Annotated in this window: 58 protein-coding genes (1 of these 58 running past the window's edge); 20 read left to right on the top strand and 38 right to left on the bottom strand. The window is 60.0% G+C overall.

Features of this window, described 5'->3' with window-relative positions; all coding sequences use genetic code 11:
* Positions 1-129 precede the first annotated feature (129 nt).
* The 7 genes from tyrA to ffh form a co-directional block, all read right to left on the bottom strand.
* Positions 130-1,269 carry a bifunctional chorismate mutase/prephenate dehydrogenase gene (tyrA, locus tag ACN0RV_RS09785; protein WP_417347428.1) on the bottom strand — a complete coding sequence of 380 codons (1,140 nt, stop codon included), beginning with the start codon at positions 1,267-1,269 and terminating at the stop codon, positions 130-132.
* Positions 1,269-2,345 (bottom strand): 3-deoxy-7-phosphoheptulonate synthase, encoded by a 1,077-nt coding sequence (locus ACN0RV_RS09780; protein ID WP_417347427.1) that lies wholly within the window; start codon positions 2,343-2,345, stop codon positions 1,269-1,271. Before ACN0RV_RS09780 ends, tyrA begins: the two co-directional genes overlap by 1 nt.
* A gap of 208 nt (positions 2,346-2,553) precedes the next feature.
* Positions 2,554-2,901, bottom strand: a complete 348-nt coding sequence (rplS, locus tag ACN0RV_RS09775) for a 50S ribosomal protein L19 (protein WP_084643864.1) — start codon at positions 2,899-2,901, stop codon at positions 2,554-2,556.
* A 32-nt stretch (positions 2,902-2,933) separates the two neighbouring features.
* Positions 2,934-3,683: a tRNA (guanosine(37)-N1)-methyltransferase TrmD gene (trmD, locus tag ACN0RV_RS09770; protein ID WP_286342906.1), complete on the bottom strand. Its 750-nt coding sequence runs from the start codon at positions 3,681-3,683 to the stop codon at positions 2,934-2,936.
* Positions 3,684-3,700: 17 nt separating this feature from the next.
* Positions 3,701-4,231 (bottom strand): ribosome maturation factor RimM, encoded by a 531-nt coding sequence (gene rimM, locus ACN0RV_RS09765; RefSeq protein ID WP_286341687.1) that lies wholly within the window; start codon positions 4,229-4,231, stop codon positions 3,701-3,703.
* 22 nt (positions 4,232-4,253) lie between these two features.
* Positions 4,254-4,505, bottom strand: a complete 252-nt coding sequence (rpsP, locus tag ACN0RV_RS09760) for a 30S ribosomal protein S16 (RefSeq protein ID WP_417347426.1) — start codon at positions 4,503-4,505, stop codon at positions 4,254-4,256.
* Between the two features lie 164 nt (positions 4,506-4,669).
* Complete coding sequence (gene ffh, locus ACN0RV_RS09755; RefSeq protein WP_417347425.1) at positions 4,670-6,040, bottom strand: signal recognition particle protein; 1,371 nt, start codon at positions 6,038-6,040, stop codon at positions 4,670-4,672.
* 239 nt (positions 6,041-6,279) lie between these two features.
* On the opposite strand from ffh, the gene ACN0RV_RS09750 reads away from it, so the two are divergent.
* From ACN0RV_RS09750 to ACN0RV_RS09740, 3 genes are all read left to right on the top strand, one after another.
* Positions 6,280-7,065 carry a cytochrome C assembly family protein gene (locus ACN0RV_RS09750; protein WP_417347424.1) on the top strand — a complete coding sequence of 262 codons (786 nt, stop codon included), beginning with the start codon at positions 6,280-6,282 and terminating at the stop codon, positions 7,063-7,065.
* Positions 7,066-7,143: 78 nt separating this feature from the next.
* On the top strand, positions 7,144-8,409 hold the full coding sequence (locus ACN0RV_RS09745) for an HlyC/CorC family transporter (RefSeq protein WP_286341684.1): 1,266 nt from the start codon (positions 7,144-7,146) through the stop codon (positions 8,407-8,409).
* A 91-nt stretch (positions 8,410-8,500) separates the two neighbouring features.
* On the top strand, positions 8,501-8,857 hold the full coding sequence (locus ACN0RV_RS09740; RefSeq protein ID WP_417347423.1) for a hypothetical protein: 357 nt from the start codon (positions 8,501-8,503) through the stop codon (positions 8,855-8,857).
* Between the two features lie 59 nt (positions 8,858-8,916).
* Here ACN0RV_RS09740 and acpS read toward each other — a convergent pair whose 3' ends face one another.
* The 11 genes from acpS to rpoE form a co-directional block, all read right to left on the bottom strand.
* Positions 8,917-9,294 carry a holo-ACP synthase gene (gene acpS / locus ACN0RV_RS09735; RefSeq protein ID WP_417347422.1) on the bottom strand — a complete coding sequence of 126 codons (378 nt, stop codon included), beginning with the start codon at positions 9,292-9,294 and terminating at the stop codon, positions 8,917-8,919.
* Complete coding sequence (pdxJ, locus tag ACN0RV_RS09730) at positions 9,294-10,028, bottom strand: pyridoxine 5'-phosphate synthase (RefSeq protein WP_417347421.1); 735 nt, start codon at positions 10,026-10,028, stop codon at positions 9,294-9,296. The genes acpS and pdxJ overlap by 1 nt, the downstream gene beginning before the upstream one ends.
* A 2-nt stretch (positions 10,029-10,030) precedes the next feature.
* The gene (gene recO / locus ACN0RV_RS09725) at positions 10,031-10,771 is read right to left on the bottom strand and encodes a DNA repair protein RecO (protein ID WP_417347420.1); all 741 of its coding nucleotides are present in this window, start codon (positions 10,769-10,771) and stop codon (positions 10,031-10,033) included.
* A complete protein-coding gene (gene era, locus ACN0RV_RS09720; RefSeq protein ID WP_417347419.1) occupies positions 10,731-11,636 on the bottom strand; it encodes a GTPase Era in 906 nt (301 codons plus the stop codon). The genes recO and era overlap by 41 nt, the downstream gene beginning before the upstream one ends.
* Complete coding sequence (gene rnc / locus ACN0RV_RS09715; RefSeq protein WP_417347418.1) at positions 11,633-12,304, bottom strand: ribonuclease III; 672 nt, start codon at positions 12,302-12,304, stop codon at positions 11,633-11,635. Before rnc ends, era begins: the two co-directional genes overlap by 4 nt.
* A 9-nt stretch (positions 12,305-12,313) precedes the next feature.
* Positions 12,314-13,234 carry a signal peptidase I gene (gene lepB / locus ACN0RV_RS09710; protein ID WP_417347417.1) on the bottom strand — a complete coding sequence of 307 codons (921 nt, stop codon included), beginning with the start codon at positions 13,232-13,234 and terminating at the stop codon, positions 12,314-12,316.
* Between the two features lie 6 nt (positions 13,235-13,240).
* Positions 13,241-15,031: a translation elongation factor 4 gene (lepA, locus tag ACN0RV_RS09705; protein ID WP_417347416.1), complete on the bottom strand. Its 1,791-nt coding sequence runs from the start codon at positions 15,029-15,031 to the stop codon at positions 13,241-13,243.
* A 145-nt stretch (positions 15,032-15,176) separates the two neighbouring features.
* Positions 15,177-15,611, bottom strand: a complete 435-nt coding sequence (locus ACN0RV_RS09700; RefSeq protein ID WP_417347415.1) for a SoxR reducing system RseC family protein — start codon at positions 15,609-15,611, stop codon at positions 15,177-15,179.
* Positions 15,608-16,555 carry a MucB/RseB C-terminal domain-containing protein gene (locus ACN0RV_RS09695; protein WP_417347414.1) on the bottom strand — a complete coding sequence of 316 codons (948 nt, stop codon included), beginning with the start codon at positions 16,553-16,555 and terminating at the stop codon, positions 15,608-15,610. The genes ACN0RV_RS09700 and ACN0RV_RS09695 overlap by 4 nt, the downstream gene beginning before the upstream one ends.
* A 9-nt stretch (positions 16,556-16,564) precedes the next feature.
* The gene (locus ACN0RV_RS09690) at positions 16,565-17,158 is read right to left on the bottom strand and encodes a sigma-E factor negative regulatory protein (protein ID WP_417347413.1); all 594 of its coding nucleotides are present in this window, start codon (positions 17,156-17,158) and stop codon (positions 16,565-16,567) included.
* Positions 17,159-17,176: 18 nt separating this feature from the next.
* The gene (gene rpoE / locus ACN0RV_RS09685; RefSeq protein WP_286341672.1) at positions 17,177-17,755 is read right to left on the bottom strand and encodes an RNA polymerase sigma factor RpoE; all 579 of its coding nucleotides are present in this window, start codon (positions 17,753-17,755) and stop codon (positions 17,177-17,179) included.
* Between the two features lie 198 nt (positions 17,756-17,953).
* On the opposite strand from rpoE, the gene nadB reads away from it, so the two are divergent.
* Positions 17,954-19,573 (top strand): L-aspartate oxidase, encoded by a 1,620-nt coding sequence (nadB, locus tag ACN0RV_RS09680; protein WP_417347412.1) that lies wholly within the window; start codon positions 17,954-17,956, stop codon positions 19,571-19,573.
* Here the strand turns inward: nadB and ACN0RV_RS09675 are convergent.
* The 8 genes from ACN0RV_RS09675 to rppH form a co-directional block, all read right to left on the bottom strand.
* A complete protein-coding gene (locus ACN0RV_RS09675; protein WP_417347411.1) occupies positions 19,548-19,961 on the bottom strand; it encodes a hypothetical protein in 414 nt (137 codons plus the stop codon). The two genes, nadB and ACN0RV_RS09675, sit on opposite strands and share 26 nt — an antisense overlap.
* 293 nt (positions 19,962-20,254) lie before the next feature.
* A complete protein-coding gene (locus ACN0RV_RS09670; protein WP_417347410.1) occupies positions 20,255-20,518 on the bottom strand; it encodes a succinate dehydrogenase assembly factor 2 in 264 nt (87 codons plus the stop codon).
* Positions 20,519-20,520: 2 nt separating this feature from the next.
* Positions 20,521-21,723: a Bcr/CflA family multidrug efflux MFS transporter gene (locus ACN0RV_RS09665; protein ID WP_417347409.1), complete on the bottom strand. Its 1,203-nt coding sequence runs from the start codon at positions 21,721-21,723 to the stop codon at positions 20,521-20,523.
* A 44-nt stretch (positions 21,724-21,767) separates the two neighbouring features.
* Positions 21,768-22,679 carry a transcriptional activator NhaR gene (nhaR, locus tag ACN0RV_RS09660; protein WP_028108688.1) on the bottom strand — a complete coding sequence of 304 codons (912 nt, stop codon included), beginning with the start codon at positions 22,677-22,679 and terminating at the stop codon, positions 21,768-21,770.
* Between the two features lie 364 nt (positions 22,680-23,043).
* A complete protein-coding gene (locus ACN0RV_RS09655; RefSeq protein ID WP_417347408.1) occupies positions 23,044-23,895 on the bottom strand; it encodes a thymidylate synthase in 852 nt (283 codons plus the stop codon).
* Positions 23,896-23,948: 53 nt separating this feature from the next.
* On the bottom strand, positions 23,949-24,728 hold the full coding sequence (lgt, locus tag ACN0RV_RS09650) for a prolipoprotein diacylglyceryl transferase (RefSeq protein ID WP_417347407.1): 780 nt from the start codon (positions 24,726-24,728) through the stop codon (positions 23,949-23,951).
* 130 nt (positions 24,729-24,858) lie between these two features.
* Entirely contained in the window at positions 24,859-27,090 is a 2,232-nt protein-coding gene (ptsP, locus tag ACN0RV_RS09645) for a phosphoenolpyruvate--protein phosphotransferase (RefSeq protein WP_417347406.1), read from the bottom strand.
* A complete protein-coding gene (gene rppH, locus ACN0RV_RS09640; RefSeq protein ID WP_028108692.1) occupies positions 27,087-27,635 on the bottom strand; it encodes an RNA pyrophosphohydrolase in 549 nt (182 codons plus the stop codon). Before rppH ends, ptsP begins: the two co-directional genes overlap by 4 nt.
* Before the next feature lie 695 nt (positions 27,636-28,330).
* Here rppH and mutH point away from each other — a divergent pair.
* A complete protein-coding gene (mutH, locus tag ACN0RV_RS09635; RefSeq protein ID WP_417347405.1) occupies positions 28,331-29,011 on the top strand; it encodes a DNA mismatch repair endonuclease MutH in 681 nt (226 codons plus the stop codon).
* Between the two features lie 196 nt (positions 29,012-29,207).
* Positions 29,208-30,251 carry an adenylate/guanylate cyclase domain-containing protein gene (locus ACN0RV_RS09630; RefSeq protein WP_417347404.1) on the top strand — a complete coding sequence of 348 codons (1,044 nt, stop codon included), beginning with the start codon at positions 29,208-29,210 and terminating at the stop codon, positions 30,249-30,251.
* Here ACN0RV_RS09630 and ACN0RV_RS09625 read toward each other — a convergent pair.
* The gene (locus ACN0RV_RS09625; RefSeq protein ID WP_417347403.1) at positions 30,199-31,104 is read right to left on the bottom strand and encodes a LysR substrate-binding domain-containing protein; all 906 of its coding nucleotides are present in this window, start codon (positions 31,102-31,104) and stop codon (positions 30,199-30,201) included. The genes ACN0RV_RS09630 and ACN0RV_RS09625 overlap by 53 nt on opposite strands.
* A gap of 176 nt (positions 31,105-31,280) precedes the next feature.
* Here ACN0RV_RS09625 and ACN0RV_RS09620 point away from each other — a divergent pair, with 176 nt between their 5' ends.
* The gene (locus ACN0RV_RS09620; RefSeq protein ID WP_028108695.1) at positions 31,281-31,886 is read left to right on the top strand and encodes a peroxiredoxin C; all 606 of its coding nucleotides are present in this window, start codon (positions 31,281-31,283) and stop codon (positions 31,884-31,886) included.
* Positions 31,887-31,960: 74 nt separating this feature from the next.
* On the opposite strand, the gene yfbR is transcribed toward ACN0RV_RS09620, so the two are convergent.
* Positions 31,961-32,581, bottom strand: a complete 621-nt coding sequence (gene yfbR, locus ACN0RV_RS09615) for a 5'-deoxynucleotidase (protein ID WP_417347402.1) — start codon at positions 32,579-32,581, stop codon at positions 31,961-31,963.
* A 187-nt stretch (positions 32,582-32,768) separates the two neighbouring features.
* Between yfbR and ACN0RV_RS09610 the strand changes: the two genes are divergently transcribed.
* Positions 32,769-34,394 carry a GGDEF domain-containing protein gene (locus ACN0RV_RS09610; protein WP_417347401.1) on the top strand — a complete coding sequence of 542 codons (1,626 nt, stop codon included), beginning with the start codon at positions 32,769-32,771 and terminating at the stop codon, positions 34,392-34,394.
* Between the two features lie 2 nt (positions 34,395-34,396).
* Here ACN0RV_RS09610 and ACN0RV_RS09605 read toward each other — a convergent pair whose 3' ends face one another.
* Positions 34,397-35,755, bottom strand: coding sequence for a sensor histidine kinase (locus tag ACN0RV_RS09605; protein WP_417347400.1), 1,359 nt, complete (start codon positions 35,753-35,755; stop codon positions 34,397-34,399).
* Between the two features lie 261 nt (positions 35,756-36,016).
* Here ACN0RV_RS09605 and ACN0RV_RS09600 point away from each other — a divergent pair, with 261 nt between their 5' ends.
* From ACN0RV_RS09600 to ACN0RV_RS09580, 5 genes are all read left to right on the top strand, one after another.
* On the top strand, positions 36,017-36,541 hold the full coding sequence (locus ACN0RV_RS09600) for an RNA polymerase sigma factor (protein WP_417347399.1): 525 nt from the start codon (positions 36,017-36,019) through the stop codon (positions 36,539-36,541).
* Positions 36,538-37,041 carry a hypothetical protein gene (locus tag ACN0RV_RS09595; RefSeq protein WP_417347398.1) on the top strand — a complete coding sequence of 168 codons (504 nt, stop codon included), beginning with the start codon at positions 36,538-36,540 and terminating at the stop codon, positions 37,039-37,041. Before ACN0RV_RS09600 ends, ACN0RV_RS09595 begins: the two co-directional genes overlap by 4 nt.
* 59 nt (positions 37,042-37,100) lie before the next feature.
* Positions 37,101-38,057, top strand: a complete 957-nt coding sequence (locus tag ACN0RV_RS09590; RefSeq protein ID WP_417347397.1) for a DUF4097 family beta strand repeat-containing protein — start codon at positions 37,101-37,103, stop codon at positions 38,055-38,057.
* A 35-nt stretch (positions 38,058-38,092) separates the two neighbouring features.
* Positions 38,093-39,238, top strand: coding sequence for a tRNA epoxyqueuosine(34) reductase QueG (gene queG, locus ACN0RV_RS09585; RefSeq protein WP_417347396.1), 1,146 nt, complete (start codon positions 38,093-38,095; stop codon positions 39,236-39,238).
* A 66-nt stretch (positions 39,239-39,304) separates the two neighbouring features.
* Positions 39,305-39,910 carry a phospholipid scramblase-related protein gene (locus ACN0RV_RS09580; protein WP_417347395.1) on the top strand — a complete coding sequence of 202 codons (606 nt, stop codon included), beginning with the start codon at positions 39,305-39,307 and terminating at the stop codon, positions 39,908-39,910.
* On the opposite strand, the gene ACN0RV_RS09575 is transcribed toward ACN0RV_RS09580, so the two are convergent.
* Positions 39,907-40,380 carry an NYN domain-containing protein gene (locus ACN0RV_RS09575; RefSeq protein ID WP_417347394.1) on the bottom strand — a complete coding sequence of 158 codons (474 nt, stop codon included), beginning with the start codon at positions 40,378-40,380 and terminating at the stop codon, positions 39,907-39,909. The two genes, ACN0RV_RS09580 and ACN0RV_RS09575, sit on opposite strands and share 4 nt — an antisense overlap.
* 325 nt (positions 40,381-40,705) lie before the next feature.
* On the opposite strand from ACN0RV_RS09575, the gene ACN0RV_RS09570 reads away from it, so the two are divergent.
* Positions 40,706-41,320, top strand: a complete 615-nt coding sequence (locus ACN0RV_RS09570; RefSeq protein ID WP_417347432.1) for a YceH family protein — start codon at positions 40,706-40,708, stop codon at positions 41,318-41,320.
* Here the strand turns inward: ACN0RV_RS09570 and ACN0RV_RS09565 are convergent.
* The 3 genes from ACN0RV_RS09565 to ACN0RV_RS09555 all read right to left on the bottom strand — a co-directional run bounded on the left by ACN0RV_RS09565 (position 41,317) and on the right by ACN0RV_RS09555 (position 43,663).
* Complete coding sequence (locus ACN0RV_RS09565) at positions 41,317-42,648, bottom strand: MATE family efflux transporter (protein ID WP_417347393.1); 1,332 nt, start codon at positions 42,646-42,648, stop codon at positions 41,317-41,319. The two genes, ACN0RV_RS09570 and ACN0RV_RS09565, sit on opposite strands and share 4 nt — an antisense overlap.
* 26 nt (positions 42,649-42,674) lie before the next feature.
* Entirely contained in the window at positions 42,675-43,271 is a 597-nt protein-coding gene (cobO, locus tag ACN0RV_RS09560) for a cob(I)yrinic acid a,c-diamide adenosyltransferase (RefSeq protein ID WP_417347392.1), read from the bottom strand.
* Positions 43,272-43,357: 86 nt separating this feature from the next.
* A complete protein-coding gene (locus ACN0RV_RS09555; RefSeq protein WP_417347391.1) occupies positions 43,358-43,663 on the bottom strand; it encodes an ArsR/SmtB family transcription factor in 306 nt (101 codons plus the stop codon).
* A 216-nt stretch (positions 43,664-43,879) separates the two neighbouring features.
* Between ACN0RV_RS09555 and metH the strand changes: the two genes are divergently transcribed.
* Complete coding sequence (gene metH, locus ACN0RV_RS09550) at positions 43,880-47,545, top strand: methionine synthase (protein WP_417347390.1); 3,666 nt, start codon at positions 43,880-43,882, stop codon at positions 47,543-47,545.
* Between the two features lie 43 nt (positions 47,546-47,588).
* Here the strand turns inward: metH and ACN0RV_RS09545 are convergent, their stop codons facing one another.
* Positions 47,589-48,149 (bottom strand): TetR/AcrR family transcriptional regulator, encoded by a 561-nt coding sequence (locus ACN0RV_RS09545; protein WP_417347389.1) that lies wholly within the window; start codon positions 48,147-48,149, stop codon positions 47,589-47,591.
* 92 nt (positions 48,150-48,241) lie between these two features.
* Here ACN0RV_RS09545 and ACN0RV_RS09540 point away from each other — a divergent pair, with 92 nt between their 5' ends.
* Both ACN0RV_RS09540 and ACN0RV_RS09535 read left to right on the top strand, forming a co-directional pair.
* Complete coding sequence (locus ACN0RV_RS09540; protein ID WP_417347388.1) at positions 48,242-48,778, top strand: dihydrofolate reductase family protein; 537 nt, start codon at positions 48,242-48,244, stop codon at positions 48,776-48,778.
* A gap of 58 nt (positions 48,779-48,836) precedes the next feature.
* Positions 48,837-49,475, top strand: coding sequence for a DUF3157 family protein (locus tag ACN0RV_RS09535; protein WP_417347387.1), 639 nt, complete (start codon positions 48,837-48,839; stop codon positions 49,473-49,475).
* A 51-nt stretch (positions 49,476-49,526) separates the two neighbouring features.
* Here ACN0RV_RS09535 and ACN0RV_RS09530 read toward each other — a convergent pair whose 3' ends face one another.
* The 3 genes from ACN0RV_RS09530 to ACN0RV_RS09520 are packed head-to-tail and all read right to left on the bottom strand — an operon-like array spanning position 49,527 to position 50,663.
* Positions 49,527-50,078, bottom strand: coding sequence for a Tll0287-like domain-containing protein (locus ACN0RV_RS09530; protein WP_417347386.1), 552 nt, complete (start codon positions 50,076-50,078; stop codon positions 49,527-49,529).
* A gap of 56 nt (positions 50,079-50,134) precedes the next feature.
* Entirely contained in the window at positions 50,135-50,461 is a 327-nt protein-coding gene (locus ACN0RV_RS09525) for a DUF417 family protein (RefSeq protein WP_417347385.1), read from the bottom strand.
* A gap of 22 nt (positions 50,462-50,483) precedes the next feature.
* Positions 50,484-50,663: a hypothetical protein gene (locus ACN0RV_RS09520; protein WP_417347384.1), complete on the bottom strand. Its 180-nt coding sequence runs from the start codon at positions 50,661-50,663 to the stop codon at positions 50,484-50,486.
* Positions 50,664-51,021: 358 nt separating this feature from the next.
* Between ACN0RV_RS09520 and ACN0RV_RS09515 the strand changes: the two genes are divergently transcribed.
* From ACN0RV_RS09515 to ACN0RV_RS09505, 3 genes are all read left to right on the top strand, one after another.
* Positions 51,022-52,275 carry a dicarboxylate/amino acid:cation symporter gene (locus ACN0RV_RS09515; protein WP_417347383.1) on the top strand — a complete coding sequence of 418 codons (1,254 nt, stop codon included), beginning with the start codon at positions 51,022-51,024 and terminating at the stop codon, positions 52,273-52,275.
* 80 nt (positions 52,276-52,355) lie between these two features.
* On the top strand, positions 52,356-52,811 hold the full coding sequence (locus ACN0RV_RS09510) for an acyl-CoA thioesterase (RefSeq protein ID WP_417347382.1): 456 nt from the start codon (positions 52,356-52,358) through the stop codon (positions 52,809-52,811).
* A gap of 163 nt (positions 52,812-52,974) precedes the next feature.
* Positions 52,975-53,772, top strand: coding sequence for a hypothetical protein (locus ACN0RV_RS09505; RefSeq protein WP_417347381.1), 798 nt, complete (start codon positions 52,975-52,977; stop codon positions 53,770-53,772).
* Positions 53,773-53,832: 60 nt separating this feature from the next.
* On the opposite strand, the gene ACN0RV_RS09500 is transcribed toward ACN0RV_RS09505, so the two are convergent.
* On the bottom strand, positions 53,833-54,318 hold the 3' portion of the coding sequence (locus tag ACN0RV_RS09500; RefSeq protein ID WP_417347380.1) for a hypothetical protein. It continues 285 nt past the right edge of the window; the window shows 486 of its 771 coding nt (coding positions 286-771); its start codon lies off the right edge, out of view — the gene reads right to left on this strand; the stop codon is at positions 53,833-53,835.

Raw genomic sequence — 54,318 nt, 5'->3', positions numbered from 1 at the left:
AGTGCGCTTACGCCTTGCTATTGTTGGTTTGCCCATAATAGGTCTCCAATGTGTAAACCTATTTCAGGACGGGACACCCCCCCCAAAAAAAGAGGTGCCCTATGGCACCTCTTTTTCCTCAGCTGAGTCTCAGCCTTCGCTGCGATTGTCGTTGGCACTGAGCAGCATGTTGCCGCTCTCACTCTGGAACTGCTGGGCGAAGTCACCGAACCACTGGGCGATATCGTCGAACTGGGCCTCAAATGCCTCCTTGTCCCCCTGTTCGAGGAAGGTCAGGGCCTCCTGATAGCGCTCCAGGTAGTGACGGGCCCTGGCCAGGGTGTCGGGCTGGGAGAAGATGATGTCGCCATAGAGTTTGGCATCCTGGGCAAACAGCCGGCCCACCATCGCCAGCTCCAGACGGTAGATGGGGGAGCTGAACTGCAGCAGCTGATCCAGGTCCGCCCGCTCACGGCGCAGGTGAGCGCCATAAACAAAGGCGGTAAAGTGGCGCATCGCCTGCACCAGCTGCATCGCCTGATCGTGCTCGGCCGCAGACGCCTCATGAAGACGGGCTCCCCAGATACGGATCTGCTCCAGCAGCCAGGCATACTTGGCCTCCTCCCGACCGTGACACACCACCACCACCTGCTTGGCCAGGCTGGCGAGATCCGGGCCAAACATGGGGTGCAGCCCCACGACCGGCCCCTTATGGCTGGCCAGCATCGCCGCCAGAGGCGCCTGTTTGATACTGGTGAGATCCAGCAGCACACACTCCTTGGGTAGGCTGGGCAACTGCTCGATCACCTGGGTGGTGTTGTGGATGGGCACAGACACCACCACCACGCCGGCGCCCGCCAGGATGGTGTCGGCCTTGGGCCAGTCCTCCTTGTCGAGGATGCGTACCTCATAGCCGGAGAGGCGGAACAGCTGGCTGAACAGGGTACCCAGCTTACCGGCTCCACCGACGATCACCACAGGCCCCACATCCGGATTGATGCACTTGAAGCCGACGTCGTTTTCACTGGCGTAGGACTCACGCATGATGCGGCGCAGAAGGTCCTCAATCAGCTGAGGTGGCACCCCCATCAGGCTGGCCTCATCACGACGCTTCATCAGCATCGCCGCCTCCCGCTTGGGGGCGTAGATGGGTACCCCCTGCTCATGCTTGATCACCCCTACCTCGGACACCAGGTCCAGGCGGCGGCGCAGCAGGGTCAGCAGATCCTTGTCCACCTCATCGATGCGGTCGCGCAGACGCTCCAGTTCGATACTGCTTCGTTCAGCCATCAGGCACCTCCGAATCGGGTTGGCAGCACAGGGGCCAGATCCTCCGCGCCCTTGCGCAGCAGATCGGCAGTGGTGTCCCAGTCGATACAGGCATCGGTAATGGAGACGCCATAGGTCATCTCCTCCCGGGCCAGATCCGAGGACTGGTTGCCCTCGTTCAGGTGGCTCTCCAGCATGATGCCGATGATGGAGGTATTGCCCTCGATGATCTGATTAAACACGTTCTGAGCCACCAGGGGCTGACGGCGGTGATCTTTGGAGGAGTTACCGTGGCTGCAATCGACGATCAGGCGGGAGTTCAGTCCCGCATTGTGCAGCTGACGGGTACACATCTCCACGTTGACCGAATCGTAGTTGGGCTGCTTGCCGCCCCGGAGGATCACATGGCCGTCCGGATTCCCCTGGGTCTGCAGCAGGGCCACCTGCCCCGCCTGGTTGATCCCCATGAAGCGGTGACCGCTGGCGGCGGACTTCAGGGCGTTCATCGCCACATCCAGCTTGCCGTCGGTGCCGTTCTTAAAGCCCACAGGCATGGACAGGCCGGAGGCCATCTCCCTGTGGGTCTGGGATTCGGTAGTCCGGGCGCCGATGGCGGACCAGGAGAACAGCTCCGCCAGGTACTGGGGGCTGATGGGGTCCAGGGCCTCGGTGGCCACCGGCATCTCCAGCTCCGCCAGCCAGATCAGCAGCTCGCGGGCGGCGCGCAGCCCCTTGGCCACGTCGAAGGAGTTGTCCATGTCCGGATCGTTGATCAGTCCCTTCCACCCCACTGTGGTTCTGGGCTTCTCGAAGTAGACCCGCATCAGGATAAACATCTGATCGCCCAACTCCTCCTGCAGCTTCTTCAGCTTCAGGGCGTACTCTTTGGCCGCCTCCACATCATGGATGGAGCAGGGGCCGGTCACCACCAGCAGTCGGTTATCACGTTTGTGGACGATGTCGGCGACCTGGGCACGGGCGCCGTTGATATATCGATAGGCATGCTCGGAGAGGGGCAACTGGTTTTTCAGCTGCTCCGGGGTAATCAGGACCTGTTCAGATTGAATGTGGATGTTGTTAATACTGTCCTTTTGCATTTCTGCGTCTCCAAGTATGACCCATCGGTAAAGCGATTCGATGGGTAAGTTAACCCAACCGGTGCTTCCGGCCTGAGTTCACCATGCCTTTTATGGATAGGAGATGCAAGTAAATGCTGAACTGGATGCGGATTCGCAGGCAAAGCCTTATAAAACGATAAAAGCCCGCCGAAAGGGCGGGCTTTTACCAGTTTCAACTAAGAAATTCTTAGTTGAGGCGCTCGCGGATACGGGCAGCCTTACCAGTACGACTACGCAGGTAGTACAGTTTGGCACGACGAACGCGACCACGACGCTCTACTTTGATGCTTTCTACCAGCGGAGAGTGAGTCTGGAACGCACGCTCTACGCCTTCACCATTAGAGATTTTACGTACAGTGAACGCAGAGTGCAGGCCACGGTTACGCTTAGCGATAACCACACCTTGGAACGCCTGAAGACGGGTCTTGTTACCTTCGGTTACACGAACCTGTACAGTAACGGTGTCACCAGGGCCGAACGCGGGTACGTCCTGCTTCATTTGCTCTTGTTCAAGCTGCTTAATGATGTTGCTCATAATGTCTCTCTTCCTAGATTAAACTGAAAACTCTAACGTTCATCCTGACCCTGCTGGGCGACGAACTCGGCAAGCAACTTGGCTTGCTCGTCAGTCAGAGCTAGGTTGTCAAGTAACTCGGGCCGTCGTTGCCATGTGCGTCCAAGGGACTGCTGCAACCGCCAGCGCCGAATCGATTCATGATTGCCGCTTAACAGGACTTGCGGAACCTGTTGACCATCCAGAACCTCCGGACGGGTGTAGTGAGGACAATCCAGCAGGCCATCCGAGAAGGAGTCCTGCTCTGCCGAAGCCTGCTTTCCCAACACCCCAGGCACCAGCCTGGATACGGCGTCGATCAAGTTCATGGCCGGCAGCTCACCGCCACTGAGAACATAGTCACCAACGGACCACTCCTCATCAACTTCCGACTGGATGATGCGCTCGTCGATACCTTCGTAACGACCACACACCAGCACCATGCGCTTGTTCTGAGCCAGCTCCTCCACACCCTGCTGGGTCAGTGGACGGCCCTGAGGCGACAGGTAGATCACCTTAGCCTCGTCACCCGCTTCGGCCTTGGCCGCACGGATGGCATCGCGCAAGGGCTGCACCATCATCAACATTCCCGGACCACCACCATAAGGACGGTCATCCACGGTGCGATGTCGATCATGGGTGAAATCTCGGGGATTCCACGTCTGCAATCCAATCAAGCCGTTTTTCACGGCGCGACCGGTTACCCCAAACTCAGTCACAGCACGAAACATCTCGGGAAACAGGGTAACGACCCCCAACCACATTGCGTTCGCTTGTGTCATTAAAAACTTGGGTCCCAGTCAACGGTAATTAGTTTGTCGGATTTGTTCACCTCGAGGATGAACTGCTCCGGGACAAAAGGAACCATACGTTCTCTTTTGCCAAAGGCGTCTTTCGGGTTCGCCTTGATCTCCAGTACGTCATTGGCGCCGGTTTCCAGAACTCCGGAAACGGTGCCCATGTCGTACCCCTGGGTGTTAACCACCTTACAGCCGATGAGATCACGCCAGTAGAACTCGTCTTCCGGCAGCTCAGCCAGCTGGTCGGCAGAGATAGAGATGTCGCAGTTGGTGTAGGCTGCGGCCGCATCACGGTCCTCAACCCCATCCAGGCGCACAATCAGGCCGTTGTTTTGACGACGCCAATCCAGCACCTTCATCTCCTGCTGCACCCCACCCCGGGTGACTAACCAAGGACGGTACTCGAAGATTCCCTCTCGATCTTCGGTAAAGGGGTTGACCTTCATCCAGCCCCGAATCCCATGTGGCGCACCTAGGCGGCCCACCATCATCAGTTCCTGCTGTTTCATCAACTTACCCCTAACCTAACACCCATTAAGCCGCAGCTTTACGGGCGTCCTTCACCAGAGTGGCTACGCGATCGGACAGGGAAGCGCCCTGGGATACCCAGTGCTCGATACGATCCAGGTCCAGGCGTACACGCTCTTCCTTACCGGCAGCGATAGGGTTGAAGAAGCCGATCTTCTCGATGAAGCGGCCATCGCGCTTGCAGCGAGAATCAGCTACAACCACTTGATAAAAGGGACGCTTTTTAGCGCCACCACGGGCTAAACGAATGGTTACCATAAGGTAATTCCTCTAATGGTTTTACAGCAATAGAATTGGGGCCCGTAGGGGCCCCAAGGTAGAAAGCCCGCCGATTTTACCTGAATGCAAGCGCATTGCAACCATTTCGGCGGTTCTGTGGCCACCACAACCGAGTGTAGCAGCCGGAAGTCTGGGCGCTGGAATCAGCGACGGGGCATCTTCATGCCTGGGGGCAGCATGCCACCCATACCGCGCATCATCTTCTTCATGCCTCCGCCCTTCATCTTCTTCATCATCTTCTGCATCTGGGTGAACTGCTTGAGCAGACGGTTCACATCCTGCAGCTGGGTACCGGAACCGGCGGCGATGCGACGCTTACGGGAACCCTTGATGATGTCGGGACGGGCACGCTCACCCGGGGTCATGGAGTTGATGATCGCCTCCATCTGTCGGGTCATCTTGTCATCCTGCACCTGAGCCAGAGCTTCGGGGGGCAACTGTCCGACACCGGGCAGTTTCTCCAGCATCCCCATCATGCCACCCATGTTGTGCATCTGACGCAGCTGATCGCGGAAGTCGAGCAGGTCGAATCCCTCGCCCTTCTTCAGCTTCTTGGCCAGCTTCTCCGCCTGACCCCGGTCGACCTTGCGCTCCACCTCTTCGATGAGGGAGAGCACGTCGCCCATACCGAGGATACGGGAAGCCACCCGGTCCGGGTGGAAAGGCTCCAGGGCGTCGGTCTTCTCACCCACACCCAGGAACTTGATCGGCTTACCTGTGATATGACGGATGGACAGGGCGGCACCGCCACGGGCGTCACCGTCCACCTTGGTGAGGATCACACCGGTCAGCGGCAGGGCCTCATTGAAGGCCTTGGCAGTATTGGCGGCATCCTGACCCGTCATCGCATCCACGGTGAACAGAGTCTCCACCGGGTTAATGGCGGCGTGCAGCGCCTTGATCTCGTCCATCATGTCCGAGTCGACGTGGAGGCGACCGGCGGTATCGACGATCACCACATCGATGAACTTCTTGCGCGCATGGTCCACCGCCGCATTGGCGATGTCCACCGGCTTCTGGCTGATGTCAGAGGGGAAGAACTCCACGCCGATGTCACCGGCCAGGGTTTCCAGCTGCTTGATGGCCGCAGGACGGTAAACGTCGGCACTGACCACCAGGACAGATTTCTTCTCGCGCTCTTTCAGCTGTTTGGCCAGCTTACCCACACTGGTGGTCTTACCGGCACCCTGCAGACCCGCCATCATCACGATGGCCGGTGGCTGGCTGGCCAGGTTCAGAGCTTCGTTGGACTGGCCCATGGCCGCCTCAAGTTCGCTCTGAACGATCTTGATGAAGGCCTGGCCCGGGGTCAGGCTCTTGGAAACTTCGGTGCCCACGGCACGCTCACGCACCTTGGATACGAAGTCGCGAACCACCGGCAGAGCCACATCGGCTTCCAGCAGCGCCATGCGCACTTCGCGCAGGGTCTCTTTAATATTGTCTTCAGTAAGACGGCCACGGCCGCTGATGTTCTTCAGCGTCTGGCCCAAGCGTTCGGATAAATTCTGGAACATCGCCTGCAGCATCGGTTAATGATCAATCGCTCGGCATTATAACGGTGCGTCAGAGACAAACACAAACCGCCACCACCCCCGCGGGGAACCAACCCAGGGGATCACCTGTCACAAACAGACAAAATTCACCAACCAAATTGGGAATCTAGCCGCTGCCCAAAGCCCGGAGTGCATGATAAGCTTGGGAAATTGGGAGCATTCCCCGATCGATATCTATTTTTGTGAGGTAAAGAGGCACTATGGAGTTTTTTGCCATCAGCGCAATCATTGGCTACGGCCTGGCCTTCTACCTGGTCGCCAGCAAACTGCTGCACCCGCAGGGCCCCAACCGCAAACTGGCCGCCATGGCCGGTGCCGTAGGGGTGCTCTGTCATGGGGCTGCCCTGATTCCGCAGATTCTGGAGAATGGTGCCCAGCACTACAGCCTGGTAAACACCGCCTCTATGGTGATGCTGATGATCACCACCGCCATTACCCTGATGCTGACCCGCATCAAGGTGATAGTCGTGGTGCCAGCGGTCTATATCTGCGGCATCTTCGGTGCTGCCGGCATGGTGCTGCTGCCCCAGAACGAGGGCTACCTGTTTAACGACCCCGCCCTGTTTACCCATGTAGGCACGTCACTGCTGGCCTACTCCGTGTTCCTGATTGCGGCCCTGTACGCCATCCAACTGGCCAGCATCAATCGCCGCCTCAAGGATCGTAAACTGATGCTTGAGTCGCCTCTGCCACCTCTGATGACCGTAGAGAAGCAGCTGTATCACTTCGTGATGATCGGCTTTGTGCTGCTGAGCCTGTCGCTGCTCACCGGCTTTATCTTCTTGGAAGGCTTCTTCGGCAGCGGTCAGGCCCATAAGGCGATCTTCGCCATTGCCGCCTGGCTGGTGTATGGCATCATGCTGCTGCGCCACCGCACCCAGGGGATCCGCATCCGCAGCGCCATCATCTACTCCATGTCCGGTGTCACCCTGCTGACCCTGGCCTACTTCGGCAACCGGCTGGTGCGAGAACTGTTCATCGGCTGAGCCACGAGGCTGCCTCTTGACAGGAGGCAGCCATTTCCCGACTCTACAGTTTCAGCCGCCTAATAGGATTGCCCTGACTTGGACGAGATATCCACCGACAGCCTGCTTATCGCCCTGGCTGTCCTAATCTGCCTCTCCGCTTTCTTCTCCGGTACGGAAACCGCGATGATGTCGCTCAACCGCTACCGCCTCAGACACCTCAGTCAGCAGGGTCATAAGGGTGCCAGCCGTGCAGAGCGCTTGCTGGAGCGCCCCGACCGACTCATCGGCCTTATCCTTATCGGCAACAACATCGTCAACCTGGCGGCGGCCTCACTGGCCACCATAGTCTGTCAGCGTTGGTTTGGTGCCTGGGGACCGGCAGTGGCCACAGGGGCCCTCACCTTTATCGTGCTGATCTTTGCCGAGGTCACCCCTAAGACCCTGGCCGCCCTCTATCCGGAGAAACTGGCCTACCCCAACAGCGTGGTGCTGCGCCCGCTGATGACCCTGTTCTACCCCCTGGTGTGGCTGGTCAACAGCATCAGTAATGCCCTGCTCTCCATCGTCGGCGTGCGCCCCCTCCATGGGGATGGGGACGATCTCTCCGCCGACGAACTTCGCTCCGTACTCAACGAAGCCAGTGCCATGATCCCCCGGCGCCACCGGGAGATGCTGGTCTCCATCCTCGATCTGGAGAAGGTGACGGTAGAGGATGTGATGGTGCCCAGAAACGAACTCTATGCCATCGACATCAACGACGACTTCAAAAAAATGATGAAGCAGTTGACCCACAGCCCCCACTCCAAGGTGCTGCTCTATCGGGACAACATCGATGACGTAGTGGGTTTCCTGCACCTGTCGGATCTGCTCAGGCTGATGACCCGGGACCAGGAGGTGAGCGATAAGGCCACCCTGCTGCGGGAGGTACGGGAGATCTATTATGTGCCTGAAGGCACCCCGCTGAACGTACAACTGCTGAAGTTTCAACGTGCCAAGGAGCGCCTTGGGCTGGTGGTGGACGAGTACGGCGATATCCAGGGACTGGTCTCCCTGGAGGACATCCTCGAGGAGATTGTCGGCGACTTCACCACAGGCTTGCAGCCGGCGGTCAGCGATGAGATCAACCGCAATGAGGATGGCAGCTATGAGGTGGATGCCAGCATCAACATCCGCGACATGAACCGTGAGATGAACTGGAAGTTCCCCACCGATGGCCCCAAGACCCTCAATGGCCTGGTTCTGGAGACCCTGGAGGAGATCCCCAAGGTGCATACCCGGCTGACCATAGGCGACTATCAGATCGAAGTACTGGACGCCAATGAGAGCATGGTCACCACGGTAAAAGTGGAACAAGCCAAATAAGCCAAGGCCTGACAAAGGCAAAATCTCTTCTATACTGAAAGACCGGATCGGCTCGCCAATCCGGTCTTTCATTTTTCAGGGAGGAGAGGTGATGCAAAGAATCTTGGCCGCAGCAACCCTGCTGCTGACCATATGGACTCACGCAGCCAACGCCGATGTGCACTGGGTTAAAGCGCCTACCCTGGTCACCCAAGACCCCAGCTTCAGCCAGATCCCCCTGACCCTGCAGACCCAGTGGGGAGACAGCCCCTGGTACACCCAGACCTCTCTCAGCCTCACCCGTCAGGAGTCCCCCTGGCTGACCCGGGAGATCGACCAGGGCCTGGGCGCGCGGGTGGGAACCGGCTTCCAGATGGGGCGATTCACCCTCTCTGTCGACCTGCAGTTTCAGCAACAACAGCAACAGAACCTGACGGTGCTGGGATTCAATACCGAAGTGAAGTTCTGATTCTCCCTGCATCAAAAAGGCCACCCTGAGGTGGCCTTTTTTGTTTCTGAGACAGGGCGTCAGCTGAGAATCACCGTAGCCACCGCGTAGCGGCGCTCATCCGCCAGGCTGATGTGGGCCTGCTTCGCCCCCAGGGCCTGCATCCGGGCCAGGGCCCCCTCTGTCAGAATCAGCTGCGGCGCCCCCTCGGCGTTGTGACCCAGTTCGATGTGCTGGAAGGAGACCCCACGGCCGATGCCGGTACCCAGCGCCTTACCCGCCGCCTCCTTGACCGCGAAGCGCTTGGCCAGCAGCCTCGCCGGCGCCTTGGAGCGGGCCAGCTCCTCCAGCTCATTGGGCGTAAGAATGCGCTTGGCAAACTTCTCTCCCAGCCGCTGAAACTGGGCCTCTACCCGCTCAATCTCAACGATGTCCGTACCCAGCCCCTTGATGCTCATCAGATCCCCTGACGCCCTTCCAGCATCAGACGCTTCATGTCCCGAATCGCCAGGTCCAGGCCGTCGATGGCGGCGCGGGCGATGATGGCATGACCGATGTTGAGCTCATAGAACTCCGGGATGGCGGCAATGGGCTTGACGTTGTGGTAGTTGAGGCCATGGCCGGCGTTGACGACCAGCCCCTGGGAAGCGGCGTAGGCCGCCCCTTCACGGATGCGGGCCAGCTCAGCCTCGGCTTGTGCCTCGGTCTCGGCATCGGCGTAGGCGCCGGTATGGATCTCGATGTAGGGGGCACCCACCTTCACCGCTGCGTCGATCTGGGTCTTGTCCGCATCGATAAACAGCGACACCTTGATCCCCGCTTCATTGAGTCGAGACACCGCGTCCAGCATCTTGTCCAACTGACCGGCCACGTCCAGGCCCCCTTCGGTGGTCAGCTCTTCACGCTTCTCAGGCACCAGGCAGACATAGGTGGGCTTCACCTCAAGGGCGATGGCCAGCATCTCCTCGGTCACCGCCATCTCCAGGTTCATCCGGGTCTTCAGGGTCTGGGCCAGCAGGTAAACATCCCGGTCGATGATGTGACGACGGTCTTCACGCAGGTGAATGGTGATGCCATCGGCACCGGCGTGCTCCGCCACCGCCGCCGCATGCACCGGATCCGGGTAGCTGGTGCCCCTGGCCTGACGCAGGGTGGCGATGTGGTCGATGTTGACCCCTAGAAGAATACTCATGCCTAGTCCTTGTTGTTGATTCGTTTCATAAACAGCTCCCTGCTGCGCAGGGGCTTGTTGCCCAGGTGCGGCCTGAGCAGGGTCCGGGCCAGATGCTTGGCCTGGGCCAGGTGTTCCGGCGCCAGTTGCTGCTGAGCCAGGGCCAGCAGCATTGCCCCCAGGTATCCCCGGTCATGGCCGACGGGGACAAACCCCTGCTCCGCCACCAGGGCGTAGCAGCAATCGGCCGCCAGCGGCTCGCCGGTCACATCCCGGCTCAGGGCTGGCGCCTCCCCAAGATGGGTCAGCAGTGCCCACTCGAAGTAGCGCAACACCGACTCATGCTGCTCCTCGGCGGCCAGGGTCAGCAGACACTGATGATAGGCCTGGAACAGTTCGGTGCACTGGGCCAGCTCAGACAGCAATCGTACCGCCAATTCGTTGAAGTACAAACCACAGTAGAGCTTATCACCGGAGAGGGGAACGGGAAGAGAGAGGGTTTCGGCCCCCTTGAGAGTCTTGAGGGTGCCCTGGCCGGCCAGGGAGACCTTAAGGGGCTGGAAGGGCTGCAGGGCGGCCTTCATCAGGCCCCCCTGCTTGCCGGAGGTTCGCGCCACCGCGGCCACCTTGCCCTCCTGCTCGGTGAGCAGGGTGATCAGTTGGCTGCGCTCGCGATAGGGTCGGGCGTGCAGCAGATAGGCAGACTGCCAACCCGGCTCCACCTTAGTCGTCTCCATACCCCAGGCTGCGCAGCGCACGCTCATCGTCTGCCCAGCCGGATTTCACCTTCACCCAGGTCTCTAGATAGACCTTGGTGTCGAACATCTTCTCCATCTCAATGCGCGCCTCACGGCCGATGGTGCGAATCTTCTCGCCCTTATTGCCGATCACCATCCGCTTCTGGCCGGTGCGTTCCACCAGGATCAGCGCATTGATGTGGTAGGTGCCCTTCTCGTCCACCTTGAACTGCTCGATCTCCACGGTGGCCGCATAGGGAAGTTCATCCCCCATAAAGCGCATCAGCTTCTCACGCAGGATCTCAGACGCCATGAAGCGCTGACTGCGGTCGGTGACGTAGTCTTCCGGGAAGTAGTGAATGGACTCGGACACGCTGGCCAGGGAGAGGTCCATGATGGGAGTGATGTCGCCCCCCTTGCCAGCGGCAACCGGGAACACCGCGTCGAAATTGAAGCGCTCCTGCAACTGCTGCAGGTGGGGCAACAGCTCCTCCTTGTCCTTCACCTGATCGATCTTATTGACCACCAGGGCGGTCTTGCGATGCTCACCGCCACGGCGCAGTTTCTTCAGCACCATCTCGTCATCTGGGGTCCACTTGGTGCCCTCCACCACGAACAGCACCAGCTCCACGTCCGCCAGGGAGCTGGCGGCGGCACGGTTCATCAGGCGGTTGATCGCCCGCTTCTCCTCGATATGCAATCCGGGAGTGTCCACAAAGATCACCTGGCGGGGACCTTCGGTATGAATGCCCATGATGCGGTGACGGGTGGTCTGGGGCTTACGGGAGGTGATGCTCACCTTCTGCCCCAGCAGGCGATTCAGCAGGGTGGATTTGCCCACATTGGGGCGGCCGACGATGGCGACAAAGCCGCAATAGGTGGTGTCTGTCATGATTCCAGTGCCTCCAGGACCCGGGCGGCGGCATCCTGCTCCGCCTTACGACGGGAGCTGCCTTTGCCCACCACGGGCTCGTCCAGCTCACACACGGAGCAATGGACAGTAAACTGTTGATTGTGAGCGTCACCGGCCACGGTGATCACCTCATAGACCGGCAGAGGCTTGCGACGGGACTGAAGCAGCTCCTGCAGGCGGGTCTTGGGATCCTTCTGGCCAGCACCGGGCTGGATGGCGTCCAGCCTCGGCTTCCACAACGCCAGCAATACCGGCTTGCAGGCCTCGATGCCGCCGTCGAGGAAGATCGCCCCGAGAATGGCTTCCACCGCATCGGCCAGAATCGACTCGCGGCGATGGCCACCGGATTTCATCTCACCCGGCCCCAGCTTGATGTACTCACCCAGATTCAGCTCCCGGGCGATCTCCGCCAGGGTGGCGCCCTTGACCAGGGTCGCCCGCATCCGGGTCATCTCTCCCTCGGGCGCCTTGGGAAACCTGTGGTACAGGTCTTCGGCCACCACCATGGAAAGCACCGCGTCTCCCAGATATTCGAGACGCTCATTATGGCGACTGCCCGCACTTCTGTGGGTCAGGGCCTGCTGTAATAATTGAGGCTGCTGAAACTCATAGCCCAGCAGCCTCACCAATCGTTGTAAATCAGCCACTGCTAACCTTTAATCTATTCCGCCAATACGGCTGAAGCGAACGCCTGTGGGTACCCAGGAGGGCAGCACACTGTCGCGCTCACGGTCGAACTCGAAGGAGATCCAGATGCCGGTGGCCTTACCCACCAGGTTCTCCTCGGGGACAAAGCCCCAGAAGCGGCCGTCGGTGCTGTTGTCACGGTTGTCACCCATGACAAAGTAGCTGCCTTCGGGCACCACCCAGTCGCCGGTCTGACGGCCCTGCTGCTTGTAGTAGTAGCGCAGGGGCTCAGGGCGACGCGGGTTAATCAAAATGTCGTGCTCCACCCCGGCCAGGTCTTCACCCAGGCGCATCAGGGGCGTGCCGTTCTGGAAGAACTCATCCCGGTTCAGCTCCACGGACTGCACCTGCTCCAGACCCGGGCACTTGGCCACTCCGGCCTCGCATTTGGGCTGAAGATAGAGGGTCTTATTGCGATACACCACTCGATCACCAGGCAGGCCAATCACCCGCTTGATGTAGTCGACGCGGGTATCCTTCGGGTACTTGAAGACGATGATGTCACCGCGCTGGGGGTCGTTGTTCTCCCAGAACTTGGCGCGGAACACCGGATCCCGCAGGCCGTACTCATGCTTGTTCACCAGAATGAAGTCGCCCACCAGCAGGGTGGGCATCATGGAGCCTGACGGGATCTGGAAGGGTTCCCACAGGAAGGAGCGCAGCACCAGCACAAAGGCGATCACCGGGAAGATGGACTTGGAGGTCTCCACCAGCCAGGGCTCCTGAACCAGTTTGTCTCTGGCCTCCTCAGGCAGTTCGGCGGTGGTCTGCTCGCTGGCAAACGCCAGCTTCTGCTGGCGCCGCGGCGCCAGGTAAAACTTATCCAGTAGCCAGACCAGGCCGGTCCCCAGGGTGACCAGAACCAGGATCAGGGAAAACAGTGCCGCCATTCGCGTTTAATCTCCTACCTTGAGTACCGCCAGGAAGGCCTCCTGAGGCACCTCAACATTACCCAGCTGCTTCATCCGCTTCTTACCCTCTTTCTGCTTCTGCAACAGCTTCTTCTTACGGCTGACGTCACCGCCATAACACTTGGCGGTCACGTCTTTACGCAGGGCCTTGACGGTGCTGCGCGCCACGATCTGGTTGCCGATGGCAGCCTGGATGGCGATATCGAACATCTGACGGGGAATCAGTTCACGCATCTTCTCCACCAACTGGCGGCCACGGAACTGGGCATTCTCCTTGTGAGTGATCATCGCCAGGGCATCCACCCGGTCGCCGTTGATCATCACGTCCAGACGCACCATCTCCTCCTGCTGGAACCGGACAAAGTTGTAGTCCAGGGAGGCAAAACCACGGCTGGTGGACTTCAGTCGGTCGAAGAAGTCCAGCACCACTTCCGCCATGGGCAGTTCATAGGTCACCGCCACCTGGTTTCCGTGATAGGCCATCTTAGTCTGAACACCCCGCTTCTCGATACACAGGGTGATCACATTCCCCAGATACTCCTGTGGAACCAGGATGTTGGCCTCAACAATCGGCTCCGCAATGGTTTCGATGTTGTTCAGGGGAGGAAGTTCCGACGGGTTGTCCACCATCAGGGTCTCGCCCTTGGTGGTCTCAACCTCGTAGACCACGGTGGGGGCGGTGGTGATCAGGTCCAGGTTGTACTCACGCTCCAGGCGCTCCTGGATGATCTCCATATGCAGCATCCCCAGGAAGCCACAGCGGAAGCCGAAGCCCAGGGCCGCGGAGGTCTCAGGTTCGAAGAACAGGGAGGCATCGTTCAGGGAGAGCTTGTTCAGGGCATCGCGGAAGGACTCATAGTCTTCACTGGAGATGGGGAACATGCCGGCGTACACCTGGGGCTTCACCTTCTGGAAGCCGGGCAGAGCCTGATCGGAGCCGTGCTTAGCGTGGGTCAGGGTATCGCCCACGGGGGCACCGTGGATCTCCTTGATGCCACACACTACCCAGCCCACCTCGCCGGTGAGCAGCTCTGTGGTGTCCTTCTGCTTGGGGGTAAAGATACCCAGACGGTCCACACCCCACACCTGACCGGTGCTCATCACCTTGATCTTGTCGTTCTTCTTCAGCTTGCCGTTCTTGATGCGCACCAAAGAAACCACGCCCAGGTAGTTGTCGAACCAGGAGTCGATGATCAGCGCCTGCAGCGGCGCCTCGGGATCCCCCTCGGGGGCAGGAATGGTCTTGACGATGCACTCCAGCACATCCTCAATACCTACGCCGGTCTTGGCGGAGCAGCGCACCGCTTCCATGGCGTCGATGCCGACAATGTCTTCAATCTCTTCCGCCACCCGCTCAGGGTCTGCCTGGGGCAGGTCGATCTTGTTGAGGATCGGCTGCACTTCCAGGTCCATCTCGATGGCGGTGTAGCAGTTTGCCAGGGTCTGGGCTTCCACCCCCTGACCGGCGTCCACCACCAGCAGGGCACCTTCACAGGCCGCCAGAGAGCGGGACACCTCGTAGCTGAAATCCACGTGTCCTGGGGTATCGATGAAGTTCAGTTGGTAGGTTTCGCCATCTTGGGCGGTGTAGTCCAGCGTCACACTCTGCGCTTTAATGGTGATGCCGCGCTCACGCTCCAGATCCATGGAGTCGAGGACCTGCTCCGCCATTTCACGATCGCTCAAACCACCGCATTCCTGGATCAGGCGATCGGACAGGGTCGACTTACCGTGGTCGATATGGGCAATGATACTGAAATTACGAATATGCTTCATCTAGGCCGCTTCTTGCAAAAACAACAGGAACAAAACTATCAGGGATAGATACAGGGGGGGGATTTTAACGGATTTTATCCCCGGCGGCTATGGAATAGGTAACCGCCGGGAATTGGCGCCCTCTTCAGCAACAAAGAAGAGCCGCCTACTCCTTGGCAGGCGCGCCCAACACCTTGATGATTCTCGGTGTGGGTGTCAGTGAATCTGCCAGTCGTCGGGCTGTCACAAAGCCTGCCCCGCCAAGGGCCAACCCCAGGCCCAGGGCCAACAGTTCGGCGCCACCCATCAGGGCAGTGGCTCCCACCCCCACCAGTAAGCCTAGCAGGGGCAGCAGATAAACCAGGGCGGCGGCACTGAGCAGTTGCTGCTCGGGGATCCCCAGGGTCACCTGAGTACCCGGATTCAGCCGTTGTTTCCAGGGGAGGGTCAGGCGCTGGGACTTGGGACTGAGCCCCTTGGCCACCACCCCAGTACCGCAGTTATCGGACTCATGACAGTGGCCGCAAGCGCTCTGCACCTGCCAGCTCAGGGTGACCTGGCCTTTCTCCCAGGATTCCACCCGGGCCAGGGCCTCCATCATTGGCCGGACTCCGCCGGATAGATGGAGTTGGCCACATTGGTGAGGCTCTCCAGGGGCAGGCGTCCCACCACCACCACCTCGACATCGCCATGGCGGGCGGACGCCAGGGAGAGACCGCTGCCGGTGGAGAGGCTCTCGGGCATCACCACCTGACCGGCCAGGCCGATGTAGACCGACATTTCGGTCAGGCCGTCGCTCAGGGCCAGATACTGAACCGGGTCATTGACGCCGAACAGACGGTGCTGATCCACATGGGTCAGCTTGAAGCCCTGGGGCAACCAACCGAAGCGCCAGGGAGATTGCTGATCGCTGTTGGCTCGCACCATCACCGGCGGCCAGTTCTCCTCGGTCAGCTTGCCCAGCACCGGGGGGGCAACATCGAAGGCGGCCATCTCGATCACCAGATACTGCTCCAGCAGCTGACCATCGGCATTGAGGGTATCGATGCGCAGGGGCAGCGCCGTTTCCATGTCCAGCCACAGGCTGTAGCTGTAGCGGAACTTGTCGGTGGAGACGATGCGCACCACCTGGGAGGTGCGACCCGCAACCCGGTCCCGTCCCCCCAGAGCCAACTGGTAGTAGGGGGTGAAGGCTTCAACGCCGGTGCCGAAGGCGGGCGGAATGAATCCGCTGATGCGGGCACTGCGAACCGAGTAGGGTTTGACGTCGTGCTCCAGATAGGTGACCTGGTCACCGATTCGGACCACGTTCTTCTGTGGGCCGTTCAAGTGCTCCAGGTAGGCCACCTCCTTGCCATCCACGGTGCCGTGAAGATAGCGAAGGGGACGGATGTGATCCGACTGCAGGTGTATCAGGGAGTAACGGAATTGGGTATCGGAGAGGGCGTGCTGCATCTTCTGCAGCCAGTTGATGGCGGGGTCATCGCCAGTGGCATGGGCCGGCAACGCCAGCAACCATGCCACTACAAACAAGAATCTACGCAAGCGTGCCTCTTAGTTTTGCTCTTGATCGTCGTTGGACACATTATGCCCCTTAAGACGCTGCTGCAACAGGTGGTCACGCAGATAAGCGTTCACCCGGCGGCGCTGCTCCATGGCCTGGGCCTCGGCACTCTGAGCCTGGGCCTGACGAGCGGCAGGAGTATTGGCCTGATAGCTGGCAGGGGTGGGAGCGCCCACAACCGGCAGGGTATTGAGTACAGGCACAGGGCTGTTCTGCTGCTCGACACCGTATTGCTGCACACCCACCACGGCGATGGCGGCAACGGTGGCGGCGATGGCGTACTGACCGAAGCGGCGGGAGAACTCCACCACCTTGCCAGAGACCATGGAGCGTCGGCTTGGCTCAGGAGACTTGGTGTCCTCCTTGGGGGCCAGCACCGTGGGCTCCTGCTCCAGGGCGGCAGCCACACTGGAGGCGATGTCCAGATTCAGTTCCTCGGGCAACTCGTTGCGCATCGCATCACCAATCAGGTGATAGCGACCCCAGGAGGACTGCATCTCTTCATCCTTAAGCCACTGCTTGAGGTCCAGATCGGTTCCTTCTCCGTCAACCCAAGCCGATACTGCTTCTTTACGTTCTGTCATGGTTCACCCTGATTGATACTACCGCTCTAACAGCGGTTGAATCCTCTTGTCGATCGCTTCCCGCGCCCTGAAGATACGGCTTCGTACCGTGCCTACCGGACACTCCATTACAGTCGCGATCTCCTCGTAGCTCATCCCCTCCAACTCCCGGAGTGTGATGGCTACCCTCAGCTCTTCCGGCAATGTTTCGATGGTGCTGAACACTGCCCTCTTAATCTCGTCTGACAGCAGCTGGCGCTCCGGGGAGGCGTGCTCCCTCAGTGCATCGGCACCGTCATAAAATTCAGCTTCTTCCGCGTCCACATCCGTTGCAGGTGGCCGCCGTCCCTGTGACACCAGATAGTTTTTGGCGGTGTTGACCGCAATCCGGTATAGCCAGGTGTAAAACGCGCTCTCCCCACGAAAGTTAGGCAGAGCCCGGTAGGCCTTGATAAACGCTTCCTGTGCCACATCGGCGACATCGCCCTGATTCTTCACATAGCGGCTTATCAGGTTGGCTACCTTGTGCTGGTACTTCATGACCAGCAAATTAAAAGCTTGTTTATCACCTTGTTGAACGCGTTCGACCAGCTGCTGATCGCTGTTTGGCTCACTCACTTGAGAGCACTCTCCCATAAACTAAACTGCTGATTTTGCTTTTACTCGTCTCCGCGCACTTAGGTAGACTGCGCCTACTGGTAAAAGTTCGTAAAAAATTGTGATCCGATCGAAAAATCTGCACTGTCCGCGAAATTTTGGTGCTGGAACGGGAAGCGGGTAACATAGGGTCACATTTCCAAAACCCCATGATACCTAATGAAAGCCGGGATTGAACACAGTACTGATGTCTTAGTCATCGGTAGCGGTGCCGCTGGCCTGACCTTGGCCCTGAAATTGGCCAATCGCTGCCAGGTCACCGTCGTTGCCAAAGGCCCCCTGACCGAGGGCTCCACCTATTACGCTCAGGGCGGCATCGCCGCGGTCTTCGACGAAGAGGATACCGTGGAGTCCCACGTGGAGGATACCCTGATCGCCGGTGCCGGCCTCTGCGAACGGGAAGCGGTGGAGTTCACCGCCAGGGAAGCCCGGGCCGCGCTGGAGTGGCTGATCCGCAAAGGGGTGGATTTCGATGAGGAGGAGCCTCAGGACACCCCCTCCGGCACCGAGCCCCGCTATCACCTGACCCGAGAAGGGGGCCACAGTCACCGTCGCATCCTCCATGCCGCCGATGCCACGGGCAAGGAGGTCCAGCTTACCCTGGAGGAGCAGGCCCGACGTCACCCCAACATCACCCTGCTGGAGCGCTACAATGCGGTGGACCTGATCACCAGTGCCAAGCTGGGGCTGTCCGGTGATGCCAGAGTGGTGGGAGCCTACGTGTGGAACCGCACCGCTGAGCATGTGGAAACCGTCAGTGCTCCTTTCGTGGTGCTGGCCACAGGTGGTGCCTCCAAGGTATACCAGTACACCTCCAACCCGGACGTCTCCTCGGGAGACGGCATCGCCATGGCCTGGCGCGCCGGTTGCCGGGTGGCCAACATGGAGTTCAACCAGTTTCACCCCACCTGCCTCTATCACACCGAAGCACGCAACTTCCTGCTGACCGAGGCCCTGCGTGGCGAAGGCGCCCTGCTGAAGCGCCCCGATGGCAGCCGCTTCATGCCGGACTTTGACCCCCGTGAGGAGCTGGCACCCCGGGATGTGGTGGCCCGGGCCATCGACTTCGAGATGAAACGCCTGGGTGCCGACTGCATGTACCTGGACATCAGCCATAAGGATCCCGAATTCGTCACCCGACACTTCCCCACCATCTACAAGCGTTGCCTGGGGCTGGGGATCGACATCACCACGCAGCCGATCCCTGTGGTACCTGCGGCTCACTACACCTGTGGTGGCGTGATGACCGACCTGGACGGCAAGACCGACATCACCGGCCTCTATGCCGTGGGCGAAGTAGCCTACACCGGCCTGCACGGCGCCAACCGTATGGCCAGCAACTCCCTGCTGGAGTGCCTGGTGTTTGCCCGGGCCGCCGCCCGGGATATCTTCCAGAGACTGGACCAGAAAGAGAACATCTCCGGGCTGCCCCAGTGGGATGAAAGCCAGGTTACCGACTCCGACGAAAACGTGGTGATCTCCCACAACTGGCACGAGCTCAGGTTGTTCATGTGGGACTACGTGGGGATTGTGCGCACCGACAAGCGTTTGCAGCGAGCCCTGCGACGGGTAGAGATGCTCAAGGGGGAGATCCACGACTACTACTCGGACTTCAAGATCAGCAATGACCTGCTGGAGCTGAGGAACCTGGTGCAGATCGCCGAGTTGATCATTCGCAGTGCCATGGCCCGGAAAGAGAGCCGCGGCCTGCACTACACCCTGGACTACCCCCAGCAGCAGGACAACCCCACCCCTACGGTTCTGGCGCCTTCGACCTGAGCCTGACCAGAGTACGACAGAGCCGGTGCCAGCCGGCTCTGTCCATCTGACTGCGACTGAGCCACCACCTGCGTCCTCCCGGTTGCACCCACAACAGGGCCACTGAGCCCAGCACCCAGCTGCGCCTGTCCAGCTGAAAAGGTTCGCCGCTGCCCAGCTCCACCCCCTCACCATTGTCTGCCAGCAGGAAGGGCAGTGTCTCCGGTGCCCTGGCCAGCCAGGGCAGCAATGCCAGAGGCGCCAGCATCAGTTGCCAGACGCCCTGCAGGGGCAACTTGCCTTCGGGCCACCACCACAGGCTGAGCAACAGGGCAAGACTCAGCGCCAGCCTGAGCCAGTTGGGGTAGGTCTTGGGAGCAGGAAAAGGATAACGAACGGGATCAACCATCTAGGGCGTGTTTATCTTTGGTGTTTAGAATTTGGCCGAGGATGACGACAACTAATCAAGAAGTTCGATTGTAGGCATAGTTGCTCTACGTCAAAATCGAACGACGAAGAGTAGTTGTCGTCAGTCCGGCCCCGAAGGGCACTTTGCTCAGTCTAGGCACCCAATCATTTTGGGCACTAATGTCTACACATCAAAGCCTTAGTGGCTGGGGGCTGATGCAAAAATATTCAGCAAAGGTCAACAGGCCCTAGACAGTATAGTTGACCCCGATAGGGTGAGGCTGTGGTTTCAGGTCAGCGCAGCTGTTCCCGGTTGCGCTCCAGGATCAGGGCCACCATGGCCGCCAGTTGCGGATCCGGACAGGCCTCATGGCCCATAAACCAGGCAAACATGTCCGGGTCGTCGCAGGTCAACAGCCGCTCAAACTGTGCCTTCTGCTGCGGGTTCAGGGAGAGGTAGTGCTTTTCCACAAAGGGTTCCAGCAACACATCCAGCTCCAACATGCCCCGACGGCACGCCCACTTCAGCCGGGCCAGGCTTTCCCTCTCTTGGTTCATTGTTATTCCTTAACGCTCAGGTGTTTCTCGTGCCAGAGATAATACCCCAATGACGCCAGCGAGCATACCGCCATCCCCACCAGCATCGGCGCAGCAGATTCAGGGTGCACCAGTGACAACAGGGCTCCGGCCAGGGCTCCCGCCAGGAAGCGCATGGCGCCCCCCAGGGCAGACACCGAGCCTGCCGCCCCCTCGAACGCATCCAGGGCCAGGGTGGTGGCATTGGCGCTGACCATCCCCAGTGGGCCCATCATCAGCATGATGGGGATCACCACCGCCCACAGAGGCGGCTCACTCAGCAGGGAGGTGACCAAGGACAGGGCCGCACCCAGGGCAGTGATCAACAGGCCTCTCACCATCATCCGGGCGGTCCCTACCCTGGCCACATAGCGGGCGTTGACCGTGGTCAGGGTCATCATGGTGATGATGTTCAGGCCAAACAGGTAACCGAAGTGCTCCGCCGCCACCTCAAAGTAGCGGATATAGACGTAGGAGGAGCCGGTGACAAAGAGGAACAACGAGGCGGAGAACAGGGTTCCCACAATCAGATAAACCCGTACCGTATCGTGAACCAGAATGGCCCGGTACAGGGAGAGCGCCGCCCGAAACCCGGCAGGCCGGCGATCTTGGGGCGGCAGGGTCTCCCCGACCCACAACCGCATCAGCACAATCAGGGCCAGGGCAAAGCCGCCCAGCAGATAGAAGATCGCCCTCCAGCCACCATGAAGCAGCAGATAGCCCCCCAGGATCGGCGCCGCCAGGGGGGCCAGGTTCATCACCAGCATCACAAAGGACATGGCCCGGGCAAACTTCTCCCTCTGAAACAGATCCCGCAATACCGCCATCACCACCACAGAGGCCCCCGCCCCGCCCAGGGCCTGGAGGGAGCGGGCGGCAATCAGCATCTCCACCGAACCGCTCCAGGTCGCGACCAGGCTGGCCAGCACAAACACCCCCAGGCTTCCCCCCAGCACCGGCATCCGGCCATAGGCGTCGGTCAGCGGCCCGTACAGCAACTGGCCCACGGCAAAGCCCACCAGGAAGAAGCTCACCGTCAGCTGGGTCGTGGCCACGGTGGCATGCATCTCATCGGCGATGGTTGGGATAGCGGGCAGGTACATGTCGATGGCCAGCGGGGTCAGCCCCGCCAGGGCCCCCAACAGCACAATAAGCCCCAGACCTGAGGCTTTGGTTTGGTCGGTCATACTGCTCCTGATAAAAGGGGCGCCCTCAGCGCCCCCGATATTGACTACTTGAACCGTTTAAAGGCCGGCTCCTTGCCACTGAAGAGGTCGGTAAAGTCGGTCTCGAGGATCCGTTTCACCGCCGGATGCTGAATCATTCGCTCGGCGAACATCACATGGTACTGCTCAGTAATGTCGACGGTTTCTCCCACCAGCTGTACCCCTTGGGACAACAGCTCCTCCCGGTACAGTGTGGGGGCGATGAAGATCCCCTGTCGATACAAGCCGAAAGCTTTCATCATCGCCGCATCATCGAACTCGCCCACGATCACCGGGGAGACCCCCACTTCGTCGAACCAGCGCAGCAGTTGCTGGCCCAGGGCGGTCTTACGGTGCGGCATCAGGATACGCGCCCCATCCAGGTTGGCGGGAAAGCGTCCCTCCACCTTCTCCTGGGAGAAGAAGCTGATGCCGGTCTCCCCCAGTTTCTTGCTGAGAATTTCCGGATACTTCAGGGACTCGGCATCACTGCCGGAAAGCACCATATCCAACTTGTGTTGGGAGAGGCGCTCCATCAGGTTCTCTTCGCCGGACTCATAGCAGCAGAGGTGAATGGAGCCATCATCCGGCATCACCGACAACAGCAGTCGACTGGCCAGGCTCTTGGACAGGGCATCGGAAGAGCCCACCTCAAAAAGGATCGACTTGTCCTGGGTGTAGTTGAGCAGATCCAACATCTCGTAGCTCAGGCTGAACATCTTGTCTGCATAGCGGAACACCAGCTCCCCCAGGTCGGAAGCCACCAGCTGACGCCCCTGACGGCGAAACAGCTTACCCCCGAGGCGGTGTTCCAGATGACGAATCTGGCCGGTGACCGTCTGCGGCGTCAGGAACAGAGCTTCCGCCGCCTTGGTGACCGAACCCTTCTTGCGAACCATCCAGAAATAGTAGAGGTGATTGTAATTTAGATGCGCCATAACCTGGACCTCCCTTAGGGGAGGGCTTCTCCTTAAATCGACGAGCCGGCCGATACCTCGGCCGGAAACCGGAAACCGTGCCGCAGAGCTGCGGCGTGGGGACTGCGGAGTGCAGACCGACCTATTATAGTTCGGGAAAGCTGAACCAAAGCCCAACCATAAGCAGATGAGACTACCACAAAGCGCACCATCAACCACCACTTAAAATTGCGATTGAGTCGATGAAAGAACCGCACAGGGGCAGGGCCTCAGAAGCCCTCAGAAAGAGGCACTGACTGACAAGCTGCCCAGCCACGGAGCTGGACAGCCCCCAGGGCGACTCGATATGGCCGAAACGACGCCGCCCCGATGGGGCGGCGAACAATCAGACGGAGAAGGGGTAGGCGATGGGGTCGTGGTGCTGATAACCCTCCACCTGAAAATCGTCCAGGGTCACCCAGGTCTCCAGATCCTCAAGGCTCTTAATATCCGGGTTGATCAGCAGCCGCGGAGACTCAAACGGCTCCCTCTTGAGCTGCACATCCCGCATCAGTTCCAGCTGATCCTCGTAGATATGGGCATTGACTATTTTGTGGTAGGCCTTGCCCGGCTTGTGACCGGTGATCTGCGCCATCAGCGCCAGAAGGGCAAACACCTGAACCTGGTTGAAGTTCAGACCCAGAGGCACGTCACAGGAGCGCTGATAGGAGGTCAGGTGCAGGGTGTCCCCCAGCAGGGAGAAGGTGTGGGTGTGCATACAGGGGCGCAGGCAGCCCAGGTCAAACTCCCCCGGGTTGTAGAAGGTGAGGATCTCACCCCGGTCATCCACGCCGCGGCTCAGGTCGGCGACAATCTTGCCCAATTGATCCAGGGGGGTCCCGTCATGCTTACGCCAGGCGCGGCCCTGAACACCATAGACCCGGCCCATGTCATCCTCCCCTTTGCGATGGGGGTTGGCCAGCCAGGCGGCATTGTCGTTGGCGTTGGCATTCCAGGTGTTACAGCCGATGGCCCGAAACTGCTCGGCACTGTCATAGCCTCTCAGGTAACCCAACAGCTCGGCGATGGCCGCCTTCCAGTAGCTCCTGCGGGTGGTGATCAGGGGAAAGCGGTTGCCGCCGACATCATACTCCAGGTCGGCATTGATCACCGTCAGACAACGCTTGCCTGTTCGCTTGTTCTCTACCCAGGCACCCTCATCGACGATGCGTTGGCACAGGTCCAGATACTGTTTCATGGGTCTACAAACCTTCAAATATTGTTATATGTCCATCCTTTTACAGGACAGTGTCATTTGGCCGGGCGCATCATCAGATAGCCGCCATAGGCCAGCATGGGGATGGTCAGCAACTGCCCCATGGAGAAGCCCATGTAGAGGCTCATGTGGGCATCAGGCTGACGAACAAACTCGATGAGGAAACGGGCACAGCCGTATCCCACCAGGAACAGGCCGGCCACCGCGCCAGGCTTGTCGGTGCGCTTCTTATACCAATGGAGAATCAGGAACAGCACCAACCCCTCAAGCACCGCCTCGTACAGCTGAGAGGGGTGGCGGGGCAAGGGGCCGGCACCTGGGAAGATCATCGCCCAGGGCACGTCGGTGACTCTGCCCCAAAGCTCGCCGTTGATGAAGTTACCGATGCGGCCGGCGCCCAGGCCGATGGGAATGGTTGGGGCCACCAGGTCCGCCACCTGCCAGAAGGTGCGCTTCTGACGGCGGGCGATCCAGAACATCGCCACGATCACCCCGATGAGGCCACCATGGAATGACATCCCCCCGTTGGTGATCTTGAACAGGTAGAGGGGATCCTCCAGCAGCCACTGCCAGCCGTAGAAGAACACGTACCCCAGGCGCCCGCCCAATACGACCCCCAGGAAGGCGTAAAACAGCAGGTCGGAGACCTGATCTCGGCTCCAGGTGGAGCCAGGCTTATCCGCATGGCGGTTGAGCATCCACATGGCGCCCAAAAAACCCACCAGATACATCAGGCCATACCAGCGTAGGGCCAGGGGGCCGATCTCAAGGATCACAGGGTCAATCTGGGGAAACACAAAATAGCTTTCGGTCATCTTGGAATCTTCTGTAAAGTCCACCACCTCGAGGTGGCGGGGCCGTCAACGACGGCGGGGGCACTTGGCCCCCGTCCCTTAAAAGTGGCTTTAGGATACTGAGTCAGCGCCCCAAATGCCATGATCGTCCTCAGGCGTCCTGATAGAGCTCCGACAGTTCGTGCTCATCCAGCCAGCTGCGGGCCAGATCGCGCACCTGAATATCATCGCAGGCCTGCAACAGGGCACCTCGCAGCGGCTCCAACCGGGCCGCGCTCAGATGGCGTACCAGATGGTGGATTCGGCCGAGGCTGCGGCGGTTCATGCTGAGCTGGCGCAGCCCCAGGGCCATCAGGATCAGCGCCCCCTCGGGTTCACCGGCCATCTCACCACAGACACTCAGTTCGCTGTCTCCGGCCAGGGAGACGGTCTGGGCCAGGGCCTGAATGACCGCAGGATGATAGTGGCTGAACCTGTCCGCCACCTGAGCATTGGTTCTGTCCACCGCCAACAGGTACTGAGTCAGGTCATTGCTGCCCACGGAGAAGAAGTCCACCTTCTGTCTCAGTTGTGGCAGCAGATAGATGGAGGCGGGTACCTCGATCATCACCCCCACCTGGACTCTGGGCAGGGTGCACTCCAGCTCCTCCTCCAGCTCGTGGCGGGCCTGCTCGATCAGCTTACGGGCCTGCTCCACCTCATCCAGATTGGAGACCATCGGCAACAGGATGCGCAGATTCGCTGTCTCCACCGACGCACGCTGCATCGCTTTCACCTGAACCAGGAACAACTCCGGGTGGTCCAGGGTGAGGCGGATGCCACGCCACCCCAGGAAGGGGTTGTCTTCCCGGATAGGGAAATAGGGCAGAGGCTTGTCGCCGCCGATATCCAGGGTACGTATGGTCACCGGCTTGCTGCCCAGGGCACGCAATACCCGGCCATAGGCCCGCTCCTGAGTCTGCTCAGTGGGGAAGTGGTTCTGCAGCATGTAGAGGGTTTCGGAGCGATAGAGGCCGATGCCGCCCACATAGGCGGGATCCAGCTGTTCACCCTCCGCCACCAGGCCGGCATTGACCTGCAGGCACACGGGTTCACCGTCCAGGGTTTCACAAGGCTCGGTCAGGCCACGCTCATAACGCGCATCCTTCTTGGCCAGGGAGGACTGGAAACGGTGAAACTCGCGCACCACGGTCTGTGCGGGTTCCACCAGCAACTGGCCGCGCACCGCATCCAGGATGGCGCGCTTGCCCGACAGGGCCTGAATCGGCAGGCCATCGATGCCGAACAGGGCCGGAATCGACATCGCCCTGGCCAGAATCGCCGCGTGAGAACTGGCGCCCCCTTCGACACTGACGATGCCTGCGAGCTTACTTCTGGGCACCTCCGCCAACATGGTGGCGGTGATCTCGCTGGCCACCAGGATCACCGGCTGCGTCGGCGGCTTGCCCCCCTGCCCCGGCCGGGCCAGTTGTCCCAGGATACGCTGACCAAGATCCTTAAGGTCGCTGGCGCGCTCCTTGAGGTAGTGATCGGTCATCGCTTCGAACCGGGCCACATACTGGGTAAAGACTTTGGAGACTACGGTCTCGGCAGACCAGCCCTCGTCGCAGCCGGCCATCAGGTCCTGCTGCAGCACGGGATCGGCAATCAGGTACTGGTAGATGTCGAAGATGGCGCTGATCTGAGATTCGATCTCTCCGCTGAGGCGGCCGCTGAGCGCAGTCATCTCATCCTGGGTTGCCAGCAACGCCCGCTCCAGCCTGTCCCACTCGCGGTCACTGCCCTGCCCCTTGCTCTCCTCCATGGAGAGGGAGATGCGTGGACGTGCCAGCAGGATCTCGGCATCGGCAATGCCCGGACTGGCGACGGTGGCACTCCAACGACGGGGGCCGGTTTCGGTCAGTTCGGGCAGATCGCTGCTGGGGCGCAGCTCAGGCACCAGTTGCGAGGCCAGGGTCACCAGGAAGGCTTCCTCATCCTCGTTAAACTGACGGGCCAGCTTCTGCTGCACCACCAGCACCCCGAGGACCTTGCTCCTGTGAGTAATGGGGGTGGCCAGAAAGGCGCGAAACTCATCTTCGTCCACTTCGGGAAGCAGCTTAAAGGCGGGGTGTGATGGAGCGTCGGCCAGGTTGATGGGCTCCTCCCGGCGCATCACCATGCCGACGATGCCCTCACCGGCATTGAGGCGGGCCCGGCCCACAGCAGAGGGAGCCAAGCCGTCGCTGGCTTTGAGAACTAGCCCCTCACCATCGGTAAGATAGAGTGAGCAGCAATCGGTGTTCATGGCGGCGCGGGTCTGTTGCACCAACTCGATCATCGACTGTTCGGCAGTCTGAGCTTCAGCGACCCGCTGCACTATGGTGCGCAGTGTGGTAATCATCGGCCTCTTCTTCGTCGTCTGGCTTTGTTGTTTCCATCCCGGGTGCGTTTAGTATGGTCCTTGCGCGGCTGAAATGGCATAGCCACCGGCGCAAACTCCTTCATCACCTTACGATAGACATCCCGCTTAAAGGAGACCACCTGGCGAACTGGGTACCAGTAACTGACCCAGCGCCAGTCATCGAATTCAGGGTGGCCACTGCGCTTGAGATCGATCTGATCTTCGCCGGACACCAGCTCCAGCAGAAACCATTTCTGTTTCTGACCAATACATACCGGCTTGGAATCTTGCCGGACCAGCCTCTTGGGCAGACGGTATCTGAGCCAGGAACGGCTACTGGCGAGGATTTTAACATCCTTTTTCTGCAGCCCGACCTCTTCATACAGCTCACGATACATCGCCTGTTCGGCGGATTCTCCCTGATCCAGCCCCCCTTGGGGGAACTGCCAGGAGTGTTGGCCATACCGCCTTGCCCAGAGCACCTGACCTTGGCGGTTACAGATAATGATCCCCACATTGGCTCTATAGCCTTCGTTGTCGATCACTATGTCATCCGATTGATTTTTATCTTGCTCTGATTGTTCCACAGAATGGCGCTCGGGGGCAATCCCGGGCTAGAGAGCGGCCCCAGTGGGTAACTTTGAAGATTTTCAACACTTATATACAGAAATATTATCCCCCGCTCGATTCCCACGAAAGTTATCAACCGGAGCTGTGGATAAGCCTGTTTGTAAAATTGTATGTGATGGAGATATCCGCAAAGGATGAACATAATCCATCCTCAGGCACCGTGGCGCGAGGATAAAAACAGCCTTTAAATCAATATGATAAACATTAGCAAAGCCCAGATCTCTACGGAGGATCTCGGATCGTTCAAATTCTCACCGCTGCCACATCCCTTGTATGAACTTTGGCTCAACTGGTCAGAAAACCCCTGGCAGCCCGGCTAGGGATCCACCACCCCCAACCTCCTGTGGATCAATTCCCGGCAGTTATCCAATCAAACTGTGCATAACTCTGTTAAGAAAAAACGGGTAAGGGCGGGATAACCTGAATAACAGTATGAATTACTGCATTTTGATTATGGCTTAATTATTTTAATTTCATGAGGTTACCCTCATTCATCCGACTTTTTGCAGAGCTTGCCACGCTGTGGGCAACAAACCAGTACAAAAAACACCCACAAAAGTTATCCCCATCGAGGTGTCGCTGTTAACGGGCTTCGGGTTAGAATGGCGGGATGATCGAACTCAACTTCACGCCAGACTCCGAGCCCCAGCTGCTTGACCGCGCCGAGGCGGTAGCAGGCTGGACCCTGGGGGAGCTGGCCGACGCCCTGGGCATCGCGGTGCCCGACAACCTGCTGCGCCATAAAGGTTGGAGCGGGCAGTTACTGGAGCGCTATCTGGGCGCCAGTGCTGGCTCCAAGCCCCACCCTGACTTCGAACAGTTGGGCATCGAGCTGAAGACCATTCCGGTGGACCTGCAGGGCAAACCCCTGGAGACCACCTTCGTCAGCGTCTGTCCCCTCACCAACCTGGGCGGCCTGCGCTGGGAGGAGAGCCCTGTCTGCCACAAGCTCAGGGCGATCCTGTGGATACCCATACTGGGAGAGCGGCAGATTCCGGTGGCGCAGCGCACCCTGGGGATGCCGCTGTTGTGGCGCCCCTCCCCGCAGGAGTGGCAGGCACTGCAACAGGATTGGGAGGAGATCATGGAGCGGGTCGCCCTGGGCGAGGTGGAGTCGATCACCGCCCGACACGGTGAAGTGCTGCAGCTTCGCCCCAAGGCCGCCAACAGCCGGGTGCTGACCGACGGCATTGGTCCAGACGGCAGCCCGATTCAGACCCTGCCCAGGGGCTTCTATCTGAAGATCCCCTTCACCCATGCCCTACTACAGAGACACTTCCATAACAACTGAAATAATGCCTATCCAAAAAGTGATATACGTTTGGGTTGAGGTCACAAAACTTGTATAATCTCTCGTTATTACAAATAAAATAAGCCAGGCGGGAACTTTTCCACCGGCCCCATAATTACAGAGTCCCTTTACCAGAGTGCAGTCGCGGCAACAATTTCTAAAACTGGTCTTCGCCATTATCGCCTGGTCTCTAGCGATGATGGCCTATGTTACCTTCCGTTATGCCCAGGGGGACGACCGTCCGTACTGGGCGATCACGGCTGCGGATCTCACCACCCTCTCCATCTATATGGGGCTGATCTTCGGCTGTCTGCATTGGCTGTCCAACCTGATTACCGACGTCAGCGGCATCCGGCGAATGCCCTACGCCTTTATCGTGGCATTCAAGGGACTGTTTCTGCTGCTTGGGGCCCTGACCCTGGCCTACATCACCAATTGGCTAAACTCCTGGGATAACGCCGAGCAGTTTGCCGCCACCAGCCAGATCCTCACCGCCCATGTGCTCAATGCCCCCTCGGCCCAGACCCTGATCGCCTATCTGGTGCTGGTGCGGACCGGCCTGGCCTTCATCGAGCAGATGGGATTGCTGGTGGGGCCGCGGGTACTGCTGAACATCGGCATGGGCAAGTACCACAAGCCCAGGTATGAGGAGCGTATCTTCCTGTTCCTGGATATGGTCAGCTCCACCGCCCACGCCGAGGCTCTGGGGGACTATCGGTTCAGCCGCCTGATTCAGGACTGTTTCGACCTGCTCTCCGACGTGGTCACCCAGAATCAGGGGGAGATCTATCGCTACGTGGGGGATGCGGTGCTGATCAGCTGGCCTCAACGGCACAGATCCAGGGCGCGTCTCTGCCTCAATGTCTACTTCGACTTTGTGCAGACCCTCTACTGGAACCGTCACTATTTCCAGAAAGAGTATGGCTTCGTGCCCAAGTTCAAGGCGGCCGCCCATGGTGGCCAGGTGGTGGCAGCGCTGGTGGGGGTGTATAAGCAGGAGATCAGCTTCTTCTCAGACGTGCTCAACACCCTGGCCCGTCTCCAGGACCAGTGTGGTCCCCTGGGATGCCAGATGCTGGTGTCCGATCAGGTGAAAGAGGCGCTGGATGACGACCACAGCTATGATCTGCTCTCCCTTGGGCCCATTCGCCTCAAGGGAAAGCAGCAGGAGATCGAAGTGTTCTCCGTCAGTCGGACTTACTCGGCAGCAGATCCCCAATCATCTCCCCAAGAGTTCTGAAGGTGCGCAGACGACTGGTTGTCTGCCGCCACACCAGGCCAATCTCCCGGTACGCCTTCTGCCCCTCGGGCACATAGGTCAGCAGGTCCGTTCCCTTGAGAATGCCGGCATCGATGGCCATCTGCGGCAGGAAGGTGCTCCCCAGCCCTGAGTCCACCATCTGCACCAGGGTATGCAAGCTGGTTGCGGCAAAGGGGTTGATCTTCTCACGGTTTTCCAGGTTACAGGCACTGATGGCATGACCGGTGATGCAGTGCTCTCTCTGCAGCAGGAAGATGCTCTCGTCCGGCCAATCCTCGTAGCTGAGCTTGGACTGCTCCGCCGACTCCTGATGAATCACCACCTGGAAGGGATCGATGCCCACCCCCATGGTGTGGAAACCCGAGGTGTCCACCGGAAGTGCCAGCAGCAGCAGATCCAGTTCGCCGTTGCCGAGCATGGAAAGCAGGTTTTCCGTGGTATCTTCTCTAAGTAAAAGAGTAAGATCTGGGAATCGTTGCTGAGACTCCTTCACCACCCTGTTCAACAGGAAGGGGGCGATGGTTGGAATACATCCCAGTCGCAGAGTGCCACTCATGGCATCCCCTGCACTCTGAGCCAGATCGGTCAACTCCTGCACCTGAGCCAGCAGCTCCCGGGCGCGGCACACCACCTCCTCGCCGGTGGCGGTAAACAGAAAAGATTTGTGGTCGCGCTCAATCAGCTGGCAGCCCATCTGCTCTTCCAGGTTCTGAATACCGCTGGAGAGAGTGGACTGGCTGACGTGACACGCCTTGGCGGCGCGGTTGAAGTTCTGCGCCTTGTGCAGATGCACCAGATAATATAGGTTTTTGAGACTAGGGAGTCTGCGCATCGTCTGCTCCGGAACAATCGATTGGTTTAATCTATTTTATTCGATTCTTCAAAGGAACACACCCCCCTATACTGTGCTCAGTTTCACATGACTAACGTATTGGGAATTTGTCGGCAGTCTAGTAAGTTAGATTAAGATTGCCGTTGAAATTAACCTTTAAAAAGGAAGAGAACACCATGTCTGTATTAGTAGGCCGTCCTGCCCCTGATTTTACCGCTGCTGCCGTACTGGGTAATGGCGAGATCGTTGAGAACTTCAACCTGAAGACTGAAATCGAAGGCTCCAAGGCGGTGATCTTCTTCTACCCTCTGGACTTCACCTTCGTTTGCCCCTCCGAGCTGATCGCTTTTGACAAGCGTTTCGAAGAGTTCCAGAAGCGCGGTGTTAAGGTTATCGGCGTATCCATCGACTCCCAGTTCAGCCACAACGCCTGGCGTAACACCGCCGTTGAAGATGGCGGCATCGGCCCAGTGAAATACCCTCTGGTTGCCGACGTGAAGCACGAGATCTGCAAAGCCTACGACGTTGAGCACCCAGAAGCTGGTGTTGCTTTCCGTGGCTCCTTCCTGATCGATTCCGAAGGCAACGTGCGTCACCAGGTAGTGAACGACCTGCCTCTGGGCCGTAACATCGACGAGATGCTGCGCATGGTTGACGCCCTGAACTTCCACGAAGAGCACGGTGAAGTGTGCCCTGCTCAGTGGGAAGAGGGTAAGAAAGGTATGGACGCGTCCCCTGCCGGCGTAGCCGCCTACCTGTCCGAGAACACCGACGACCTGTAATACGGGTTGTCGCGGGCCATGGAATGGCCCACCCTATAAAGAAACGGGGCGCAGTGCGCCCCGTTTTTTTCCGTCTACTCCTCAGGTTCCCCCACCAGGGCCGCGTCCACCAGATCATCAATGGTCATCTGGAAGGCCGGCACACAGTGCTCCATAAACCAGGCCACCTCAGGCATGGTCTCCACAAAGGGCGTCAGCGCCGCCAGCACCTTGCGCTCGGTTCCCTCAAACTCCATGTTCCCTGCCCTCAGCTCCGACAGGGCCTTGGTGTAAGCAGAAAGCAGATCCGCCGCTTTGACGAAGCGGGCCGTCTCCGGGTCATCCTCATGTTCAATCAACCCCTTATAGGTGGATTGCAAAGGGGCGGGCAGAGTGGTCACCAGCATATGGGCGGCGATCGCCTCCATCTCCCGGCACAGGGCCAGCATCCGCTTGTCGCTGTATTTGATGCCACTGTTCACATCCTCGGTCAGCACCTCGGCAGAATCATGGAACATGGCCACCACGGCCAGGTGGTTGGCGTCCACACCAGGCTGATCCGTGAACACCTTGTTGCGAATCTCCCCCAGGGCATGGGCGAACATCGCCACCTGGAAGCTGTGCTCGGCGACGTTTTCGGCGCGGGTCGGATTGGACTTGCCCCAGCGGTGCACATTCTGCATCCGGGACATCAGAGCGAAAAAGACCGGTTGCATGGTGTCTCTCCTATTACCAGCCACTACTGCCTTTATGCTAGAGGGCGGCAGCAGCCGCCGCAAGCCATTCTGCTGCTGGGAAAAGTCGCCATTGAATAAATTTTCTGCATCGGCCTGGCTTTTCTGCTAAAAATACCCAGAGCTTTGCAAGGAAGTTAAGATTATCAAGGGATTAAAACTTATTGCGTTGGCTTTCAGCGCACTCTGTCTCGGCTGGTTTTGGAGCTCAGTCACCGGGACACAGCCGCTGAATTACGCCAACCTGGGTCAGGACGCCTCCCTGGCCCAGCTTACCGAAGAACGCCACTGGCAGCCCGCATCACTGGTGGCCGTGCGGGGCCCCATGGTGTGGAAGCGTCTCACTCTGCCATCCACTGGGGACACTCTGCGCTTGCAGATAAGTCAGGGGTGGGCGGGAGACGGTCACCTGATGGTCACTCAGGGCAAACAGCTGCTGACGGACCTCATTCTCCAGTCTGACGGCCCCAGTTACCGCCCCATGAGCTTTACTCTGCCTTTGGTGAACGACCGGCCGGCCACCCTCTACCTGTATGTGCCAGTGGCGGTGGAGATCAGCGCCGAGTCCCAACGCCGGCCCAGGCTGCCGGACCTTTTCCTTGGCTTGTTGCTGGGCCTGATGTTAGCCATGTGGCTCACTCAACAGGTCACCAGCACCATACTGGCAGACAAGCTGCCCCTGACCCACAGCCTGACTCAACTGCCCCTGTTCGCGGTGGCCCTGATGGAGTTGACCGGCCATGTGCCCATCAAACCCCTGTGGCTCGCCCTGTTCCTGGCCCTGTTGAGTCAACAGGCCAGCCAGGCGATCATCCGCCGCCACACCTGGGCTCAGGCCGGCTTGGCACTGCTGCTGGCGGGCCTTCTGGCGGCACCAAGCTGGACCCTGGACCTGCTCCTGCCACCGCTGATGATGCTGTTGGTGGCCTGGCAGGCCAGCTGGATTCTCGATGGCAACCACAGGCTGCCACGCAGCTTTGCCTCCACCGAGCTGATCAAGCTGCTGCTGCTGCTGCCACTGCTGTTTACCCTGGTACTGGATACTCAGGTGCCGCCTCTGGTCACCCTGAGCTGCGCCCTGCTCTGGTCGGTGTGTCATGGGTTGCTGCTGCTGACCCTGCTGGTCTCTCAGAGGCGTCAGTTGAGGAACCTGCTCAAACTCAACAACCGCCAACACGCCTTTCTCCGGGAGCAGAGCAACAGCAGTCTCTCCCAGCAGATCCGCTCCCTGGTCAGGGTGCACCGCCACCTGGAGGAGAAGTCCAGCACCGACTCCCTCACCGGGCTGAAAAATCGTGGCTACTTCGACGAACATTACCGAATCGAACTGCTGCGCAGCCGACGGGAGCAGCATCCATTCAGCCTGCTGTTGGTGGACCTGGATCATTTCAAAAGGGTCAATGACCGGCATGGCCATCCCTGTGGTGACAAGGTGTTGATGGAGCTGGCCCAGGTGTGTGATCGCGCCCTACAGCGCCCCGGCGATGTCCTGTGCCGCTATGGCGGAGAGGAGTTTGCGGTGCTGCTGCCCAATACCCCTGCCGTCGGCGCCCTGCACGTGGCCCATACTCTGCAGAATGCCATCGCCGAACACAGGGTCGAGTGGTCCGGCAACAGGCTGGCGATCACCGCCAGCATCGGCCTAGCCACGGTGACCGGCCGGGAGCAGCAACTGCCGGATCTGCTGCAACAGGCAGACTCCGCCCTGTACCGGGCCAAACACCTGGGTCGCAACAGGCTTGAGGTGTATCAGGGGGAACAGCTGGACCCGATAACGGCGATGGAACTGGGCTAAAGTCAGTCCAGAGGCGGAAAGCTGCAACGCAGCAAGGTTCCGCCCAGCAATCTGCTGCTGCCCAGGGTCAGGTCCAGGTTAAAGGTGGCCGCCACTTCCCGCACCAGCACCAGGCCCACACCATGCTGATACCGGGCGGCGTCGCTGATCCCTTCAAGATTCAGGGTCTGCTCATCCAGCCCGGGCCCGGCATCGGCGACGGTCAGCAGCAGGCGCCCCCCCTCGGACTGGCGCACGGTAACGATCACCTCGGCCCCTTTCGGGCTGGCATTGATGGCATTATCTATCAGGTTGTCCAGCATCCCCTGAAGCATCACCGGGGGCACAGCCACTTCCCCCTGACGCTGCAGCCCCCGCAAGGTCAACCTGACCCCCAGAGCCATGGCATCACCATAGTGACGGGCGCAGCTCAGGGCCGTTTCCCGGTAGAGGTCACAGCGTTTCTCATCTTGACGCCAGCTTCTGTCCAACTCACTGAGAAGGTGGCCATTGCGCACCAGTCTTTCACTGCGGTTCAGGGCCCTCATGGCCCCCACCAGATCATCTGGGTGGCGCTGCAACCGCTTTCCCAGGGCATGAAGGTCACCGGTGACCCGCCTGGAGAGTGCCGCGACCATGGTCCGCCGCTTGGATTCGGCGGCGGCATGGGTTCGTTGACTGCGCCCCAGTGCCGACACGAATGCCCTGAGCTCCTTGGGCAGAGCCTCTCCGTCAGGAAGGGGGTTTGCCGGCCATTGGCTGACCTGCTTGCTCAGGCGCCGAAGCGGCGCAATGGAGAGGCTGACCACCAGAGAGCAGAGCAGGATGCTCAGAGGGGTCAGCAGCACCATCTGAGTGCCCCAACTGGCCCACATGGCTCGCTGAAGCAGATCCCGCCCCAGGGCGTCCGGGTAGCCCACGGTAAGATAGAGTTCGTGTCTCAGGCTGTAGACGGTATAGGTGTGCCAGGTGTCGCCTCTGTATTCCTGCTCGGCGAAGCCTGCATTGAGATCGGAGAAGATGCCGCCATCCACACAGGGGCGGCCATTGGCACTGACGCAGTGGCCCCGGCTCCAGATCTGGTAGTGCACCAGGTCCGAATTGCTCAGCTCGGCATTATCCCCAAGAATCCACCCCTGCCGATAGGTCAGATCCAGCTGCTCAAAGCGTTTAACCGACTGGCGAACCACCTCATCCACACGGTCGGCCCGGGTTTCGTTGAGCAGCTGCAGCATCACCCTGGCCCGCTGGGCCAGGTTGGCATCGTGAACATCCTGGTAATACCCCTTGGCGGTCCACAGGGCATTGATAAACCCGAGACAGTTGGTCACCAGAAGCAACAGGGCCAACCAAAAGATCAATTTGCTGCGTATGGAGTTCATCCGTGCCAGTGCTTAATTCCGGGGAGCTGGGAGAATCGCGACAATCCGCGGGTTGTGGCGCGCATTTTGACAGCAATTAGCCGCAAATTCATGGGAAGTGATCACAAAATCCCATCTTGTGTGAACTGACTTCATTCGAAATCTTCGTCCTGAAACCCAATTTTTTGTTGTTGCCATTCCAACCTTTTGCCACCTTGGGTCTGTCATAGGAAGTATCAGAGATGGCCGGTGCCACTGGTTTGGTCTTTCAAGGAGAGAGCATTGACACAGAATCTGCCCCCCTTCCCGGCAGAGCAGGAGCGGGAGATCCGCCTGGCTCAGAAAGGCGATCGCGACGCCTTCGCCCGGATATACCGCCACCACAGCCCCAGGGTGTACGCCCTGTGCCTGAGACTCAGTGGCCGGGTCGCCTGTGCCGAAGAGGCTACCCAGGAGGTGTTTATCCGCCTGTGGCAGAAACTGCCCCAATTTCGTTTCGAGGCGCAGTTCACCACCTGGCTGCATCGCCTGACCCTTAATCACGCCCTCAACTACCTCAAGAGTCAGCCTCAGCTCGCCCCCCTGAGCGAAGAGGAGGCCCAACGTCAGGGGGAGGCGATGGAGGAGCTGCAACTGGTGGACCGTCTGCTGCCCAGGCTGCCGGAGCGGGCACGTCAGGTGTTTGTGCTCCACGCCATTGAAGGTTACCACCACCACGAAGTGGCCCAGCTGTTGGAGATCCAGCCAGGGACCAGCAAGGCCCAGTACCACAGGGCACGCCAACTGCTACAGGAGATGCTGATATGAGTCGCCAACTGGATTCAATGCTGCAAGAGCTCGACACCGAGGTGGCCCCCAGTCGTGATCTGTGGCCCGCCATCGAAAAAGGGCTGGATCGCTCTCCCCTGCCTGCGGCGCCGCGGCGTTCCTGGTTCCCCTGGGCCATGGCCGCCAGTCTGCTGGTGACCACCCTGGGTGGCTTCCTCGGCGGACGCCTGAGCAGTCCGGATCCCCAGGCCCCCTTGCTGGGTGCCCTGGCCCAGATCCAGCAGCAACACGAAGCCCAGCGTCAACGACTGGTGACCCGTCAGACTCCGGCGTTGGTGCAGGCTGGCACCACACCGGGAGAGCTGGCCTCCACCGAGGCCCTGGCCAGCATCCGCAGCGCCGAGCAGGAGCTGTTCGATGCTCTGAAGCAGCAACCGGACAACCCGGAGCTGCTGCAGCTGTGGCTCTGGGTGCAGCAGCGGGAACTGGACCTGATGCAGAAACAGCAGTTGCGCCACCAACGCCTGCAGCAGCTCTAGAGCTCGGCGGGTATGGCGATGAATACGACGACGAACAAGATCACCTCAAGGAGAACCCTATGAAAAACCTGATACTGACCGCAGGCCTGTTGAGTTGCAGCCTGCCCCTGTGGGCCGGAGAAGCCATCGACAGCCGCATGGAGGCCGACGGCATCAGCAAACTGACCCTGGTGGTGCCCCGAGGCGAGGTCACCCTGACCGGAGGCAGTCACAGTGAGATCCGGGTTCAGGGCGAGCTGGACGACCTGGCCAAGGAATGGGTGTTCGAAAGAGAGGGCAACACCCTGGTGGCCGAGGTCAAGATGCCCAGAAACTGGCGCGGGGACAATGAGGGCAGCAAACTGACCGTCACCCTGCCCGGCTCCATCGAGGTGGAAGCCAGCGGTGTCAGTACCCATTTCAGCGCCAGCGATCTCAGCCGGGGGCTGGAGTTGGAAAGCGTCAGCGGCGATCTTGAGCTCGCCCGAATTTCAGGCGAGGTGGAAGCGGACAGCGTCAGCGGCAACATCACCGCCTCTGCCCTGGAGGGTGAAATTGAGCTGGAGACCGTCAGCGGCGACGTTAAGGCGCAGCAGATTCAGGGCGAGGCCAGCGTAGAGTCGGTCAGCGGCGAGGTGCACCTGAGCCGCTCCGGAGACAGGCTGGCGGTGGAGAATGTCTCCGGGGATATCAAGCTTCAGCTGGATCAAGTGGGCGCCCTGGAGGTCACCAGCGTCAGTGGTGACATTCAGGTGGAGGTGGCTAGCCTCGCCGCCAACGCCAGGCTGAGCTTTGAAACCGTCAACGGCGACACCAAGCTGAGCCTGCCTCAGGATGCCTCAGCCCGCTTCAAGCTGGATACAGGCCCGGGTGGAGAGATCAGCAACCGAATCAGCGATCACCAGCCTGAGCGGGGTGAATATGTCCCCACCGAGAGCCTGAGTTTCAGTCAGGGCAGCAGTGATGCCCGAGTAGAGATGAAAACCGTCAACGGCAGCCTGACCCTGGCGCCCATGGCGGGAGGGCACCTGAAATAGGGTAGCCAAAGGCAAGATCTGATACCCTAGCCCCCATGAACGACCAAAGCACAACACAGGGCGCGCCGGACTGGGGCGCCCTGTCCATTGAGATCAAAGCCTGGGCCAAAGAGCTTGGCTTTGCCGCCTGCGGCATTGCCCGCCTGGACCTGACCGGGGAGCAGAGGGCACTGCAGCAATGGCTGGCCAACCACTATCACGGTGACATGGCCTACATGACCCGTAACCAGGCGATGCGCACCCAGCCTGCCCTGCTGCACCCTGGCAGCCTGACCGCCATTGTGGTGCGAATGGACTACCTGCCCCCGCAAGCCGGATTTGCCACCACCCTCAGTCAGCCGGATCTCGGTTACATCAGCCGTTACGCGGGCGGGCGCGACTACCACAAGCTGATGCGCAACCGCCTCAAGCAACTGGGCAATCGACTGAGAGACCGGGTAGCCGGTTTCGATGGCCGCCCCTTCGTGGACTCCGCCCCCATTCTGGAACGTCCCCTGGCCAAGGAGGCCGGACTCGGTTGGGTGGGTAAGCACTCGTTGCTTATCGACCGGGAAGCGGGCAGCTGGTTCTTTATCGGTGAACTGCTCACCAACCTGCCTCTGCCTGAGGATGAGGCCTACCAGGGCGACTGCGGCAACTGTACCGCCTGCCTCACCCTCTGCCCCACCAAAGCCATTGTCGCCCCCTACGTGGTGGACGCCCGCCGCTGCATCTCCTACCTGACCATCGAATCCGACGAAGGGATTCCACAGGCGCTGCGCTCCCAGATGGGCAACCGCATCTACGGCTGTGACGATTGCCAGCTGGCCTGCCCCCACAACCGGGAGGCGCCTCTGACCGCAGAGGGGGACTTCCATACCCGTCCTCAACTGCATCAGGTACCGCTGCTGACCCTGTGGCAATGGGGCGAGGCCGAGTTTCTCAGCGCCACCGAGGGCTCACCGATCCGCCGCATCGGCTTCCGCCGCTGGCAACGCAACCTGGCGGTGGCCCTGGGGAATGCCCCCGCCAGCGCGGCGGTCATTGACGCCCTTGAACAGGGGCTGGGCAGGGTGGATGAGATGGTGGATGAACACATCCACTGGGCCCTGGCACAGCAACGCAGCGGCCTGAGTGAGATAAGCAAACAGCAGCAGCGACTGATTCGCGTGGTCCAGAAAGGCCTGCCCAGAGACGCCTAACTTTGCAAAAGTATCAATAGAATCCGATAGATTCGCTATAGTAGAGGCGTCAGCAAGGAGCCCACTATGCTTGAGAATCACTCCAAAATCCGCATTCAGCAACTGTTTGAGATGGCCGAGTTGTTTGGCTTCGAGAGCCGCAACCGCTATCAGGTTCTCGATGCCCAGGAACGCCCCCTGGGCTATGCCGCCGAACAGAGTTCCGGCATGTTAGGCACCCTCTCCCGGCAACTGTTTGGCCATTGGCGCCGATTCGACATCCACCTGTTCTCTCCCCAAAGGGCGCCATGGCTGATCGCCCACCACCCTTTCCGTTGGTGGTTTCAACGGCTGGAGGTCAGCGATGCCAGCGGCGTCAGGCTGGGGGCGGTGCAGCAGCGCTTCGCCCTGCTGCACAAGAAGTTCGACATCGAAGACGAGCATGGCCGGGTGATGATGACAGTCGCCTCGCCGCTGTGGCGCATCTGGACCTTTCCGGTGGAGCGACAGGGGCGGGAAGTAGCCTGCATCAGCAAACGCTGGTCCGGGGGGCTGACCGAACTGTTTACCGACAAGGATAACTTTGTGGTGGAGTACAGCGACCCCTCACTGGACAACCGCAGCCGTCAGCTGCTGCTGATGGCCACCCTGTTTATCGACCTGCAATATTTTGAGAAGAAGGCGGGCGATTAAAGCAGCATCGGCGGGCCGATGGGACAGAACTCGGAGGCGGCCTCCATCAGAGAGTGGGCCGTCAGAGTGGGCACCCCGTAGACCCTGGCATCCACCCCATAATCCTGGCTGACCTTGTGCAGCAGCAGATCGAAGTCACCGTCGCCGGAGAGCAGCACCACGGTATCCACCTGAGGCGCCTGCTCCATCACATCTATGGTGATCCCCACGTCCCAATCCCCTTTGGCTGAGCCATCGGCCCGCTGGATAAAGGGTTTGAGCTTCACATCAAAGCCGATGTGCTTAAGGGCGTCCTGAAACTTGCGTTGGCCGTCATCCCCACGATGGGTGGCGTAGGCGGTGGCAAACACAATCTCTCCCTGATTGCACAGATGCTGCCACAGGGCCCGGTAGTTAAACTGACTACCGAAGGCCTGACGGCAGGTGTAGTAGATGTTTTGCACATCCACGAAGACAGCGATGCGGTTCAAGAGAGATTCCACGGCAACTTAGAGATAAGTCACCAGAATACAGAAAGTAACGACCCCGGTTCAATTTCATTGGCCAGAATTCAGACGCCGATCGGCAGTTTTGACAATTGGATTGAATATTTTCTAAACAATTCGCTGGCCCCGCCGATACATAGGGTTGGCTCCACAAGCCCTGGTAGGCCTTTCGTTCTGCAAATCAGACCTCTAGCCATTTTTCGCCCCTCATTGCTCAAAGGCTGGTCATTCGCCTGCGTCAGGGCTTGCCGTTTTATCCGCCAGGGGAAATACTGAGTCGGTCTAAGTGCTAAGGAGGCCCGCCGTGGAGATGAACCTGACCCTCAATGAAACCCGAGTCATCGGCTGCCTCTTGGAGAAAGAGAGCACCACCCCAGATCTCTACCCCCTGACCCTGAACTCCCTGAAGAGTGCCTGCAACCAGAAGAGTAACCGGGACCCGGTACTCTCCCTGAGCGACAACGAGATCCGCCAGACCCTCAATGCCCTGATGGATCGCCGCCTGGTCAGTGAAGAGGGAGGCGCCCGAGCCAGCAAGTACAAACACAGATTCTGCAACACCGCCTTTGGCGGCCTCAAGCTGAGCGAGCAGGAGCGGGCCCTGGTGTGCGTGCTGCTGCTGCGCGGACCCCAGACCCCGGGTGAACTTCGCAGCCGCACCGGCCGTCTGACCCAGTTTGCCGATGTGAATGCGGTGGACGCGGTACTGCAGGGGCTGGCTGAGCGGGAGATGGTAGTGCAACTGCCCAGGGAAGCCGGCAAACGGGAAGCCCGTTACGCCCACCTGTTCTCCGGAGAGGTGTCCATGCCCACCACCGCCGATGTGGTGGCGGACGACAAGGCCCGCATCCAGGAGCTGGAGCATGAGGTGATGATCCTCAAGGCGGAGATCGACCGCCTCAAGGGGGAACTGGCCAGCCGCTAACTCCAAAAGCGCAGCGGCAATCCCCGCCGCTGCCAATCCTGCCACAACAGCCACAGCACCCAGATCACCAGCAGGGTGTTGGAGAGCGGCACCGAGATCCACACCCCCTGAACCCCCAGCCACAGAGGCAGCAGCAACAGAAACGGCAGCTGCAGCGCCAGATTGGCCAGGGTGATGAGCCCGGCCCGGCGGCCATCTCCCACCGACTGAAAATAGGCGGCAATCACGAAGATGATGCCGTCAAAATAGAGGGCCCAGGTGTGCCAGGCCAGCCCCTGACGGGTGGCCTCGAACAGGGCGGTATCATCACTGTTGAAGGCGTGAATCAGGGGGGTGGGCACCCCGAAGAACAGCAGGGCGGTCAACAGGCCGGAGACCAGCACCAACCCCAGGGCCCAGCCCATCACCCGCTGTAGGCTGGGATACTCCCTGGCGCCAAACAGGTAGCTGAGCAGGGGCTGGGCACCGCCGGCCACCCCCTCGGCAAACAGGTAATAGACCACGCACAGGTAGCCGACGATGGAGAAGGCCCCCACCTGAATGGCGTCCCCATACTCCAGCAGCATGGCATTGTGCACTGCGGTGATGAAGCTGTAGTAGAGGTACATCAACCAGCTGGCCATCCCCAGGGCCACTATGGCTCTGGCATCGGCCAGGGTAAGCCCCATGTCAGCCAGAACGAGCCGGGTGCGGCACAGCGAGGAACGGAAATAGCCCAGCCCCAGCAGCAGCACCAGGGCCTGGGAGAGCACCGTGGCCACTGCGGCCCCCTGAAGCTGCCAGTCCAGCTGCACGATAAACAGGTAATCCAGGGCTATGTTGGCCAGGGCGCCACCACCGATGAGCAGGGTGGAGAGGTTGGGGGCATTGTCGTTGCGGACCAGGAAAGGGATGGCGATCCCCCCAAGGGCCAGGGGACAGCCCCAGGCCAGTACTTGCAGATAGGTCCTGGCCATGGCCAGCACCTCACCCCGGGCCTGTTGCAGGGTCAGCAGGTGCTCCCCCAGAGCCAGCAGCAGGACGCCGCATCCGATGGCCATCAACAGCAGCAGGGTGATGCCACTGCCCAGCCAGCGCGCCGCCCGAACACCATCGCCCTCTCCCCGAGCCATGGAGGAGAGGGCGCCGGCGCCTATACCCACCATCAGCGCCACCCCATACACCAGGCCGATCACCGGCCAGGCGATGTTAATGGCCGCCAGTCCCACGGCGCCAATCTGCTGACCGACAAACAGGCCATCCACAAACTGGTAGAGGCCGCTCACCATCATGGCGGCCACCGTAGGAACTAAAAAGCGCCAGAACTGGCGCTTAAGGGAATCTTGCATGAAGGACTCGTAAAGCACTGTTTGGCTTACCAGTCTACTCCTTTACGTGCCTTGACGCCCGCCTCAAAGGCGTGCTTGAGCGGCCGCACTTCCGACACGGTGTCCGCCAGCTCTTCCAGGCGGCGGTGCGCCGCACGGCCGGTGATCACCACACTCTGCTCCCGTGGTCTGTCGGCGATCGCCTGAATCACCTCGTCCAGATCCAGATAGCCGTAATTGGTCATGTAGGTGATCTCGTCCAGCAGCACCAGATCCACCTGGGGATCCGCCAACTCCTGCTTCACCTGCTGCCACACCTCCTGTGCTGCGGCGCTGTCCGCCTCTTTGTCCTGGGTCTCCCAGGTAAAGCCGGTGGCCATCACATGGAAGCGCACGCCATGCCCGGCCAGCAAATCCCGCTCACCGCAGGCCCAGTTGCCCTTGATGAACTGGGCCACGGCGCAATTCTGGCCATGACCGACGGCACGGGCCACGGTACCAAAGCCCGCCGTGGACTTGCCCTTGCCATTTCCGGTGAGGATCAACACCACACCACGCTCCTCCTGAGCCTGGGCGACCTTGGCGTCCACCTTCTCTTTCACCTTCTGCTGCCGCTCCTTGTGGCGCTGGTTCGTGTCGGTCATGGATTCATCCTGTATCTGCAAGGAAAAGGGTTCATTTTACGGGATTCTTTCGACCCAAGGCATGGGAAAACCCACAGTGATTCGGGTCAGTCCGAGTCCGAGGTCTCCAGGGAGCAGCACTCGGCACTGAGAAAGCCCATCAGTTCGTCGGTGGCTTCCAGGTTGGCGCGACAGATCAGCTCACGGCCGCGTCGCTCCTGGGTCACCAGGTTGGCAGCCATCAGCCGGCTGATGTGGTGGCTCAGGGTAGAGCCGGGAATGGACAGATGCTGCTGAATCTCGCCCACATTGAGCCCCTGCAGGCCCCCTTTGACCAGCAGGCGGAAGATACTCAGCCTGGTGTCGTGGCCCAGTTCGGCGAAACGGCGCACCGCCTCGGCGTGGTCGATCATCCTCACTCCTTGGGTAAATGGTTGTACAGGGGAAATCATGACCCAAAGTGCCGGGAAATCCAAGGGGCAGTCCCAAAGCCAGGGCATCCTGTCCATAATCGACCACTATGGCGCCATTGCGGTTTTTTTACCCCGGGGGGCTATCCACGGGCCACCACCTTGGCTAAGATAGACGTCTAAACGTATAAATGTCTATATGAAATTAGGGACGGCGCCATGGCAACCACACTGCAGCAACTTCTCGCACAGCGGATACTGATTCTGGACGGCGCCATGGGCACCATGATCCAGGGCCACCGCCTGGAGGAGGAGGATTACCGTGGCGAGCGCTTTGCAAACTGGCCCTGCCAGATCAAGGGCAACAATGACCTGCTGTCCCTGACCCAGCCTGAGATCATCGCCGGCATCCACCGCGCCTATCTGGACGCCGGTGCCGACATCATCGAAACCAACACTTTCAACTCCACAACCATCGCCATGGCCGACTACCAGATGGAGGCGCTCTCCAGGGAGATCAACTTCGAGTCAGCCCGGCTGGCTCGTCAGGTGGCTGACGACGTGGCCAGGGAGACCGGCGTTCCCCGATTTGTGGCCGGGGTGCTAGGCCCCACCAACCGCACCTGCTCCATCAGCCCGGACGTGAACGATCCCGGCTATCGCAACATCAGTTTCGATCAACTGGTGGCCGCCTTCCATGAGTCGGCCCAGGCATTGGTGGAGGGAGGCGCCGACCTCCTGCTGGTGGAGACGGTGTTCGATACCCTCAACGCCAAAGCGGCCCTGTTTGCCATCGACACCCTGTTCGAGGAGCTGGGCCGTTCACTGCCGGTGATGATCTCCGGCACCATCACCGACGCCTCGGGACGCACCCTTACCGGCCAGACCACCGAAGCCTTCTACAACTCCCTGGCCCACATCCAGCCGGTGGCCATCGGCCTCAACTGCGCCCTGGGGCCCAAGGAGCTCTCCCCCTACGTGGAGGAATTGGCACGCATCAGTGAGTTTCCGGTGTCGGCCCACCCCAATGCCGGATTGCCCAATGAGTTTGGTGAATACGACGAAACCCCGGAGCAGATGGCCGAGATCATCGGCCAATGGGCCGCCGAGGGCTGGCTGAATATCGTCGGCGGCTGTTGCGGCACCACTCCGGAGCACATCAGCGCCATCAAGGCGGCGGTGGACCAGTACGCCCCCAGGCGTGCCCCACAGATCCCGGTGGCCTGTCGCCTGGCCGGCCTGGAGCCCTGCACCATCGACGCCGACGCCCTGTTCGTCAACGTCGGCGAGCGCACCAATGTTACCGGCTCCGCCCGTTTCCTGCGGCTGATCAAGGAGGGGGATTACGAAACCGCCCTCTCCGTGGCCCGCCAGCAGGTGGAGAACGGTGCCCAGATCATCGACATCAACATGGATGAGGGGATGCTCGACGGCGTCGCCGCCATGGAGCGCTTCCTCAAGCTGATCGCCTCCGAGCCGGAGATCGCCCGGGTGCCGATCATGATCGACTCCTCCAAGTGGGAAGTGATCGAGGCCGGCCTCAAGTGCATCCAGGGCAAAGGGGTGGTCAACTCCATCTCCCTCAAGGAGGGGGAGCAGGCGTTCATCCATCAGGCAAAACTGATCCGCCGCTACGGCGCCGCCGCCATCGTCATGGCCTTCGACGAGCAGGGCCAGGCGGACACCTATGAGCGCAAGGTGGAGATCTGCACCCGCGCCTACCGGGTACTGACCGAAAAAGTGGGCTTCCCGCCCCAGGACATCATCTTCGATCCCAACATCTTCGCCATCGCCACCGGCATCGAGGAGCACGACAACTACGCCGTGGACTTTATCGAGGCCACCCGCACCATCAAGCAGACCCTGCCCCACGCGATGATCTCCGGCGGCGTCTCCAACGTCTCCTTCTCCTTCCGGGGCAACAACCCGGTGCGGGAAGCGATCCACGCGGTATTCCTCTACCACGCCATCCACGCCGGCCTCACCATGGGGATCGTCAACGCCGGTCAGCTGGCGATCTACGACGACATCCCTGATGAGCTGCGGGAGCGGGTGGAGGATGTGGTGCTCAACCGCCGTCCTGACGGCACCGAGCGGCTACTGGCCGTCGCCGAGGAGTACCGAGGTGATGGCGCCGCCGAAGCGGACCCCAGGGAGGCAGAATGGCGCAGCTGGCCGGTGACCAAGCGGCTGGAGCACGCCCTGGTCAAGGGGATTACCGACTTTATCGAAGAGGACACCGAGCAGGCGCGACTGGAGGCAGACGCACCCCTTCAGGTGATTGAGGGCCCGCTGATGGATGGCATGAACGTGGTGGGGGATCTGTTCGGCGACGGCAAGATGTTCCTGCCTCAGGTGGTGAAATCCGCCCGGGTGATGAAGCAGGCGGTGGCCTACCTGACCCCCTACATCGAGGAGAGCAAGCAGGAGGTCAGCAGCGCCGGTAAGATCGTCATGGCCACGGTCAAGGGGGATGTGCACGACATCGGCAAGAACATCGTCGCCGTGGTGCTGCAGTGCAACGGCTACGAGGTGGTGGACCTTGGGGTGATGGTGCCGGTGGAGAAGATCATTGAGACCGCCGTCGCCGAGAACGCCGACGCCATCGGCATGTCCGGGCTGATTACCCCCTCACTGGATGAGATGATCCACAACGTCAAGGCGTTCCAGAAGGCGGGGCTGACGATCCCCTGCTTCATCGGCGGCGCCACCACCTCCAAGATCCACACCGCGGTGAAGATTCATCAGCACTACCCTCATGGGGCCATCTATGTGCCGGATGCGTCTCGCACCGTTCCGGTGGTAGCCAAGCTGATCGATAACAAGCGGCGCCAGGGGTTCGTGGAGCAGGTGTACAACGAATATGGCGAGCTTAAGGCGCGCCGTGAAGCCCAGGGTCGGCGCAAAACCCTGGTCTCTCTGGAGCAGGCCAGGGCCAATCGAAATGCCATCGACTGGGACAACTACCAGCCCTGTAAGCCCAAGCAAACCGGGGTGCGGGTCTTTAAGGAGTATCCGCTCACCGACCTGTTGGAGCGCATCGACTGGACCCCCTTCTTCCGCAGTTGGGGCCTGCACGGTCGCTTCCCGGATATCCTGGAGGACCCCAAGGTGGGTGACGAGGCCAGCGAGCTCTACGCCAATGGCCAGAGGATGCTGGAGACCATCATCGACCAGCAGTGGCTCAAAGCCGCCGCGGTGATTGGCCTGTTCCCGGCCAACAGCGTGAACCACGATGACATCGAACTCTACGCCGATGACGGCCGCGAGGCCGCCATCGCCAAGCTGCACATGCTGCGCCAACAGATAGAGCGCGCGGGTAACCACAACTTCGCCCTGTCCGACTTTGTGGCGCCCAAGGCGAGCGGCAAGCACGATTACATGGGCGCCTTCGCGGTCACCGCCGGTATCGGCATCGAGTCCCATGTAGCGCGCTTCGAGGCGGCCGGCGACGACTACAGCGCCATCATGTTAAAGGCCCTGGCGGATCGCCTGGCGGAGGCCCTGGCGGAGCGGATGCACGAGCGGGTGCGCAAGGAGTTCTGGGGCTATGACGCCGAAGAGCAGCTGGATAACGAGTCGCTGATCCGCGAGCGGTACAAGGGCATTCGCCCGGCCCCAGGCTACGCCGCCTGCCCGGATCACACCGAGAAGGGCACCCTGTGGCAGCTGTTGCGGCCGGATCACCACATCGATCTCAATATCACCGAAAGCTTCGCCATGTACCCCACGGCGGCGGTCTCCGGTTGGTACTTCGCCCACCCCGAGTCCCGCTACTTCGGCGTGACTGACATCGGCGAGGATCAGCTGCAGGACTACGCCCGCCGCAAAGGCTGGAGCGAAAAGCAGGCCCGCAAGTGGCTGGCGCCCCTGCTGCACGACTGAGCAGACAACTTCCATAAGGGCGCCTGAGGCGCCCTTATTTTTTTCAGACTCTGGCCTCCAGTGCATCCAGATAGAAGTTCAGGGGCCCCTGCAGGTGGGTGTCATCCTCCAGGCCACCGCAGCTGTTGCAGTGAATCGCCAGGGCAAAGCCGTGGAGGTAATCCACCAGCAGCGCCATGGCATGGCCTCGCTGTGCCTCATTCAGGTTCAGGGGGGCCACCGCCTGGTCAAAGCGTGCCATAAACACCTGGGCCGGGCCCGAGGACGACATCCCCAGCAGGGTTTCCAGCAAACCGCCATGACGGCGCAGCAGGGAGAGATAACTCTGGCTCAGCCGTGCCAACTCCTGTCGCCAGGGCTGGCCCTCCTGTGGGCAGTAGATCCCCGCCACCAGTTGGCAACACAGGGATTCGAGCAGGGCGCCCTTGTTGGGAAAGTAATGGTATAGGGCCATCACATCCACCCCCAGCTCCGTCGCCAGCTTCCTTAAACTCGGCACCTTGCCCTCCTGACCCAGCAGTTCGCCGGCCACCTCCAAGATACGCTCCCGTGACAGGGTCGCCCCCCCCTGTGGTCGGCCGCGACGTTTCTCCTTGACAGTCAAAACTCTCTCCAGCTAGTCTGAAAAACAGTATTTCTACAGTGTAGAATATTACCCTGTGGATGCCAAGCAACACTCGGATAACAGGAGATAACATGAGCAACATCCTGTACATCGGCACCAGTCTGGACAACTACATCGCCGACAGCAACGGCGGGCTGGAGTGGCTGACCTCCCTGCCCAATCCGGAGGAGGAAGACTTTGGTTTCGCCGAATTTATGGCATCGGTGGATGCCCTGGTGATGGGGCGTAACACCTTCGAAACCGTGTGCGGTTTCGGCGGAGAGTGGCCCTACAGCAAACCGGTGTTTGTGTTAAGCCGAACCCTGACGACCCTCCCCGACTCACTGCAGGAGAAAGCGGCTCTGATCCAGGGCTCACCCCAGGAGGTGACCCGCAAACTGAATGACAAAGGGTTTCAGCGGCTCTACATCGACGGAGGACAGACCATCCAGAGCTTCCTCGAGGCGGATCTCATCGACGAGATAATCGTCAGCCAGCTGCCGGTCCTGCTCGGCGGAGGTACCCCTCTGTTTGGCGACCTTACCCGGCCGCTGTGGTTTGAACTCCTGAACAGTGAGGTGCTGCTGGGGGCCATCACCAAGCACCACTATCGCCGCCGCCGGGACTGAAGCATCCTCCGGGGATTTCTGGTAGTCTGCCCTGAATGCGAGGAATAGGACTAACGCTATGTCAATCAAACCCTTTGCCGCCATGTTGGCACTGATGATGGGCTTTTCCGTTCAGGCCGCCGACCAGGTGGTTACCCTGGAGGATGGCCGCAAGGTGATACTCCATGACGATTTTACCTGGCAGTATCTGGCGCCCGAAGCCCCCAAGGCCGATGACGCTGCCGAGGCCCAGCAGCTGCCTGCCAAGCCTCAGGCGCCCGTGGCCGCCACCGCTGTTCCTGCCCTGCCCAAGGCGGCTGCCCAACCCAAGACAAAGGCGATGCCGAAAAAGCCGCTGTCCAGTGGTGTCATCGTCCGTCCCGGCGAAGCCAAGGATGTAATGCAGCTGTCCGATTACGCTGTGGATGCCCTGCTGGGCCGCGCCCGCTATGAAGGGGGTGAGCTGATCATCCCCACTGCGGTCACCAACCAGGGTCGCGAGGCGATCATCGAGGTGGATGTGCACGTCACCGTCATGGATGAGTTTGGTCAGATTCTGGGCCAAGACACTCTGCCGATGTGGCGCTCCATCAAGCGGATGGCAGACACCTACCTGCGACCCGGAGCCAGTGAAGAGGGTCTGGACCTGCGCATGGAGGTGGAGCAGCGAGAGGTCTATCAGTTGAAAGTGGAGATCGCCGAGGTGGAAACCCGCTGATCCCACCGAAAGACGCACCGGGGTCAGTCTCTGACCCCGATGAGCGGATGACTATAAGCTACGGCGAACGCTGAAAGCACCCCGCAGCTGTCCAAGCTCATAACCGGTGGCCTGATCGGAAGGATAGTGTTCCGCGATCGCTTGCTGTACCTCTGGAGCCAGCTGCTGACCGTGACACTGCAGACAGACCTTTTCGATGACAATGCCCTTCATCAGCCGGAACTCCTCCGGTTGATGCCGCTCAGTCACCAGACTCTTGGGCGCAGCGCCTGCCAGCAACCTCTGCTCAAACTCCGCCAGCACCTGGGCTTCCCACAGATCCGCCTGGGCCATCTTAGCGTTTCTTGGCTTGAGGCTGACCCGGCTCAACTGCCAGCCGCTCTGGCTCGCCAGCTGGGCGGCAATCATTGGCGCCTGGCTGGCGCACACCTCCACCGCCGCCACCGGGCCGCCAGACTGCATGGCCGCCTTGAGACTCGGCTTCAGGGTGCTGCCAAACTGCTTGATGAGGGACAGCCCCTCCTGTCTCATCTCATCGGTATCCGCTGCCCAGGCCCCCAAGCTCAATAGCGACATCAGACCAATGGCCACTGCGTTTTTCATCCCTAATCTCCTGTGGATTCATTCCATGAGTGAACCCACATTATATTAGCTAAAGCTTATTTAGCAACTTCGCAACTTGAGTGCCTGTGCCAAAGAATGGCCGCAGCGGCCAGAAGAAGTTGATCCTTGATGATAAAGACACCGCTGCTGTTGAGCAGAGGAAAATAGGCATCCCCACTCCACCCCGGTAGAGAAATGAGAAAACTCAGGGTACCGAACGCGGTCAGGGCGATCCCCAGTGCGCCGAGGCGTCCTAGGGTGATACTGAAGGGAAAGGCAGCAATCCCCGCCATAAACACCAGCTCCACCACACCAATGAAGTTGGAGGCCCCCTGCACGTCCCAGATAAGATAGGTCCAGCTGAACAGCCAGTTCGACTCCATCAGATCCACGATGCCCTGAGCTTCATAGGGATGAAATTTGAGAAAACCTATCCACCCCAGCCCCCCGGCCCAGGTGGGCAAACAGATAGAGAGCCACGGAAAACATCGCCAGATACTTGATCAGCCCCTGACCGGCGACCAAATAGCGAATCAGAGCGGCCTCACTCAGGTTGGCTCGGCGAAGGTGGCGTATCAGTTCCACGCTGGGTCTCTTGTCTGGTTATCGTCAGCCCAAGCAGACCGACCCACAACGCATTCCATTTCATCACCAAGCAGAAACACCCCAAACTCGACAACAGGTAACACCCAGGCCGGACACATGACTCACCCCCTTTATTAACACCGGGACAGAGCACAGATTGGGGCCCAAAAATAAACATCAGTCGGGATTTCATCGCCTTAGTTATGACCAGGTCGCAATTAGCCCTTTCCGGGTTTGAAATGAGGATTTAAAGGGAGTAAAACCATGCGGCATATTCGAATAAGTGACCGAGCAAGAGTCATAGCTCATTGAATTAGTTAGTTTTTAGATCAACAACCTCTTAACAAAGGCGTTACCTGTGCAAAAGAAAACGAGCCTGCTGAGCAACATAGGTGTTCAGGTGATCATTGCCATGATCGTCGGCACCCTGGTCGGTATTCTTATGGGAGAGGATGCCGCGGCATTCGCCCCCCTGGGCAGCATCTTCATCCACCTGATCAAGATGCTGGTGATTCCCCTGGTGGCCGTGGCCATCATCAGTGGCGCCGCCGGTCTGGGCAACAGTCATGCCGCCGGCCGTGTCGGTCTCACCACCCTGGGCTTTTTCGGGCTGACCTCCGCCGTCGCCGTCGCCCTGGCCCTGGCCATGGGTGAGATCTTCCAGCCCGGCATCGGCATCGACTTCTCCTCCGTCGATGCCATGTACGATGGCAACCTGGCGGATAAGGGCCAACTGCCCACCTTCTGGGCCACCATCACCGGCATGATCCCCACCAATGTGTTCACCTCGCTGCATGATGGCAACATCCTGCAGATTCTGGTGTTCTGCCTGTTCTTCGGCATCGGCCTCTCCAAGGTGGAAGCCAGCCGTTCCAAGCCTCTGATCGACGGCATCAACACCGTAGTGGATGCCTTTGTCTGGATGATCAATGTGGTGATGAAGGTCGCCCCCATCGGCGTATTCGGCCTGATGGCCGAAGCCGTAGGCACCTTTGGTTTTGCAGCCCTGAGCACCGTAATGAATCTGTTCCTGGTCTACCTGGCCACCATTCTCATCTACGGCTTCCTGTTCTACCCGGCGATGATCAAGACACTGACCCGCATCCCGGTCAGCAAGTTTGTCTCCTCGATGAAGAAGCCTCAGGCTGTGGCGCTCTCCACCGCCTCCTCCATGGCAACCCTGCCGGTGACCATGGATGTGTGTGAAAAGGAGCTGGGCATTCGCAACTCCACCGCCAGTTTCGTGCTGCCATTGGGCGCCACCATCAACATGAGCGGCAACGCCATCTACTATGGCCTGGTGGCGGTCTTCTTTGCCCAGGCGTTTCAGGTCGACCTGGGACTGGGCGCCTACGTGGCCATCATCCTGACCGCCACCCTGGGCGCCGTGGGTCAGGCCGGTGTGCCTGGTCCCTCCTTCCTGGTGGTTGCCGTACTGCTGGCTGCAGGCATCCCCATCGAGGGTCTGCCACTGCTGTTCGCTCTGGACCGCATCTTCGACATGATCCGCACTGCGCTGAACATCACCGGTGATGCGGTCTGCGCCGCCATCGTCGATGAACTGGCCGGTGACGAACCCGTTGAAGAGGAACAGTCCGCGGAAGCGGCCTAACTCAATAACGGGTCACCTCAGGGTGGCCCGTTTGTTTTTGCCCCCGCCCCTTGCTAAGTTAAAACACCCGATCTAAACGGATGTTTGAATTTATCATGGACAGCTTCACCCAATCCTTTCCCATCCACACCCCTATCCAGGTTGCCTGGGGTGAGATGGATGCCCTTCAGCACGTGAACAACGTGGTCTACTTCCGCTATTTCGAGACCGCCCGCATCGACTTCTTCCATCAGATTGGCCTGATGGAGGAGCTCAAGCGCTCCGGCATCGGTCCCATACTGGCGGAGACCCGCTGCCGCTTTAAGCGTCCCCTGCTCTTCCCCGACTCGGTGCTGGTGGGCACCCGCATCACCGAACTGAGTGATGACAGGTTCACCATGGAGTATCAGGTGTTCAGCCAGAGCCAACAGGCGGTCACCTCCATAGGCAGCGCCGATGTGGTGGTGTATGACTTCCACAACAATCGCAAGGCCACCATGCCCTTAGCCGTTCGCCAGGAGCTGGAAAAACACCTGGCCACCGAGCCCCTCAGCTGATCTCAGCGACAGATCTGGCACCCCAGCTCAGGCCGCGGCGCCAGGTGAAGCCCATCACATCGGGCTCTGTGGTCTGGTTCTGTCACGGAAACCGCCTCGTCCACCTCTTTTTCATCCGACGCTGATATACTGGCGCCGAAGAGGATTATTGGAGTAGAGCACCATGAAAAAACAGGCACTTCTGCTGGCGCTGGCCGCCGCCCTGAGCATTCCGGCCCAGGCAGGCTGGGATGAGCTGAAAGCCAAGGCCAGGGAGTTGGGCGAAAGAGCCTCGGAAGTGAGCCAGGAGGCTTGGGACAGCACCGCCGAGGTGAGCCAGGACGCCTGGAGCGCCACCAAGGAGTGGAGCCAGGACACCTGGGATGCCTCCTCCGCCTGGGCAGAGGGCGCCCTGGACAGTGCCGGCCAGTGGAGTGACGACGCCTTGGAGAAGGGAAAGACCTGGTACCACCAGGGGGAAACCAAGCTGGAGGAGATGGTGGAGCCCGACAGCCCCCAGGAGGCCAGGGACGCCCTGAACACCCTGTCCGAGGTGACCCTGGTCAAACTGCTTACCGAGCATCCTCAGGTCAAACCCCTGTACGACGATGCCTACGGCTATGCGGTATTTGATTCCAGACAGTTTTCCCTGCTGCTGCACACCAATGGCGGCTCTGGTGTTGCCGTTAACCGGGCAAGAGGCAAACGCACCTACATGAACATGTTGGGGGGCGGTCTGGCCCTGGGCTTTGGGGCCAAATTCTACCAGCAGGTGATGCTGTTCGAGGATGAAGCCAGTTTTGACAAGTTCGTCAACGATGGTTGGAGCGGCGGCGCCGAGGCGGGCATCCTGGCCTGGAACGAATCCGCCAAGTTTGGCCAGTCTTTCCACAAGGCGTTGCCCTATATGTCCTCAATGAGAAGGGGCTGTTGCTGGATGCCAACATCAACGGCAGCCGCTACTGGCAGGATGGCGACCTGAACTGATTCCTGCGTCCCAGCAAGCACAAAAAAAGGGCGGAGAAGACTCCGCCCTTAGTGGTTAACCGTACCTGACCCTGCCGGGGGTTGAGATCGCCTCCCAGGCCTGCTGATAGAGCAGCGTCGATTGATGACGCAGTCGCTCCACCCTGGCTTGTTCAAACTCACTCAAAGGGCGCTGTTGCACCAGTGCCTGGCGCTCCAGCTCCTGGATCTGCTGGTACAGATCGTGTTCCGGGCCGTTCTTAATCTCGGCGAAAGGACGCAGGTGGATCTGCACCTCTGCCACCATCAGGCTTTCAGGCAACCGAACCAGCAGGTTCAGATCCCGATAGCCATTGGCTTTAGGGGTGAGAAAGCGGTTTTTCACTCTGACAACCTCTCCCTGGCGATCCAGCTCATGGTAGGCCCTGAGCAGGCCCTCCACGTCATCCGCCACCAAGGTGGTGCGGGCCAGATCCGTCAGCAGTGTCACATCGCCATCCAGTTTGCCCTCCAGCTTTGCCAACGCGCGCTCACGGCCTTTTACGGCGGGGACATCGGCTTG

The organism is Ferrimonas sp., assembly GCF_048263965.1.
GTDB lineage: Bacteria > Pseudomonadota > Gammaproteobacteria > Enterobacterales > Shewanellaceae > Ferrimonas.
This window is presented reverse-complemented; position numbering and strand designations above follow the sequence as displayed.

Bases quoted from the DNA above. Each gene is read 5' to 3' on its own strand.
- lepA (WP_417347416.1), bottom strand. From the start codon at position 15,031: ATGAAGCATATTCGTAATTTCAGTATCATTGCCCATATCGACCACGGT.
- mutH (WP_417347405.1), top strand. From the start codon at position 28,331: ATGATCGAACTCAACTTCACGCCAGACTCCGAGCCCCAGCTGCTTGAC.
- rpsP (WP_417347426.1), bottom strand. From the start codon at position 4,505: ATGGTAACCATTCGTTTAGCCCGTGGTGGCGCTAAAAAGCGTCCCTTT.
- ACN0RV_RS09700 (WP_417347415.1), bottom strand. From the start codon at position 15,611: ATGATGGAGGCCCTGGCCCGGGTGGAATCCTGGGAGAAAGGCCAGGTC.
- ACN0RV_RS09625 (WP_417347403.1), bottom strand. From the start codon at position 31,104: ATGCGCAGACTCCCTAGTCTCAAAAACCTATATTATCTGGTGCATCTG.
- ACN0RV_RS09740 (WP_417347423.1), top strand. From the start codon at position 8,501: ATGCAAAGAATCTTGGCCGCAGCAACCCTGCTGCTGACCATATGGACT.
- lepB (WP_417347417.1), bottom strand. From the start codon at position 13,234: ATGGCGGCACTGTTTTCCCTGATCCTGGTTCTGGTCACCCTGGGGACC.
- queG (WP_417347396.1), top strand. From the start codon at position 38,093: ATGAACGACCAAAGCACAACACAGGGCGCGCCGGACTGGGGCGCCCTG.
- trmD (WP_286342906.1), bottom strand. From the start codon at position 3,683: ATGTGGTTGGGGGTCGTTACCCTGTTTCCCGAGATGTTTCGTGCTGTG.
- nhaR (WP_028108688.1), bottom strand. From the start codon at position 22,679: ATGGCGCATCTAAATTACAATCACCTCTACTATTTCTGGATGGTTCGC.
- rplS (WP_084643864.1), bottom strand. From the start codon at position 2,901: ATGAGCAACATCATTAAGCAGCTTGAACAAGAGCAAATGAAGCAGGAC.
- cobO (WP_417347392.1), bottom strand. From the start codon at position 43,271: ATGACCGACACGAACCAGCGCCACAAGGAGCGGCAGCAGAAGGTGAAA.
- ACN0RV_RS09620 (WP_028108695.1), top strand. From the start codon at position 31,281: ATGTCTGTATTAGTAGGCCGTCCTGCCCCTGATTTTACCGCTGCTGCC.
- ACN0RV_RS09505 (WP_417347381.1), top strand. From the start codon at position 52,975: ATGAAAAAACAGGCACTTCTGCTGGCGCTGGCCGCCGCCCTGAGCATT.
- ACN0RV_RS09670 (WP_417347410.1), bottom strand. From the start codon at position 20,518: ATGAACCAAGAGAGGGAAAGCCTGGCCCGGCTGAAGTGGGCGTGCCGT.
- yfbR (WP_417347402.1), bottom strand. From the start codon at position 32,581: ATGCAACCGGTCTTTTTCGCTCTGATGTCCCGGATGCAGAATGTGCAC.
- ptsP (WP_417347406.1), bottom strand. From the start codon at position 27,090: ATGATTACCACACTGCGCACCATAGTGCAGCGGGTCGCTGAAGCTCAG.
- nadB (WP_417347412.1), top strand. From the start codon at position 17,954: ATGAAAGCCGGGATTGAACACAGTACTGATGTCTTAGTCATCGGTAGC.
- tyrA (WP_417347428.1), bottom strand. From the start codon at position 1,269: ATGGCTGAACGAAGCAGTATCGAACTGGAGCGTCTGCGCGACCGCATC.
- ACN0RV_RS09655 (WP_417347408.1), bottom strand. From the start codon at position 23,895: ATGAAACAGTATCTGGACCTGTGCCAACGCATCGTCGATGAGGGTGCC.
- ACN0RV_RS09690 (WP_417347413.1), bottom strand. From the start codon at position 17,158: ATGACAGAACGTAAAGAAGCAGTATCGGCTTGGGTTGACGGAGAAGGA.
- ffh (WP_417347425.1), bottom strand. From the start codon at position 6,040: ATGTTCCAGAATTTATCCGAACGCTTGGGCCAGACGCTGAAGAACATC.
- ACN0RV_RS09570 (WP_417347432.1), top strand. From the start codon at position 40,706: ATGAACCTGACCCTCAATGAAACCCGAGTCATCGGCTGCCTCTTGGAG.
- ACN0RV_RS09590 (WP_417347397.1), top strand. From the start codon at position 37,101: ATGAAAAACCTGATACTGACCGCAGGCCTGTTGAGTTGCAGCCTGCCC.
- pdxJ (WP_417347421.1), bottom strand. From the start codon at position 10,028: ATGAGTATTCTTCTAGGGGTCAACATCGACCACATCGCCACCCTGCGT.
- acpS (WP_417347422.1), bottom strand. From the start codon at position 9,294: ATGAGCATCAAGGGGCTGGGTACGGACATCGTTGAGATTGAGCGGGTA.
- recO (WP_417347420.1), bottom strand. From the start codon at position 10,771: ATGAGCGTGCGCTGCGCAGCCTGGGGTATGGAGACGACTAAGGTGGAG.
- ACN0RV_RS09555 (WP_417347391.1), bottom strand. From the start codon at position 43,663: ATGATCGACCACGCCGAGGCGGTGCGCCGTTTCGCCGAACTGGGCCAC.
- ACN0RV_RS09525 (WP_417347385.1), bottom strand. From the start codon at position 50,461: ATGGAGTCGAACTGGCTGTTCAGCTGGACCTATCTTATCTGGGACGTG.
- ACN0RV_RS09580 (WP_417347395.1), top strand. From the start codon at position 39,305: ATGCTTGAGAATCACTCCAAAATCCGCATTCAGCAACTGTTTGAGATG.
- ACN0RV_RS09530 (WP_417347386.1), bottom strand. From the start codon at position 50,078: ATGAAAAACGCAGTGGCCATTGGTCTGATGTCGCTATTGAGCTTGGGG.
- lgt (WP_417347407.1), bottom strand. From the start codon at position 24,728: ATGACCGAAAGCTATTTTGTGTTTCCCCAGATTGACCCTGTGATCCTT.
- ACN0RV_RS09675 (WP_417347411.1), bottom strand. From the start codon at position 19,961: ATGGTTGATCCCGTTCGTTATCCTTTTCCTGCTCCCAAGACCTACCCC.
- metH (WP_417347390.1), top strand. From the start codon at position 43,880: ATGGCAACCACACTGCAGCAACTTCTCGCACAGCGGATACTGATTCTG.
- ACN0RV_RS09510 (WP_417347382.1), top strand. From the start codon at position 52,356: ATGTTTGAATTTATCATGGACAGCTTCACCCAATCCTTTCCCATCCAC.
- ACN0RV_RS09535 (WP_417347387.1), top strand. From the start codon at position 48,837: ATGTCAATCAAACCCTTTGCCGCCATGTTGGCACTGATGATGGGCTTT.
- ACN0RV_RS09665 (WP_417347409.1), bottom strand. From the start codon at position 21,723: ATGACCGACCAAACCAAAGCCTCAGGTCTGGGGCTTATTGTGCTGTTG.
- ACN0RV_RS09630 (WP_417347404.1), top strand. From the start codon at position 29,208: ATGATGGCCTATGTTACCTTCCGTTATGCCCAGGGGGACGACCGTCCG.
- era (WP_417347419.1), bottom strand. From the start codon at position 11,636: ATGACAGACACCACCTATTGCGGCTTTGTCGCCATCGTCGGCCGCCCC.
- ACN0RV_RS09595 (WP_417347398.1), top strand. From the start codon at position 36,538: ATGAGTCGCCAACTGGATTCAATGCTGCAAGAGCTCGACACCGAGGTG.
- ACN0RV_RS09750 (WP_417347424.1), top strand. From the start codon at position 6,280: ATGGAGTTTTTTGCCATCAGCGCAATCATTGGCTACGGCCTGGCCTTC.
- ACN0RV_RS09540 (WP_417347388.1), top strand. From the start codon at position 48,242: ATGAGCAACATCCTGTACATCGGCACCAGTCTGGACAACTACATCGCC.
- ACN0RV_RS09605 (WP_417347400.1), bottom strand. From the start codon at position 35,755: ATGAACTCCATACGCAGCAAATTGATCTTTTGGTTGGCCCTGTTGCTT.
- ACN0RV_RS09565 (WP_417347393.1), bottom strand. From the start codon at position 42,648: ATGCAAGATTCCCTTAAGCGCCAGTTCTGGCGCTTTTTAGTTCCTACG.
- ACN0RV_RS09780 (WP_417347427.1), bottom strand. From the start codon at position 2,345: ATGCAAAAGGACAGTATTAACAACATCCACATTCAATCTGAACAGGTC.